This is a genomic window from Shewanella sp. 10N.286.52.E4 (assembly GCF_041468785.1).
Classification (GTDB): Bacteria; Pseudomonadota; Gammaproteobacteria; order Enterobacterales; family Shewanellaceae; genus Shewanella; species Shewanella electrodiphila.
Window position 1 is genome coordinate 1 of sequence record NZ_JBFRJJ010000020.1, and the last position, 57,671, is coordinate 57,671.

Consider the following 57,671-nt stretch of genomic DNA (forward strand, 5'->3'; position numbering starts at 1 on the left):
TTTTGAAACATTCGAAAATGCTTCGGCTCAATGAATTCTGATTACATTATGCAGACTCGGAAGAATCTACATCCTGTTTGTTACATATTGCTATGAACACTCATCACTTACGTGATTCAGAAAATATTGATAATAATTTTGATTGCCACCTAAGTGACAATTTCGATTAACTCAACACCTGTGAGTGTCCACACAGATTACTTGATAAATTGTTAAAGAGCGGACTCGGTAACTAGCGCTAGACGCCTTGTTCCGTGTCAGTGGTTGCGCATTATAGGGAAAACATTTTTTCCCGCAAGTGCTTTTATTAATTAATTTAAAAAAAACCAACCAAAAGCGTACTTTTTGAACGTTTAGAGTTAAAAATCATCATTAAACGTTCATTTTGCATTTTTATGACAGTTTTAAGAGCAAACTTTTACTACTTGGTTAGCTCAGTAAGGTAATTAGGTACATCCGCAATGCTATCTACAACTACTGTCGCAAGCTCAATTCCTGCTTCATCGACAATTTTGCCGCTTCGTACCAATATAGCGGTATTAATACCAGCAGCTTTTGCAGCGCGAATATCGTCAGCTTTATCACCAACCATAATAGAGTTAGCCATATCAATTTTTAAAAACTTTGCAGCATCTAATAACATGCCAGGTTTAGGCTTACGACAATCACAATCTTGTTTGTAATCCCCGATGCCTTTAACTGGATGATGTGGACAATAGTAGATACCATCTAAATCGACACCTTTATCTGCAAAGTTCCAATCCATCCATTCTGTTAAATGGTGAAAATCATCTTCTGAATACATTCCACGCGCAATACCAGACTGATTAGTGACAACAACGATCTTGTAGCCCATTTCTTTAAATGCTAAACAAGCTTCGAAAACGCCCTCTATATACTCAAAGTCATCGACAAGGTGAACATATCCCTTATCAACATTAATGACTCCGTCACGATCTAAAAAAACGGCTTTATCCACGATACCACTCCAAAATTCTTTATTATTGCGATTATCCCATTACTGAGAAAATTATGCACTTGTATTATAAAAGGAACATTTTTTACTGTTGTACTTTATAATGCGTGCAGTAAAGGTTACCCTTCCGTAGATATTTTGTGACACTTATATAAGAAGTAATGAGTCAAATAAAACCAATAATTCATAAAACACGCACTCAGGCGGTTGTTGAAGTACTTAGAGAACGCATTTTGTCTGGTTATATAAAAGCAGGCGAACCTCTAAGACAATCAGCTATTGCTGAGCAGCTCAATGTAAGCCGTATTCCGGTACGTGAAGCATTAGTTCAACTAGAAGCCGAGGGCTTAGTTAAATTTGAAGCCCATAAAGGTGCAACTGCGACTGAACTTTCTGTAGAGCAAGTCACAGAATTATTTGAATTAAGGGTTATGATTGAAACAGACTTACTTGCAAAGGCTATTCCTAACTTGCAAGAAGAAGACTTCGATAAAGCTAACAAAGTACTAGCTCAATTAGAGTCGGCATTAAAGTTACAAGACTCCGTGGCAACATGGAGCGAACTCAATACTCAGTTTCATACCTGTTTATACGAAGCCGCGAACAAACCACATACACTCGAAGTCGTCCATGGATTGAACACTAATTGCGATCGTTATATTCGTTTGCAGCTATTATTAACCGGTGGGATCCCAACTGCGGAAAAACAACACCGCGAATTATTCGAGTTATGCAAAAACAAAGATATCGATAAAGCGACCCAGCTTTTGCGAGAGCATATTTTACATGCCGCAAAAGCGATAAAAAAATTAGTTATTCAACAAATCGATGAATAACACTATTTTAGTGTCGTTTTAGAAACAATTTAATTTTTATTTGAGAGATAAACACATGCAGTATGCTCATATTACCGGGTGGGGAAAATGTGTCCCACCAGCAAAGTTGACCAATGACGACTTAGCCACCTTTATGGAAACGTCAGATGAGTGGATTAAAACTCGTACTGGCATCAGTGAAAGACATATCAGTCATGTGAACACATCTGAACTTGCCACTGTTGCTGCGCAAAATGCATTATTAGCTGCAGGCATTGATGGTAGTGAATTAGATTTAATCATTCTTGCTACAGCAAGTCCTGATACGCTTATTCCAAATATTGCTTCTACTGTCCAAGCTAATGTTGGCGCAACCTGTGGCGCATTTGATATCAATGCTGCATGTAGTGGTTTCTTATATGCCCTTGGTATGGGTAGCTCTATGATAAAAAGCGGCCAAAACAAGAAAATTTTGGTGATAGGTGCTGAACGCTTATCTTTTTATTTAGATTGGTCTCGACGTGAAACTGCAGTCTTATTTGGTGACGGCGCAGGCGCAGTTGTGATTGAAGCAAGTAATGAACCTGGTGGCGTATTAGGCTATGAGCTGAATAATGACCCAGCTGCACGTGACATTTTATCTTCGGGTTTTGGTACTCAGATGGATCGATTTGACTCATCGTCTTTAGATTTCTTTATCAACTTAAATGGTCAAGAAGTCTTTAAACGTGCTATTCACGGCATGGGCGGACTCAGTGCTAAGGTACTGGAAAACTGCAACATGAGCAAAGAAGATGTTGACCTTGTGATTCCACATCAAGCTAACGAACGTATTATTGATACCTTAATTAGCCGCATGAAAATTCCAAAAGAAAAAGCTTTTGTTAACATCGCTAATTATGGCAACACATCTGCAGCGACGATTCCAATCGCGATTTGTGATGCATTAGAACAAGGTCGAATGACCTCTGGTCAAACAATTTTATCTTGTGCATTTGGCGCTGGACTTACATCAGCTGCGTTACTGCTAAAATGGGGCGATCGCACAACCCCAATCAATGCGCCAACAGCTGAGCTTCCACCATGTGAAGTGTCGGCATTAGAGTTGATTAAACCTGCTGTGGATTTCTTTACTAATCGTAAGTAGTCGCTACAGCGGTTTTCAATAATAAGAAACCAGCTTAATGCTGGTTTTTTTTTATACCCAAAAACCTTCAACTTCGCATTAGAAAATTCACTCATATTGATATAAATTCTGCAGCAGACAACGTATTAATGTCGCCAATGGAATTAACTTGTGCAACAAACAATTCAGCACAAGCCAATGCATCTGTCAGTGCATCATGTCCTGAATATGTCGGTAAACCATAGCGCTGCCTACAGGCATCTAAACGCAAACTCCCCTCTTTCAATACATCATGTTGACGCAGTAATCGCTGTTTCTCTAGTGCCAGCGTATCGATAAAAGGAAGCTTTATAGCTCTACCGTTGGTTTTATATAAATGGGATTGTAAAAAACCAATATCCATGGGCGCATGGTGTGCCACGAGTAAATGTCCTTTGGTTTTCTCAACAAACCATTCCATGGCTTGGGTTAATGTTAACGCGCTAGATAAATGATGATCAACAATACCGTGTACCGCAGCACTTTGACCGACACTGCCGTCAATATTAATCATGATCTGCTGCGCTTTGGCTAATGGAATCGATAATGGCATTAAGCTTGGCTCAATGGGAACGATACCAATACTGATGATTTGGTCTTGTTGAGGATCGAGTCCTGTCATCTCAAGATCGATAGCCATTAATGGTGCTGATGTTATTGGCTTATTAATCACACTCAAGTAAGCCTGTTGGTATTCAGATAACAGATCACTTTGGCCAAATATTTCATAATACAATCGCGCTTTTAGCCATAATTCGTTCACAGATTAATAGCTCCGCATAAATTTCATTCGCAAACCAGATTGCGCATCATGAACCACTTTAAAGGCATCCCGTAGTTGGTGCCGTATAAGCGAAGACATCTGTTGAGGCTTTAAGTAATTCGTCACATCTTGCTGACTGGTATATTGTTCGCCCTGATTAGCAAGGCGCATATGTGCAATAAATTCATGCGCATCTGCAAGGTTTAACGCATCTTTACGATTAATAATATTCGCGTCCATCAAAGCCCGAATACGCTTTGGGGTATTCACTTCAGTTATCCCAGCACTTAATGCATACACGCGAGCAATATCATTAATTAACGCGACGCCTTTATGCTTTAAGTCCATCCCTTTTACTTCACTACCATCACGCTCAAGTACGAATTTTCTAAAGAAGCCTAATGGCGGCGATTCAACCAAAGAGTTACCCGCCATTCCAGCAAGGAAAATGTCATTATCTTTAGTGCGCTCAAGCACATGGTTTTGCAATTGCTCGAATAAGTTTTGAGGGCCATACACCGCACGCATATCAAAAAAGATACTTGCATGCATCAATGCCTTAGGCTCAGGTGCATTTAACCAACTTTCGAAATGACGCTGCCATTTATCAAGTGATAATCGCCATTTCGGGTTTTGCGCCATAATATCGCCTGGGCAATAAATATAGCCACACTTATCAAGACCTTCACACACAGCATGGGATAAAGCATTGAAATAACCTTTAGCATGTTCATCGGGTTCATGAGCAAGCAGTAAACCATTATCTTGGTCGCTACATGCAGCTTGATCTTGTCTACCTTGAGAACCAAAAGCTAACCAACAAAAAGCCATTGGCGCTGCACCTAGTATTTGCTGGTTTAGAATGATCAAACGTCGAGTTAACGCATCCGTTACCGACGTTAATACACGGCCAACTTCTTCAGCCCTTGCATCGGCACTGATCAGGTTTTGCAGTAATACTGGGATTTGTTTACTGACATTAATCAAACTATCAATATCTTGCTGTCTTTCAATTTCCCCAATGAGCAATAAAGGTTGCGAGCTTTGACCACGCAGAATATCGGTACTGGTCAGCATCCCAACTGCAGGCGCTTCAGTGTTATCATCAATGGGGTTTTCTGCCATGATAGGTAAATGGTGTATTCCATGCTCACTCATTAAAAGCATCGCTTCAAACACTAATGCGTTTGCCGATAGCCTTTTAGGATTAGTTGTCATTGCTTGATGCACTGCTAAACTGCCATCGAAACCTTCAGCTAATACACGGTTACGTAAATCTCTATCAGTTAAAATGCCAATTAATTTATGATTATCTATCACTAGTACTGATGACACTCTTGCAAGACGCATTTTTTTAGCCGCATCGCTTACACTGGCATGGCAATCAATCGTTAAGGGATCAACTGACATCAGGCTATTAACCCGATTGGTAGTGGTTAAGTCTTTGGCTTTAAACCTCGCTTGGTGACGCATTCTTTTTGCAAATGCACGATTAAAAAACCGATCAAAGACTCTGCTTTCACTTCTTAAATAATTGAATGTGTCTGGATCAAGGTGATAAACAAGACTATCTTCTAGAATTTGCACCTGATTACTGACTTTTTCACCTGACAACAATGATGGAAAACCAAAGTAATCACCTTCGCCTAACCTATCAAGCAATTCCCCCTGCTCATCTCTGACTTCAAACGCACCACTTCTGACGATGTATAATTGCGGGTGACTTTCATCTAAAGGTACGACTTTGCTCGTTTTACTGTAATAGCCGATGGTTAATTGCTGGCAACACCTGACTAAACTTGAATCGGAGAGTGAATCAAATGGCACTAATGCGGAAATAAACTGTTGTATTGGTTGAAGCTCGCTATCATCTTTCATATTAGCCTCATCAGAAAACTCAATTTGTCAGGGTATTGATAGACCTTGTTATATTGAACTATACGGAATTGTTTAATTGAGCACTATTCGACTTAAGGTTAGTGATAAGGTTAGTGATAAGGTTAGAGATAACAAGTGCGATGTTATGAATAATCTTCAAGTTTTCAAAAACAAAAAGAGCGCCGAGGCGCTCTTTTTAATGAGTGAGTATTATCAACTCAGGCATCATGATTAATGATCTTGTGCTTCACCTGATCCTTTAGGGAAACGAATAGATTCAACCATTGCAACCACATCATCAGGAATTTTCTTAGTCACTTTAGTCACTGCAAATGCAACACCAAAGTTAATGAACATACCGACCAAACCAAAACCTTCTGGTGAGATACCTAAGAACCAGTTATCGCTAACGTTGGCACTTGGATTAACAAACTTAAAGTAAATAATATAAGCCGCGGTACAAAATAGACCAGACAACATACCGGCAATCGCGCCTTCTTTATTCACTGTTTTAGAGAAGATACCCATGATAATCGCTGGGAACAGTGATGATGCAGCAAGACCGAATGCAATCGCCACCACCGCAGCCACAAATCCTGGAGGATTAATCCCAAAATAACCCGCCATTACAACACCTAAACCAGCGGCAATACGGGCGTATTTCAGCTCCTCTTTATCAGAAATATCTGGCATTAAATTCTTCTTCAATAAATCATGTGAGACTGAAGTTGAAATAACCAATAACAAACCTGCTGAAGTTGAAAGTGCTGCCGCTAAACCACCCGCTGCAACCAGTGCAATAACCCATGCTGGTAAAGAGGCAATCTCAGGCGTCGCTAGTACCATGATATCGCGGTCAATCTTCATTTCATTGGCATCGCCATTGGTGTAATAGATGTTACCGTCACCGTTTTTATCATCCCAAGTAATTAAACCTGTTTTTTCCCAGTTCTTAATCCACTCAGGCGCAGCCTCATAAGATACACCTGTAGAGTCTGGTCCATTAATGGTTTCAATCATATTTACACGAGAGAAAGCCGCTAGAGCAGGAACAGTAGTATACATAATAGCAATAAAGACTAATGCCCAACCCGCTGATACACGTGCATCTTTCACACGAGGTACAGTAAAGAAGCGAACAATAACGTGAGGCAAACCAGCCGTACCAAACATTAATGCACCCGTGATAAAGAACACATCAATCATGCTCTTTGAGCCTTCGGTATACTGGGCAAATCCAAGCTCTGCCGACAATCCGTCGAGCTTATCAAGTAAGTACACCCCCGTGCCATTACCTGCGGCATCCACCATTTCAGCACCAAAGCCGATTTGTGGTAAAATATGACCTGTCATCATCACTGAGATGAAAATTGCTGGCACCATGAAGGCGAAAATCAACACACAATATTGAGCAACCTGCGTGTAGGTAATTCCTTTCATGCCGCCTAATACCGCATAGAAGAACACCACAGCCATACCAATATATACGCCGGTTTCTACATCTACCTCTAAGAAGCGGGAGAACACCACACCTACGCCACGCATTTGACCTGCAATATAAGTAAAACAGATAAAGATGGCACACATGACAGCAACTGTACGTGCAGCTTGTGAGTAGTAACGGTCACCGATAAAGTCTGGCACAGTAAACTTACCAAACTTACGAAGATAAGGAGCCATACATAGCGCTAGCAGAACATAACCCCCCGTCCAACCCATTAAATAAACTGAGCCGTCATAACCTGTAAAAGACACAATACCTGCAAGCGAGATAAATGATGCCGCTGACATCCAATCGGCTGCCGTTGCCATACCATTCATTACTGGTGGAACCCCACCACCAGCAACATAGAATTCTTTAGTTGAACCAGCACGAGACCAAATGGCAATACCGATATATAGGGCAAATGTGACCCCAACAATGAGATAAGTTAACGTTTGAACATCCATGATTTATTCCTTAGTCTTCGTGTACGTTATATTTTTTATCTAAAGCATTCGCTTTCGCTACATACACAAAAATTAGTGCAACAAACACGTACATGGCACCTTGTTGTGCAAACCAAAATCCTAATTTAAACCCCATAAAGGTAATTTCGTTTAGTACGTCCACTAATAAAATGCCGCACCCAAAAGATACAAACGCCCAAATTGCGAGTAGTTTTAAAACTAGTCGTAAGTTTTCGCTCCAATATCCATTTGCCTTGTCTTCATTTTCAAAAGCCATTGTGACTCCCCTGTGCTAATTATTTTTAAAGTCGATAGTTAATCTAGCAACTCAAAATGTGACGACAATCACGACCTTAGTCTATAGAGGCAAATACCACTTAAAACTGAATCCCACATAGTGCAATACATTCAACAGCTTACGCCAATTTAACCAATGATTTACAAATGTAATGACTTAGCTCGGTTTAGACCAAGGTCGAATTAGAAAAGTGATAAAAAGAAGATAAACAGCCAACTACTGGATGAATCAGATGCCCTGCCTAAACAGGTTTATAGCCTGAGGTCACTGTAAAGTACGGTACGGAAATGGATGCTAGTATTAGGGTTATCATAGTTAAAGATGGGAAAGGAGTGTGTTAAGTCATCACAACTGTGAGTTGGAAAATTTCAAATGAACGTAATAACTCGCTCATCATGATGTCTCTTTCAGCGATTAATAAGTGGGAGTAACCCATGTCACTCTCACTCATTTTGAGCTAAATTAAGAAAAGCATTCGTTAATCTAAGTGTTAATCTAAGTGTTAACTTAAGCGTTGACCTAAGCGTTTGCCTATGCGTTGACCTACGACTTAGTCAGTGAGTGGTCAGTCAGTGAAATAATCAGCGAGTTATTCGAATTCGAATTTCGCTGATTTCTTGTTTGAGTATGAGTATGAGTATGAGTTTGAGTTTGAGACTCAATTTCCAGATACTCATTTTATATTCAATCTTAAATGCAATTTTTAGATACAAACTTTTAAGTATCTATGATTAAAATCAGGCTTTATAGCTCGCTTATTTATTCTCCTTTTTGGCTAAGCCTCTGCACTCGAACCCTTCTATTAACCAGCGACGTTTCATACAATTGAAGCAACTTATTAGCTCATCATCAATCATCTCATCTTCATCATCTTCCATGAATTGATCGCAGTGCTTTGCGGCTTGTTGAGCGTGATGGTCATCTTCGTTGGTAAATCGAAATAGCCATTTTCCCTGCTGTTGATAAAACCAGTTTTCTTTATCCGAAAAGCCTTCCACTTTTTCTGACATGACATTCTCACTGTTAATAGTTTTTCAATTGCTGTTTTAATGCATTGCGCCAACTCGGCTCGCCTGTCAATTCATCTCGATGCTGATACACAAGCAGTGCAAACTGGTTATTTTGCAGCACAGCTTTAATTTTTCCGCTCACCAATACTGATTCTTCATCGTTTAACAAAAAGCCATTAAGTTCAATGACCGCATCTAACCCTGTGAGTTTTTTGATTTGATGTACTGATAACATTAGCTCTTTGGTGGAATTTGTTAACCCCACATCAAGTTGGCCTTTTACCCGGCCATCTCGACCAGATAAACGTAGACCAATACCTGCAATAGCACCGATAACGCCTTGACCTGTTCCTCCGTGCTCCGATAAATCGATCCCTAGGTTAGCCGCTAATTCATAAGCATCAGATTTAGTTTTTACTTGCCTCTTTGTTTCAAAGCCAAAGGCCATCAAGCGTTGAATTGCACTCGTAGTTAATAAGCTTTTTTCTATAATAGCCAGCCCAGGATCGGCAGCTAATGCACTTTCAGCTTTTAAATGAATAACACAAATATCTTTTATTTCTGCCAGTGTTAGCGAAGATAAGATTTCAAAACACATCGCACTATTATGAGATGTATAAGGAATATCTGGATGCACAAACAACTGATGACGAGTCACCCATGCTGATGATGAAGTTAACCTCACTTTACCTTCAACATGATCACCTAAGGCCTTTGAGTTCAGTAAATCCATTATTTCTTCAGCAATTTCACCCGTGCCTTTAGTACCAATATCATCGGTATCATCAATACAAATTAACCAAGACTTGATCATTTGTGCGCCGCCTTATTCGTTGTTAATAAATCATGGGCATCTAAACGATTAATAATAACTGGCACCAGCAAAGCTCCTGCTATTGCAAATACACCGCCTTTAACACTACTTAACCCAAATTGAATAAATGCCACTTGCGGATCCATTCCAACCAGTAAATTTTGAATCCAAGATTTGCTCGCCCATGCAATGCTGCCGATAATGGCAAGTAAAATACATCGCCAGCGCAAAGTGAACATATTGGCCATAAAGATTAAAGCTAAATCCATTGCTAATGCTGGCAATGCAAACTTGAGTAATATAAAAGGCCCACCTTTTCCTACACCCAAAATCATCGCCAACATCCCTGTAAGTAAGCCGCATAAGGTCATGCTGCCGACTTTATTTGTCGCACCATAGCAAACGAGATAAAACAGGCTGATTAAGAACATTGAATGACCGGTTAACCCCAGCTTCATTCGCATCATACTTTTTATGGCCACCAATAATGTGGCGCAAAAGCCTATGAATAATGCATTGTGTAACGTGAAGCCTTGCTTCATTGATTAATCCTCTTGAGTGGTAGTAATTAACTTAATGGCCAATGTGTGTGTTTACTGTGCTTATCAAAATGTCTTTGTTGTGCTGATTTAGCGATATGTTTTGACAAGCTCAGCAGTTGAATGAGTAAAGGAAATAACACGCAGCGAACTAGCTCAATCCAATTAATAGGGTTGATTAACTCTTTAGGCATGATTCGAGCGCCGCGTAAGCACTGAATATGATAAATATCTCTCACTTCTTGTGTGATAAACGGTAATAATTTAATCGATGTCGTGATAACAAATGCCCACTTACTGGGCAGGAATAAGCACAAAACTTGACTCATATGCTGCGCTGTTTGTGTACTCGCAAGCCACCAGCTTGGTAGCATGACAAGGATAATCCTTAGCACCACAATTAAGGCTTCAAGTACTCTTTCGCTGCCATAAAACAAAGCATACAAACTGACCGTGATGACAGATTGAATAGCAAATAATTTAACAAGGGGCTTTAATCGCGCTTTACAAATCCAAGCATGTATCATTAAGCCCAAATTAATCACAGCCAAATAACCCAGCTGCTCTGTGGTGACTAAAAAAGCGCTACTGGACAAAACAATACTGAAAATAATCGCAACGCCACAAAGCCAACGTTTTCTTTTAGACTCGGTTAATCTAGCCTTGTAGCTTGATGCATTAGGTGATGTATTAGTTGATACATTACTTAGTGTATTAATCGATTTTTTACCTAAATTCTTGTTCATTGTGATATCAAGGTTGTTGACATCAGAATCGTCGCTTTTAAGGCAAACCCGTTTACTCATAACAGTGCCTTTGTTGTTAATTGACCGTTCTTGATTTGCCAATATTGAGTCAATTGCGCCTCTAAAATCGGTCGATGGCTGGTAATTATGATTGTGCCACCGTGCCTAGCAAAAGCCGTTAACATGCTAATGATATTGGTAAAATATTGTTCATCTAGCCCTGCAAATGGATCATCGAGTAGCAATACTTTGGGCTTTACACACAGCACTGAAGCCAACGCCACTAAATGTTGCTGGCCATAAGAAAGTTTGTGCGGAGACTGAGTCGCTAAATGGCTTATTTCTAATTGTTCTAGTATTTCATTCACTCTCGATAGCGGAAGGTGAAAACGTTTTAAGCTGAACTCTAACTCTTGTCGAACCGTTACCTCAAACAACTGCCTTGATGGCCGCTGCATCAGTAAGCCCAAGTCTTTATTAAAACGGCCAAATTTAGCAGGCTTACCAAAGAGCAAAATATCCGCTTGATTGCTGTCATCAATGCCAGCAATCTGATTAAGCAGGCTCGACTTACCGCTTCCGTTTTCACCAAACAGACCAACTATATCTCCTGCATTTAGATGCAAGGTTTTTCTAATCTCTACCACTGGAGTTTGGTTTTCAAACTGAACTTTTAAGGGGAAAATACTTAACCTATTTTCAATTGCACATACTTCATCAGTAATTAAAGACTGAGTATTGGCAGCGGAGTTAGTATTTGGAACTGAAAAATCTAAGTCAGGTTCACAACATTGGTTCTTGAGAATTGAAGATGCGCTTACCGTATTAATTGAATCAGCTTCGACGTGAGTTAATTGACCTTGTGCTAATAGCCAATAAGTCTGAATGACTTCAGCAAAAGCATCAGCATGATGTTCTGTCATGATCACACTCACTCCTGAATCGACTAAACGCTGAAGCACCAGGTTCAACTCGCTAACCCCAGAGTTATCTAGTTGCGCCCAAGGTTCATCGAGCAAGAGTAAATTAGGATTAAGTACCAATTGCGAAGCCAACATCAAGCGATACTTTTGTCCTAAGGACAGATGACTAACTAAGGTATCTAATGGTAAATCAAGCCCAACAATGGCTAATGCATGTTCCACTAAGCTAAACATTTCATTGACTGAATATGCTAAGTTTTCTAATCCAAAAGCCACTTCAGCGCCAATAGATTCACGAATAAGCTGAATGTTGGGATCTTGCATCACCAAACCTAAACGAAGGTTTGGGTGATGGATGATTTGACCGTCAAAGTCGACATCATTTGGCATTGCTATTAACTGTAACAAGGTCGACTTACCCGCTCCGGTGACGCCCAAAATACAGTGGCACTCACCAGCAGCGACCGTAAGGTCTAGCTGGTTAAACAAGTCAATTGAGGATGAGTGGTGTCGATAACTCACCCCATGCAATGCCAATAGCGACATGAGCTACAGCTGCCAGTTAATACCAACAAAGATCTGTCTTCCTGCTTGAGGCAAGGCTTCACTTTGGTAGTAGTTCACATCGAGTAAGTTTGTCGCACGGATATACGCTTCTAAATTATCTACCATCAACGGTTGAACAATATTGATATCAACTAACGTATAGTTATCAACTTCATTTCGTACGGATATGGTTTCGTCAGCGACCTTTTCACTGGTGTAGTAAATTTGATCTGCAATATACTCAACATTCAAATTTACATTTAAACCAAAATCAAATTGGTATGCGCCCTGAAATCTAAACTGATGTTTTGGTCGGTATTCTAATTCGCTCATGACATCATTATCTGAATCTTCTGAGTCTAAGTAGCTATAAGAGACCGTTAGATCTAGATCATCGAAGTATTCATTTTTAACTGAAAAATCCACCCCTTTAAAAGCGTAGTTACTGATGTTTTGATAAACGCCATCAGCATCTTTAGCAATGTAATTCTCAGCGTCAGTATAGTAACCGGTGATATCCATACTGGTGTTATAGGCAAAACCTTGATTTAGGCCTAATTCAAAATGGGCTGATTCTTCTGGTTCAAGGTCGCTATTACCAGATGATTGAGAATAGAGGTTTCTCAATGAAGCGAAACGTACTTTACGGGCGATACCTGCGTGTAATTTGCTATCTTCTGCTACTCGCCAATAACTAGAGATTTGGGCTGAGTAGTTGGTGTCGTCACCTTCGTCACGTTCCTGACTATGAGCAGCACCACCAATAGTCACACCATAGTGATCATTATGTTGATACTGATACTCAACAGCTAAAGTATTCAGCCAGCCATCTTTATTAAAGTCATCACTTGAGCCAGAACTTGAACCGCCACCAGAGCCACCTCCCGAACCCGAGCCTGAACCCGATCCTGAACCAGAACCACTAGATGCTGTATTAGTGTCGCTTTCAGCTTCAAAGTTTACCGACTCCCAGCTTTGTTTTTCACTGATAATTGAGCCTGTTAATAAACCCGCAGTGTCAAAATCGGCAATCAGTTGTAAATTACCACCTTGAACTGTGGATATGCCGTCTTGAGTTGAAGAAATATCGCTGTAATCACTGCTGATATATGCGGTTTCAAAGACCTGACTCTCATTGTGGTAGCCGTAGCCACGTAACGCTAAAGTATCCGAAAATTTATGGGCGAAACCTAACTGCATGATGGTGCTTTCAAAGTCATCAACACGTTCATATTTTGATTTATTCGTGCCAGAGCCATCGACACTCGGTTTGCCCCAGCTTCCAGATTTATAGTTTAGATTAGCGGTTAACATAGTATCGTCAGAGACAAAGTAGCTGCCTTGGGCATAGAAATTATCCAAGGTTTTATCTGAATTTAAGCGAGTATCACCAGATTGTTCATCTGTGTCTTCTAAATCTGATGACACAGGGAAACCATCTGTTTGCTGACGGTTGTAACTCATAAATCCTTGCCACTTTTCGCCGCTGCCCGCTAAATTGATGTTGCCATTAAAGGTGTCATTTTCAGCAAACTCAATATTGCCAGACACACTCGGCGCACTATCACCTTGTCTGGTGATAATGTTGATCACACCTCCTGCGCCACCAGGACCATACAAGACTGATGAAGGGCCGACTGAAACTTCAACAGACTCTATTTGTGAGGCAGGAATGACACTGGGATCAAACTGACCATCTTCAGCATCATTTGCAGGCACTCCGTTGATAAGATAAATAACATGACGCGCTTTAAATCCACGAATATCGACTCTCGGGGTGCCTTGACCGCCAACTCGTACGTATATTCCGGGTACATTAGCTAACAGCAAATCAAGACTTTGCACACCAGATGCTTCAATCTCTTCTCGGGAAATATTCCAGTGAGTCATAGATGCTTCAGCAGCTGTTGGTCCTTCTCCCTTCACAACAATCACTTCTTGGATTTTTAATAAAGGATCTCTTTCAAAGCTTTCAGCATGAAGGGTAAAGCTCGCTAAAACAGCTAGGGAAAGTATCGAAAAGTGCAGTGGTTTATGCGCAGACTTGATCATATTCATTGTGTAACAACGTCCTAATTGTGCAATCTCATTTGATTGCGAACATTGTTACGTCCACTCAGATAAAGCTCAACAAAGAGGCATTAAAACTACTACAGACACGACAAAAGCTAATAAAATGGAAATTAAAAAACAAAAAAAGGACAAAATGTCCTTTAATCATGTTCAAAAAATAACAAATGCTTAAATAAAGATAATGTAACCCAAACTAATGCATCACTTCATCAGTCCATTCCGTTATCTTTCTATCGATGGTTTTACGAGATATGTTTAAATGTTTTGCCGCAAGTTGTCTATTACCCTGGTAAAGTTTCATAACACGTAATATATGGGCTTTTTCTATTTGCTTAACGTCCCATTCAATAGGGAAAAAGTGTTGATTCCCATTATTCGGTCCATCACTGGCTTTAGCTTCTGTTTGCTGACAATCCGTTTGGGCGCTTTGCTTAAAATATTCATTGGGTAACAAATCCATCAATAAGCATTGTTCTACCGCATTCTTAAGTTGTTGAATGTTTCCCGGCCAGCCATATTCCGTCAGGCTTTGGAAATCTGTCACTCGCCAGCTTTGATAACGATTGAGTAAATCTACTCGACAACTTTCACGATTAGTCATCAATTGATTGGCAAATAACTTGACCAATAGGACAATATCTTCACTACGCTGGTGTAGTAATGGGATTTCTATGGTTAACCCTGCAAGTTTAAAATACAACTCTGATGAAAAGGCACCATTTTGAACGCGCTTTAACAAGGAAGTACAGCTTAAACTCACCAATCTTACTTTGGATTGATTCAGCGGTATCCTGTCTAACCATTGCATCAAGGCAATTTGACCTTCAATTGAAATCTCGTCTAAATGGCCCAGTACAATGAAAGTAATCTCATTATTGTCGCAGATAAGTTCATTATCTAACTTATGTAATAACTCACCTCGACAATCTATATTCACTCGCCTGCTTGGGGTTTGAGATAATAACAGTAGCTGCCTAACAGCCAATTTTTTACCTGTACCTGATTGACCTTCAATCAATACATGACTGCGACTTAAGCTTGCATGGTACAAGTTTGCCTTTAAATCTTGCGCCGCTTTGCTGTCACCGATGCATAAAGACAGTTCAACATTAGGCAGACTTGCGCTAGTTTGTTTCGAGGTAAAACAATCTGAATTTGATAAGGTATTAGGCTGAGTAAGCGCCCAACGTGATAACACACGCTCAAGTTGCGACGTCTGAACCGGTTTATTAATCCAATCTCTTGCACCAACCTGCATCATGGCCAGCAAGTTCTCTGCTTCAAATGTACGGCTTAACACCATGAAGTTTTGGGGATAGATAGGCTCTAGTTCGATAGGAGCTGGTTCTATAGACTTTGGTTCTATAGACTTTGGTTCTATAGACTTTGGTTCTAAAAACTCTGGTTCTATAAAATCTGGTTCGCTTGAATAAGCAACATATGGTGGTTGATGTCTACTTGCTAACACTTTGGCAAATGTGTCAACTTGCTTAATATCAATAATAGTTAAATGAAAATTAAATCGTCTATAACAGACTACCGCTAATTCTACCGTTCTAGCATGTTGAACTAAGCCAAAATACTGAGACAAGGTGGGGGCCATTTTTTGCCATACACTTAAATCCGGCTCTATCACTAAGACTGCTGCATCTAACTTTGCACTTATCACATCTGAAACATTAGCACCAAAGCTATGGTCAGTTAAGTTTGCCTTATTCATTAGCTGGTACCATAAGCATAAGTCATTAAATGAGATCTATTATCAAAAAAGTTTATGCAAGTATCATCTCAAAGCATAGGCTAAATACAAGTAGCAAAAATCCAACATTGCCCACAAATATTAACTTTTGCTGATAAGTTCATTTGCAAGTTAAACGGCAATAATTACACTAACTTATGTCGACCCCATGCCTAACTTCCTAGGAATATTATGCCGATTGATTCCAACATCATTTATATGAGCACTAAGCAAGTTGCTGAATATTTGGATTTAAACGAGAAAAAAGTTTACTCGATGGCAAATCATCGTATTTTACCAGCGACAAAAGTCACCGGTAAGTGGTTATTTCCTAAAGTATTAATCGATAGATGGTTAATGGACTCATGCCATAGCGGTATGTTGTCAGATAGAATGCATATCACTGGCAGTGATGATCCTCTACTGTCGATGTTAGTTGCGCAGTTAATGTCTGAGGGCGACCACCAAGAAATCATCAGTTACAGCTCCACAGGTTCTAAATCAGGTTTAGAGTTACTTTCTCGCGGATATGCCGATGTGTGCAGTATTCATTGGGAAAGCCAACAGGGAAACCGAGACAGTTTATTCAAACTATTAAAAAGTTACCCAAATCATCAGCAATGGATACTCGTCAGTGGTTATGAAAGACATCAAGGTTTGATGGTTCGTAAAGAAATGGCATCACTTTTTGACAGCAATATTGCCGTGCCTGAGCAGCCACTTAGATGGGTTTCTCGTCAAAAAGGTGCTGGTAGTCAACGTCATTTAGAGCATTGGTTAACGCAGCAAAATGTGAATGTCGATACCTTGTTATATACCGCCACCGCGCAATCTGAACGTGAATTAGCGGGATATATTGCTCGAGAGAATGCCGATATCGGTTTTGGCTGTCAGGCTGTAGCAGCAGAAAGTGGTTTACACTTTATTCCCAAGCTCACTGAATCATTTGATTTTGTTATGTCGCAAAGCATCTTTTTTAGACGACAGCTACAAGCCTTGCTGGGATTACTAAACCAGCCACAAACTGCACAACTTGCAAATTTACTATCGGGTTATCAATTAAATAAAAGTGGCGAGCTGCTTTGGCGTGGTCAATAATCAATCGACAGCATCAGGTACATAAATAGCATCACAAACTAAATCATCCTCAAATACTTCAAAGGCTTGTACATGCTGAATAAGGCAGGTAATATTTTTTAGAATAATGAAAAGGATGACTCATTGAATAACAAAAGCCTCAACTCTCAACACCTCGTATTTGCACTTGTTTTAGGTGTGATTGGTTTTATTATCAATTGTTACCCCATTCCTATTTTTGCCAATGTCCAATTGGTGCTTGGTAACACCTTTACAATTATCTCTGCTGTAATTTTAGGTCCTGGATACGCCCTAATTACCGCACTCTTGAGTGCTTCAGGGTTAATGTTCACCTGGGACAGCCCGCACGTCTATTTAATTTTTGGTGTCGAAGCCCTGTTTATCGGCTATTCCCGCAGAAGAGGGGTATATCCATTATATGGTAGCGCTTTATATTGGCTGACCATTGGCATGCCATTGACATATCTTTATATGACAACCTTCAGTGACCTTCCCGACAGTCATATGTTGTTTGCCATAATCAAACAAAGTATTAATGGGCTCATCTACGCGAGTTTAGGTTCGTTATTGATTGTGTTAATCCCTAAGCTTTGGTCAATCAACGGTCAAGGCACTCCCAAAGCACGTCGCTCTTTTAATGGCCAAGTCACCTACTTCATGACTTTGATGTTGACCCTATGTTTACTTATTTCAGCGTTAACCTTTAACTATTTATTTTTAGCAAAGCAGCAAACCTTATTGCAGCGTAACTTAACCGATACCACAGTGCATCTAAGCTCTGCTACCGAGCAGTATATTGAAAATCACAAGAAGGTCATTGAAAACGCGGCAAACTTCCTTAGTTTGGCTAATAGCAATGCCGACTCTTGGCAGCCAATGATAAGTAAGTTACACAGTAATTATCCGAGCTTTATCACCATGTTGATTGCAAATAATGATGCAAAGGTCGTTGCAGGCAGTCCTGGTGCGATGATGTTGGACGAAAATAACCAACTCAAAGATATGTCGATAAAGGATAGAGATTACTTTATTGAATCATTCCACAATCGTCGTTTGTTTGTCTCATCAGTTTTTCAAGGACGCGGATTTGGTAACGATTCCATTGTCGCAATTAGCGCACCGTTTTATAGCGATAATAATAAAATCAATGTTACAGGTATTATCGAAGGCTCATTAGATTTACGTTTCTTTTCCAGTATTGATAATAAGAATACTTTTGGAGATAAAGAGATGCTGATATTGGTGGATGAAAATAATCACATTATTTATGCTACTCCAGAACTTGGATTAACAGAACATCAAGAGTTTCAGTATTCTGATGATAAAGGCAACTATCACACAGCCTTAGACGTGATAAAAATTAGTAATTTCGAATCGACATCACCCGATCATGTCTATGCTAAAAAGCAGTTAAATAATGGCTGGCAGCTTTATGTACTTCAACCTTTATCTCCACTGTTAAAAACGGCAGAAAACCAAATGCTGGGGACATTTATCCTGCTCATCATCTCAATTATATTAACTTCACTCATTTCGAGAAAGGTGTGTAAGCTACTGACAGCCCCATTAGAAATCGTCGCCAATCAATTTGGTGAAATGAGTAATGAGGAATTAAAAAGCCAAGTTGTCGATGAGAACTCATCGAAAGAAGTGTTTAACTTATATCAACGCTTAACCTCAAGTAAACGAGCCTTGTTAAAGCATCAACTTGAGCTTGAAGAAACCGTTGCTATCCGCACCGATGAATTAGAACAAGCCAATCAAAAGTTACTCGCTTTAGTTGAGGAAGATCCACTAACAGGTTTGAAAAACCGCCGTTATGCTGAAGATAAATTTGATGCCTTATTGGACTTTTGTTTACGTGGCGAGCATGCAATAACTATCGTTATTCTTGATTTGGACTTCTTCAAAAAAGTGAATGATACTTATGGTCACCTTGCTGGTGATGAGTGTTTACGTGTCGTCTCTACATTACTTCAAAATGAATTTAAGCGTGATACTGATATTGTATCCCGTTACGGTGGAGAAGAGTTTTTACTTATTTTGCCACTGTCTAACGCACTTAAAATTGAGCAACATTTAAATAATTTCAAACAAAAATTATCTGAGTTGGTTATTACCTCCCCTACAGATAACCAGCAATTTTCAGTCACGACCAGTATTGGTGCTATTACAGCTAATGCGAGTTTTTCCACTGACATCGATGTCTGGATAAAAGTTGCCGATGACAACCTTTATGTAGCTAAAGAGCAAGGCAGGAATAAAGTAATCATTAATGTCGTGAACGATGACACTATTGAGCAGAAGGTGTAATAAACTGTTCCATTTGTTCAATCATATAAGGGTAAAAAGGGTTCCATTTTTGCCTTAACATTTCAGCTGCGGGGATCCCAAATAGGCCTCGCTCCCCCTTAAATATGGCTTGGCCAATTTGAATATGAGGGTTTTGCTTTTGATAATGTGGTCCATATAAAGGATCTAATTCAGGAAACGGCAAAGCCACATGTGATAATGAATAAACGCCTAATGGCCATGCTAAAGGCATCCCATTTTCAGCTTTAACTTCTCCTCCTACGAAGATCCGCTCCTGAACATAATGATCGCGTTCACGATCATTCTCAATCATATTCAGCTGATAATTCATCGGCAAATCAGCCCAAAGTGATGCCATTTCATTAAGTGGATCATTAGTGATTAACTGATGGTTATTGGGGTTACGGTTAATATCAAATACAACTAAACGATGTTTGTTTTCTGGCAGGTACTGATATAAATTCAGGATCACTGCAGCTGAAGAAACCGTATCATCAGCGATAGATTGAAAGGTCAATACAGGCGGGATATGTTGCTTCTGTTCTTGCGTTAGTAATTGGACAATATCAAGGTTACGCTGGGCTAATTGATAAACCACATCACCCGCATTAACTGCAAATGAAGTATATTTAAACGGGTCATATTCAACCGATATACTATTCCAAAATAGCTTTTCATAACCTAATACATTTCCAAGCAATGCTTGCCATTTTGCTCCAGCAGCAATTGGTGCAAGCCCTATCGCTGGCGAGATAAACACCATACCTTGGTAATCGGCTGACTTATTCGATGCAATGCGTTCGAGCTCTAGGTTTAACGCCAGCGCTGCTCCCGTTGAAAAGCCCACGACATATAAAGGTTTACCATTCAGTTTAGCCTTCATATGACTGGTTGCTAGTGCTACTGCGCTCACAAGATCTGGCCAAGTGATTTCAGCCAATCCAGCAGGAATAGTGCCATGTCCAGGCAAGCGTAAACCTAATACATGCGCAGATTGTTTAAACTCTTTTGCCAAATGCGATATAGCATAAGGTGAGTCAGACATACCGTGAATGAATAACACACCAAACTCGGCTTGTTCATTTTGCCATTCAAAAGAACGGTTCCAATTAATGTCCCAAATATTAGGATCTGACAAACTCCCCGACTCGTAACGGTTAATCACTGAAGGTATCTCGGGAATATATTGTTGATAAATTTTGCTATCAAGCTCTGCAAAGAGTTTGTCTTCTAGTGTGAGGTACTCTGTAAAAGTGTTTATACCAGATTGCTGATGAAACTCTTGTGTTAAATGGGTGGTATGCCAAGGGTCTAACTCTGCGCGAGCATTCAGTAACCAAACGATGGCAACCAATAAAGCGATGACACTGCCTATAAAACCGTAAATAGCAAAAAATAATGCATGTTTTGTTGAGCCTATAACAATGGCTTTCATCAATCTGTCCTTGATACTATTTACAATTAAACAACTAAAAATTGAGCTTACTGATATGGCTAATAGTGAGTTATAGTCTAGCTTATATTAATGATAATCTAAGAAAAATGATTGAATTAACAGACAATAATATGACATCAAACCTCTCGTTAGAAAATACCCAATCGACTTGTATCGGTAATAAAAATACTGACATCGCATTTTACTTACCTAACCCACCGACTCTACCAGCCAATATTCACTATGATAACCCGCACTTTATCAAACAAATTATTGAGCTAAACGGCAATCATTGGCGAAAAATTGTCACTATTATGGCTAAAATTACTGCCCACTCTGATTCTGCGGATGCGTGGCGAGAATGCCGAGAAGATCTATTTTTACCATCACCCCAAAAGTTAACCGTTAAATTATTAATCAACCACACCACGCTTAATCCCGATGCAAAGCTGCATATAATTTGTGGTCAGCAGGCGTTAGAGGAATTGCAACAGCACGCTTTGTCAAAGGCTGAGTCATTAAATAATTTCGATATAAACCAAGCTATATTGCACGCTAAGCCAATAGATGAAAAACAAAAAATAATGGCGCATAAGCAGGTACTTATTACGCCATATTTAGATTATCGTCAATTTTCGAATCAACAAATAAGTGTCGTCAGAGATTACATCAACAAGCTGCTTTAAAGGATACTCGTTTAGTCAGTCGCCATAAATGTTAATCATAAATCGTTGGGATCGGCTGACGTTTATGCTGAGTGCGTTTATAGATGCCAATTAATTTGTCTTCTACGCTCGAATCAACGGTTTTACCTTCTAAAAAGTCATCGATTTGATCATATGAAAGCCCAAGTGCGACTTCATCTTCAAGTTGCGGTTTATCATCTTCTAAATCCGCTGTTGGTGCTTTCTTAACAAGTACATCTGGCGCACCTAAAAAGCTCGCTAGCTGGCGTACTTGGCGTTTATTTAACCCAAATAATGGCGCTAAATCACAAGCGCCATCACCAAATTTGGTGTAAAAACCAGTAATATTTTCAGCGCTATGATCGGTACCAACCACTAGACCACCAGTAAGGCCAGCAATATGATACTGAGCAATCATTCGCATACGGGCTTTAACGTTACCACGAACAAAATCGAGATTGTCATTTTCAGCTACCGCGATCCCAGCATCCTCAAGCCCAGATACTGTAGCGTTATGCACACCAACCACACCATCAGCAATATTGACGGTCACTTGCTTTGAAGGCTGGATAAATTGACAAGCCAATTGCGCTTCATCTTCATCTTTTTGAACTTGATAAGGCAAGCGCACTGCTACGAATTGATAAACTTGCTCTGAATTTGATTCATTTAAGCTATCAACCGCTAATTGACATAATCTTCCCGTGACAGATGAGTCAACACCACCACTGATACCTAGCACTAAACAGCGAGCGTGCGCTTCAACTAATTTAGTTTTAAGAAAAGCCACTCGGCGCTCAACTTCATAAGCTGGTTCAATAGCCTTAAGTACTTTCATCTCTCTTAAGATTTGTCCCTTCACAATGCTCTCCAATTAGCTTTTAGAATTTGATTTAGTTGCCATTTTTATTAGCAGTTGTTCACTGACCAATAATTCTACTTACAACGAGGTAGTTGCCAGTTACCTCAACATCCTACTGAACTTTGTCTCATCAACCAAGTACATCTTGTGCTTATTTACATATTATCAATGCCAATAAAAAAGGCGACCATACTGCTATGGTCGCCTATTAAACAAATTTAAAAACGTTGTAAAACTGCAGAAATATTATCTTTCCCAGTATGACTCTTCTAAGCTATCTTCTCGTTCTGGAAGACCGCGAGACAATCTTGGGCTATGTTGTGCTAATACTTCATAAGCCACACGGTTAGCGTATTTACATACTTGCGAGAATGACGAATAACACAAACCATCACGCTGATGTTTACTTGAACCAGGTACATTGGTTTTATGGAAGGTATTCGCCGATAAATCATGCAGTAATGCAGCTAATGCGCCATCGCCTGCACCATTGGTATTTCTGATTAATTCAGGTCCGCCCATATAAGGAGAAATATGCGCAAATACTTTTATCGGCGTTTCACAATCTGCTTTTAATTTAGGACGTGAGAACTCGAAACGGTTAAATTCTGGAATGGCGCCCGGCAATAAAGTATGGCTCGTTGCACGTTTTTCAGAATCTTCAGTATAACCTGCAGTATATAAGCCTAACGGACCTGCTGTACAAAGTACCATATCAGCCCACTCTAGTGCTGCATCGCTCGCTAGTAACGGGTCACTAAAGCCTGTTAACGCTTCGCCTTCATCTTCATTCATCGCCAAAATAGTCACATTGTCACGAATGAAATCCTGCCACCATTTTGGATCTTCTTGAATTAAAAAGCGCGTACCTAATGTAAGCACTACTGGCACATCTGCCGCTTTAGCATACTCGATCGCTTGCATCGCAGCTGATGTCATGCCATCGCCTTCACTTGCACGCATTAAATACGCCGTGATCACTAAAGCTGAACTATTTTGCACCACGTCCTTATCGATATACTCAGGGGTGAGTTTATCCATTGAACCTTTACTAATCGCAAATGTTCTTTCGCCATCTTCAGAAATAAGGGTAAAACAACGGCCAATAGGGCCATCAACGGGTTGCAGGTAGTTTAAATCAACTTTCGAAGAAGTATTACATAGATAACGATATGCATAGCTACCAACCATGATATTTTGGCTCATCACGCCGAACAGTACTGAACGATCATCAGCCAATATGGAGTAGTTGTGAACTGTGTTGCCAATGGTGCCACCAGCAAACTCGTCACTGATCATCTCATTGTTTTTTAGCTCATGATAAAGCTCATGGGCTTGTTGGTCATCAATCAGGGTTGAATTCCCTTTTGGCAGACCATAACGGCTTAATAGCTCGTCTTCTACTTTAGCTTCAATATCTACCAAGGTTTGGTCGATACCACAAATATAAGTCGATACTGACTGCTCTTGTTGGGTTAACTGAGCCAGTAACGGATCTCTGTTATTTACCGGAAAATAATGCTTAGATTTGCGTTGACCAGGAAACTTCATCTTAAACTCTCTGAGTAGGCATCCGTGCTATAAAGGATAATGGATTGAAACGGCATTTTGCTTATTACCAAACGCTAATTTTAACACAAAAACAATCAACACCAAGATAGATATCTATCTTTGTTATATTTTGTGATGTTGATTTTATTTATGCCATAAAAAAGCCTGCAATGCAGGCTTTTTTATGAACAACAGCAATTGGATACCGTTGTTTAACACATAACGTAGGCGATTAACCTAGTAACTGTTTAACTTGCTCGCTTACAGCTGCAACAGTTTGTGTTCCATCATACTTAGTGTACTGAGTATTACCTTCAGCAGCCACTTTACCGTAGTACTCTACTAACGGTTTAGTTTGCTCGTGGTAAATACCTAAACGCTTACGTACTGTGGTTTCTTCATCATCAGGACGGATAGCTAAATCATCACCCGTCACATCATCTTTACCTTCCACTTTTGGTGGGTTGTAAACGAGGTGATAAACACGACCAGAACCAGAGTGAACACGACGGCCACTCATACGTTTAACGATTTCTTCGTCTGGTACATCAATTTCGATAACGTGATCAATTTCGATACCATTAGCAACCATCGCATCTGCTTGAGGAATTGTGCGTGGGAAACCGTCTAATAAGAAACCTTTAACACAATCATCTTGTGCAATGCGTTCTTTAACTAAACCAATAATTAGATCATCTGATACTAACTGGCCCGCATCCATCACTGATTTGGCTTCTAAGCCTAATGCTGTGCCAGCTTTAATTGCTGCACGAAGCATGTCACCAGTTGAGATCTGTGGGATACCGTACTGCTCCATAATAAACTGAGCTTGTGTACCTTTACCGGCACCAGGGGCACCCAATAGTATAATGCGCATCTCAAAAGTCCTCTTTATTGCTTTCATATTTTTAGGCCGCGATTCTCGCACATTTAACCTCTGTTTAGAAGGTTAAAAGCGAAAGAGTTAGACCAATATCTAATACGTCATGACGTACATAAAAGGGTTGCGTTTAATACAGTAAGCTATATAAACGACGGCGATACTGATTCGCTAAGGTGTTGCCTTGGCCTAACGCTGTAAGTATTTCCATAAACACTTGTTTGACTTTGCCATCAGCTGCCGACAAATCTTTTTGTAAAATCACAAATAAACTGTCTAGTGCTTCTTCACCGCGATTAGCTTGATTAAGCGCTTTGGCTAAATCAATTGAAAGGTCAGCATTGTCCGGTTGCTGCTCAAGGGCTTGTTGTAACTGACGAATTTCTGGAGTGTCAGCGGCATCTTCTGCCAAAGTCAGTTTCGCTTTAAGATTTTGATAATAACTGTCTTGATCGGCAAGGCCTATTGTTGCCAGCAGGGTTTTCGCTTCTGCTAATACCCCCAGTTGTAAATAGGTATCAACAAGATATAACCCAATCTCAGCTTTTTCACCTGAATCGGCGTAACCGCTTTTTAGTAGTGCTAACGCTTCTTCTAACTTTTCTTTAGTGACATTTTCGTCAGCTAAAATGGCTTTAGCGGCGTTCACATCTTGAACCCATAGTGCGGGTAAATGCTTATTTAATAGTTCATTAACTTGCTCGGCACTTTGAGTACCAGCAAAACCATCTATCGGTTGGCCTTTATTTAACACAAGGTGCGTCGGTAAACTTTGAATTTGAAAGTAGTTAGCAATTTCTAACTCAGCTTCGCAGTTCACTTTAGCGAGAATAAAGCGACCCGCTTGCTCGTTGGCAATTTGCTCCATCAGCTGCAGCATTTGCACACTTTCAGGCTGTTGCTGCGCCCAAAAAGACATAACAACAAAGTTATCCATTGAGGCATCAACAACCTGCTGAATGTTCTCTTTGGTTAAATTAATAATATGTTCCATCGTGGATCCTTGTTAGCTATCCTTCAAACCAGTATCACACTGGCTATAAATGAATGCTAATAAAAAGCGGACACTCGGTCCGCTTTTTTATAATGAAGAATGTTTACTTCAAGCTAGCAACTAGCATTTCATTGGTTAGCTTAATGAATGCAGATGGATCCGCTAAGCTGCCTTTTTCAGAAAGTTGTGCTTGCTGAAGCAACAAGTCAGCCCAGTTAGCAAATAACTGCTCATCTTGCTCATTGTTCAAACGCTCAACAAGAGGATGATGCGGGTTAATTTCAAACGTTGGTTTAGACTCAGGTACTGGCTGACCAGCTGATTGCATCAACTTGATCATTTGCGATGACATTTCACCTTCACCAGCAACAACACACGCAGGCGTATCAGTTAAACGAGACGTCACTTTAACGTCTGCAACTTTAGCGCCCAATGCTGTTTTCATACGCTCAACTAGCCCTTCAGCTTCACCAGCTAATTTTTCTTGAGCTTCTTTTTCAGCTGCATCTTCAAGTTCGCCAAGTTCTAAATCACCACGAGTTACTGAATGCAGTTTCTTATCTTTAAATTCAGTTAAATGGTTAATTAACCACTCATCGATGCGCTCTGACATTAACAGAACTTCAATGTCTTTCTTACGCAGCAATTCAAGGTGTGGACTGTTTGCTGCCGCTTCATGGCTGTCTGCAACGATGTAATAAATCTTGTCTTGACCTTCTTTCATACGGCTAATGTAGTCATCTAGCGATACGTCAGTGGCTGCAGTGTCATTGTGCGTTGAAGCAAAACGAAGTAAACCAGAGATGCGTTCGCGGTTAGCGAAATCTTCAGCTGGGCCTTCTTTTAATACTTGACCAAATTCAGCCCAAAATGTTTGATACTTCTCAGCATCATTTTTAGCCATTTTTTCAAGCATGCCTAATACACGCTTAGTCACGCCACCACGAAGTGCTTTGGTTACGCTGTTGTCTTGTAAAATTTCACGTGACACGTTTAATGGTAAATCGTTTGAGTCGATTAACCCTTTAACGAAACGTAAATAAGTCGGCATGAATTGTTCTGCGTCATCCATGATGAATACACGTTGAACAAATAATTTAAGACCGTTTTTCGCATCACGGTTAAACATATCCCACGGCGCTTTACTTGGGATATACAATAAGCTTGTGTACTCTTGCTTACCTTCAACGCGGTTATGAGACCAACTAGCAGCATCACCATAATCGTGCGAAATATGCTTGTAGAATTCTTGATACTCTTCATCAGAAATATCTGACTTGCTACGAGTCCAAAGCGCAGTGGCTTTGTTCATTGGCTTCCACTGACCTTCAGTGGCAGGAATCGCTTCACCGCCCTCTTCAGCCGCTTCAACCGCAGGTGTGCCTTCTTCAAACATTTCTACTGGTACTGAGATATGATCAGAATACTTAGTAATGATTGAACGTAAACGTGTATCGTCTGCGTATTCTTTTTCTTCATCACGTAAATGTAGAGTGATTTCAGTACCACGGCTGTTTTTAGTAATGGTATCGACAGTAAAGTCGCCTTCACCTTCTGATTCCCACACAACACCTTGGTTAACATCGGCGCCTGCTGCACGAGTACGAACAGTTACTTTGTCCGCAACGATAAATGCAGAGTAGAAACCTACACCGAACTGACCAATAAGTTGCGAATCTTTTGATTCTTCACCTGACAAGTTTTTGAAGAAATCAGCCGTACCTGATTTTGCAATCGTCCCTAAATGTTCAATCACACCATCACGTGTCATACCGATACCATTATCTTCAATCGTAACGGTGCCTTTTTCTTTATCGGTACTGATACGAACACGCAGTTCAGTATCGTCTTCAAATAAGGTGTTGTCGGTTAATGCAAGGTAACGCAACTTATCAGCCGCATCGGCCGCATTTGAAACTAGTTCACGTAAGAAAATTTCTTTATTTGAATATAAAGAATGGATCATCAGATGAAGAAGTTGTTTTACTTCGGTTTGAAAGCCATGTGTTTCTTGTTGAGACATGAAAATTTCCCTTGGTTTAACGTTAATACTGCAATTGCACTGAAACCGGTTAAGTTTTCAATGCAATTAAAATTCTTTGTTACCTAGGAAATGGGGCGTGAAAATGAATTTTCAAGGGGATTTTTTTCTCATGCCTAAAAAAAACGCAAAAAGGGCTAAATTAGCCCTTTAATATTCAGTTTTGACACGAAGCTGATAATTAGACCGTTCTTTAGGTAAGAATTAACTCTAGATTCAGGATATATTCACAGTTTTGAATTCAAACAATCAGCTTAGAAGTGTTAAATCAAAAGCATCAGTTTATAACGGAATACGACCATTAAATGATAAAGCCAGTGTGGTACTGTCGACATACTCAAGCTCTCCACCCACAGGAACACCATGGGCAATGCGGCTAATTACCACATTATGACGACGAGCAATATCAGCGATAAAGTGCGCAGTTGCGTCGCCTTCGACTGTTGGGTTAGTCGCTAAAATAAGTTCGGTCACATCTTCTGATGATAAATGCTTTTCAAGTAAAGCCAGACCTAACTCTTCTGGTCCGACGCCATCAAGAGGCGACAAATGGCCTAACAGGACAAAGTAACGCCCCATAAAATGGCCGCCAGCTTCGATAGCCAACACATCAGCAGGGGTTTCTACCACACAAATGGTTCCTGCAGTACCGCGTTTAGGGCTACTGCAAATAGGACATAAATCTTGTTCAGTAAAGGTTCTACAAGCCTGACAATGGCCAACTTCACTCATCGAACGCTCTAGCGCAGTGGCAAGCTTTTGCCCAGCTTTGCGGTTACGCTCTAATAATTGAAACGCCATACGTTGAGCAGACTTAGGCCCAACACCAGGTAAACAACGTAACGATTCAATTAACTCATCGACAAGAGGACTAAATTTCATAACCTAAAAACTGCCTTAGCAGTGCAAGTGCACTAAAAAATGGTATCAGCATCGATAATAAACATCGGCTGAAGAATGGGTGAATTATTATCGTAAGCGTTAAAGATTGCAAAGAGTATCTTGGCTAATGGCTTTAGAATTCGCCTTTATAAGACTCATTAATAAACTCACAGCCTGTTAATCAGCGGTTGAGCGATACCGAAAAACCTCCTCTAAGGGCAAATTAAACACCTCTGCAATTTTAAAGGCGACTTCCAGCGTGGGTGAATACTTATTTGACTCTATGGCCATCACGGTTTGTCTTGTAACACCAATTAATTCAGCTAATTGTTTCTGTGTCATTTCATCATGTAAAAAGCGTAAGGTGCGAATAGAGTTAGATATCCCTACCCCTGCATCATTTTTACCCATAAATATCACCCGTACGCCCTTTATATAATTGCACGCCATAATGAGCGAGTTCTGCGGTTAAAAAAGCCACCAGTAAGATATGCAGCGGCAAATGAGGAATCGTTTCAAACAGTATCGTCTCAGCCTGTTGTTCAATACCATATTGTACCATTGCCAGTACAACACCAACTTGTAAGATCATCGCAGAGTATTTATAACCGACTAAATTAATTTGCTTTTCACGTACATCCATAGGTTGATTAAGTTCATCATCGCTCACAAACGCTAAGGCGATATAACTGATGACCATCAGTACAACCGAATAAATGATCACCTCCAATAACACTCCAGAAATCCATACGGTTGAGGCCAATTCTTCAGCTGATGCATAATACATTCTGCTTAAGTAAATATAAAAAATATAACCCGTCACAATTAAATCCACTGACAGCGTCACTTCTCTAAAACTGGTTTCTTGCAACCACTGATGTACCTTTTGCAAATTACTCATGTTAACTATACCTCACTCCATGTAAAAAATATTTAACCTGCATATAATTTATGCTTACTTTCTAGTCGTGTCAAATATTTTTAACCTGAGGTACAGTATTGAATACTTAAGTTGGATCTCATATGACCTCAGTAGCCTGCCATACCTCAATGAGACTTCATCGGTAAATGACATTTTAAATCATTAAATTTTAAGAAAAATATCTTAAAAAATATAATGTAAAACAAATAAAACAGATGGGTAAAAACGAATAAAGGGAATGATGGTGAGTAAATCTTATTGAGTGGCGAGATGGCTTACGTCACAGAAGACAGAGAACCCAGATGGCAAAATCACAGGGGCTAAAACCACAGGGCTAGCATCACAGAGCATATTAAGTAGAGAGTCCCGCTGCAGGGGCTCTCTGCTTCAAGCACTTAGCACTTAGCACTTAGCACTTAGCACTTAGCACTTAGCACTTAATAAAATCAGTTAAACGAGTTTTATGAGTGAAATGACTTACGCTAGTGCGACATTATTCGTAGATTGGGGCATCATACTCATAGCCTTCATCGGTGTATGCAGTAACGATAGCATCGTCAACCAACCCCGTTTCAGCCTTAACTTGAGTTTCAAAGAAATGTTGAATTTGCTTCCTACGACCATGTGCGGACCATGAATCTGCATTATCCCAAATTTCATTAAAAACGATTGGGTATTCATTTCGACTTGCACTTGAATGATCGATTTGTCGAGTAAGCATGTATTGAATACAACCTTCTTCACGATATGAGTCAGGCTCAAGCGCTTTCAGTATTTCAAATAATTCAGCTTCCTTACCCGCTTTCGGCTTAAACTGAGCCAATACATATACACGACTTGTCATTATATTCCCCTACATTCCAATTGGTTACTTCCGATGCTAGTACAGTACCTTACAATGCATTATTAACACAACTCGCTATAAGTCATCGCACACTAGCACATATAAAAAATGTATATAAAAGTACAATGATATTTGTGAAGATTTATACATATAACCGACCGCTGCACACCTCGAAGACAACCAAGGGTTTCTTTATATTATAAATTTAATCGTCTGCTATGTTTTAACTTTAGTTGTTAAACCAAACTTAAATGGGGAACGTATTAGAAATAAACAATGAATCATCAGGTGAACCACATGTTGTCAATATTCAAACGTGACCCATTAAAGAAGCTCAATAAAGCCTATGAAATCAAGCTTGAACAAGCGATGCATGCCCAAAGGAAGGGAGATATTAAATCCTATTCAATGATCACAGCTGAAGCTGAATTAATTGCAGATGAAATACAGGCGCTTGAGAACACATCGAACACTTAACGCCGCTTTAAGCGAAAATGCCCAAGTTATTATCCTTTTATCTAAACACCTATTATTTAAACACTTATTATCTAAACTTATTAAAATGGGCAACCATTATGCTGGCACTCAACGTACACAGGGGGCATTGTAAAAGATGGTTGAAATCAGCTTCTAACAAAAAGCCCAAGTCGATGACTTGGGCTTTTAATTGATTCAACAATCTAGCTTAGCTAAATGCTTAGCCAGTAATTTGTTGTCTTAGAATGGCATTTTCATTCCTGGCGGTAATTGCATACCACCGGTGACTTCTGCCATTTTAGTCTTTTGATTTTCTTCGATGCGACGTGCTGCGTCGTTGAATGCTGCAGCAATAAGGTCTTCCAACATCTCTTTGTCATCTTCCATCAAGCTTGGATCGATATCCACTTTACGGATGTTGTGTGCACCAGTCATAGTGACTTTAACTAAACCTGCACCCGCTTCACCAGTCATTTCTGATTGAGCGATCTCTTCTTGCATTTTAGCCATTTTGTCTTGCATCTGTTGGGCTTGTTTCATTAAGTTGCCCATACCGCCTTTTCCAAACATAGTCTTTTCTCTTAATTAGGTTATTAGCAAGCAGCCAAAGTGGGGCTAATCTTACTGAAAAAAAATAAATTGGCAATAAGTCTCAGTTTATTGCTATCAAACTTTTGAAGCTGCTACCGCTTTAGCCCATTTAATGTGCAACTAAAGCTGGAATTTGTTGACCAATGGCCTGTAATTTCTCTGCGGGATACACCAGGGTATCCGGATTTAACTGCGCAGCCAATCGTGTGAACATCCATTGTACTTTGTCATCATTAATTAAAGCGTAATTTGCATTAGCTAATAATTCACGATGGAATCTTTTTCTTAATTCTAGGGGCGTTTCATGTTTTCTGTCTAAACCGACTGTCACTTCAACAGTTGTTGGCTCACCAAAATGCTCTGTTAACGCAATCTGTAATTGGTCAATAGCCACATTTGCTGCTAGATGCTTCTGATCAGGCTTTAACAATAACGGAATGGGATTATCTAAGCGCTGACAAACAGAATTGACCGCTAATTGTCTTACACGACCGCCAATACTCAGCGATGCCATCACTTTATACCAATGTAAGTCTAGCTCATCACCAGATATATCGTGCTCACCGTTTACCGCCAGTGCCGTTGAAGGCTGTGTATCCTTTGTGGCAGTAGGTACTAATGATTGAGGTGCTAATGACTGAGGTGCTGCAGTCGTTGCAGAAACTGTCTCAGATTGACCATGTCCTACTGGTTCGACGTGATTCGTAGCAGAATGTGCCTCACCACTCGAACTTGTATCACTATTAAGGGCAACTTGCTCAGTATCTTGAGCATTGTCAGTGATGCTTTCTTTTGTTAATAAGGCTTGAGCCATAGGCGGCTCAATCGCCCCTTCTGGTTTAACCCACGGCGCTTTATCGTTTTCATTATTAACAGAGTCAACAGCACTATCAACCGACGTTTTTGCCTGATTGCTGTCACCTATATCAGATGACTCAATTGTTGCATTTCCTTCTGCGGCATTTTTACTGCGTGGTGCGGGTACCTTTATACTAGGACTCGCTGCCGCCTGTTGCTTTTTTGCTTGCTCACCTTCTGTTGCCAGTGAGTTTACGTCAGCTTTTAATGAATCATTGGTGGCCAACACGGCATCAAGCAAAGCATCTAAATCTGCCGTTTCTTCCGCCGTTGGCTCTGGTGTGGGGTTTGGTGCTGCTTCAGATGCTGTTTCTGAAATAACGGCCGCGTTAGTTTCAACAGCTCGCGTTTGTTGCGAGTTCGCTGTTAATGAAGCATCGGTATACTGACTGTCAGAGAAAGCACTCATATCATCATGCTGATAATCATCCATTGAGCCTTCAGCGCTTGCTTGCGCAAATTGCTCATAAGCATCCATCGGCATGCCATCATGGTCATTTGATGGTAACTGAGGCTGCGACTCTGGTGTTTGCATCTCTTGTACCGGTACTTGATTTGTTACTTGTTCAGTCTTCGACTCTACTTCTTGCTCAGGCTTTTGTTCGGGCTTTTGCTCAAGCTTTTGTTGAGTGACTGCTTGTTGCTCAAAGCCTAAACTGCTGGCTTGGCTTAACAATATGGCTTGTTCAGCCGCAAGCGCTGCATCAGACTTATCTTCTGTTGCAGGAGCATCAGCTGATTGAGCCATTAACTCAGGTTTTGGTTTAAGTTCTGGTTTAAGTTCCTGTTTAAGCTCTGGTTTAAGCTCTGGTTTAAGCTCTGGTTTTGGTGTTAGTTCTGGTTCTGACTTTGGTTTAAGTTCAGGCTTAACTTCCGCTGTCGCAACTGATTTAATCGCTGATGCAGCAATTGTTTCGGCGCTAGGTGCTGCAGGCAAACTTATTTGCGCGGCATCATCTGTATGCCAACGCTTTACTGGTTTTTCAGGTACAAAGGCAATTGCGCGCAGCAATGCCATTTCTAACCCTGATTTAGGGTCAGGTGCAAACGCCAGTTCTTTGCGGCCAGTTAACAATAATTGATAGTAGAGCTGAACTTGCTCAGGCGTTAATTGCTCAGCAAAAGCTAAAATATGTTCGCTGTATAATGATTGCTGCGCTGCAGCGGGGGCGAACTGGCTCAAGGTTATCTGATGCAATAGCTCTAATAAGCTGCGTAACACTTCGTCGGCATCTGCGCCAAAACTTAGAACCTGCTGAATGGTCTGCATCAAATTGGCGACATCTGCATCACATAGCGCTTTTAATAGTGCCAGCACTTGCTGCGCATCAATACTGCCCAACATAGATTGAACTTGTTGATGCATTACTTGGCCACTGCCAAATGCGATTGCTTGATCCGTTAGGCTTAATGCATCTCGCATACTGCCGTTCGCAGCTTTAGCCAGTAAGTCTAGTGCTTGAGGTTCGTACTCTAATTGCTCTTGAGTCAAGATGAAGTCTAATTGCTTAGCAATTTCATCTTGAGAAAGGCTTTTTAAATTAAACTGCAAACAGCGAGATAATACCGTAACAGGTAGTTTTTGCGGGTCAGTTGTGGCCAGTAAAAACTTCACATGCTCTGGCGGCTCTTCAAGCGTTTTAAGCAAAGCATTAAAACTGCTGCGAGAGAGCATGTGTACTTCATCGATAAGATACACCTTGAAACGTCCACGTGAAGGCTTGTACTGTACATTGTCCAGTAATTCACGGGTGTCATCCACTTTGGTACGCGACGCTGCATCGACTTCAATTAAGTCGACAAAACGCCCTTGGGCAATTTCAACACAACTAGAACATACACCACAAGGCGTTGATGTTACGCCTTGTTCACAGTTTAATCCTTTAGCAAATAGCCGAGCTAAACTGGTTTTACCGACACCTCGAGTGCCGGTAAATAAGTATGCGTGATGTAAGCGCTGCTGAGTTAATGCATTTGTTAGAGCTAATAAGACGTGTGATTGTCCTACCATTTCTTCAAATTTTGCAGGGCGCCACTTACGGGCTAACACCTGATAAGACATGGAATTCCCCAAGCTTTAATAAAACGGGATGATTACGATTAATTTTACCCGAAAATAAAAATAACAATAACATGCAAGTGATTCAGGCGCTATTGATACACTATTTGCTGGGTGGGTTTGGCGAAGTATTATACCAATTCCATCAAATCGAATCGGAACCTTGAACAGCGTGATGGGTTTAATCTGAAGAGTTTCAACTTATTCGTTAATCGTTGCGATAGTCAATGCCATAACCGATGTAACAAATAGAGCAAGCAGAGCAATGTTCAACACTGCCCTGCCCAGTAGAGTGCTAAAGAGGTTTACTCGCCCTCAAACTCACATAAGGTTAGGATATCGATACCTAACGCTTCGATACGTTTCTCGCCGCCAATATCAGGCAGTGAGATAACAAATGCAGCATGAGCAACATCGCCACCCAGTTCACGAATTAACTTTACAGTAGCTTCGATAGTGCCGCCAGTTGCAAGCAAATCATCAACTACAAGTACTTTATCACCTGGTTTGATGGCATCAACGTGGATTTCTAATGTGTCTTTGCCGTATTCAAGATCATAGGTTTGCGAAATCGTCTTTCTTGGTAGTTTGCCTGGCTTACGTACAGGAACGAAGCCAATACCCAGTTCCAATGCTAATGGTGCACCAAATAAGAAGCCACGCGCTTCAGTGCCAACCACTTTGGTAAATCCAAGCGACTTATAGTGTTCAACAAATAATGCGATGGTCGCTTTATAAGCCTCTGCATCTTCTAATAAGCTGGTGACATCGCGAAACATAATGCCTGGAATTGGATAATCAGGAATGGCTTTAATGCTGTCTTTGATTAACGCTAAGCTGGTTGGATTCATAGTCATATTGATTCGTCTATTTAAAAAGGAATGGATTAATAGCCATGGTGCAATTCTGATTAAACTGAATTTGCAAATATAGTATCTGGCATATCACTCGATTTGGCTGATAGTAAGCATGTTTGAGAAGAGTTGCAACTAACGAGCAAAATACCAGCAACTTTTAATCTAACTCTGGGATCTGCCACATAAAAAGCAATAGCACACATAACATACAAACCAACATGATTTGTACCCACAATAATGGCACGATAGCAATACTGACGACGAAACTTAACGTTGTCATAATCATGGCTTTGCGCTTTAACTTTTTATTTATTGATCGTTTGTTTTGCCAGTCATTCAAACCTTGAGAAAACCATGGATGGGTCATTAACCAATGATGAAGTCTGTCACTTGAGCGTGCAAAACAATATGCCGCAAGCAAGATAAAAGGCACTGTGGGTAGCAATGGCACGACAATACCAATTGTACCTAGCGTTACGCTGGTTAAACCAACAATCACAAAAAAGCCGCGCTTTAACGACATATCTCTCCAGGGCCAAATCAAAAAAACCATTCAATAGAATGGTTTTTGGGTAACCGATACTATCAAAAATAGTCCGGTATAATAACTGAGATTGGCAGTTAAATTAAGCCTGCAAGTCTCAAAGCTGAAATAGAAGCTGGTAATGTTGGTAATAGCAAAACAAGGATAAAACCAATAAAATACAAAATGTTAAATGGGTCTTTAAACGGCTGACTCATGTTATTAGATTCCTAAGAGTATTGTTAACCACCTTCTGGCAGCGTGAACTGGATCACAAAATTCGCGCTATTGTAAGTAAAAAGGTCGTCAATAAAAACCACAAAATAACTGTGTCATTTATTCTGCTTTATCTAGATTATTTATCGTGCAAATAATGCCCTTTTCTGCCAATTGCTGTAGCATCTGCAAGCAACCATTTGATAAGGCTTCACTGCTCATTTGCGGGTAGGAAGTTTGTAACCAACCAATAATATCACTCAAGTAGCAATTATCGGTTTGACTGATAAAACCGAGGACTTGGGCCGTAAGCGGGTTTAATTGTAAAAATACCACTTCATCATCAACATCTCGATATACGCAAAAACTGTATGCTTGTTCACTGGGCTCTGTTGGTTGGTAATCAACACTAATATGCTGCACTTCATAGTGATACTGAGTCACAGTAGCCTTAGAAGATAAGCTTAGGGGCAACTCCGTTAGCATTTCAGCTGATAGAGCTTGCTCGTTTTCATTATCAAATACGGTGGCAATGTATAACTCTAACCATTCATAATGCGCCAACTCCACCATAAAAGGTGGATCGTAATCTACCGTTTGATAACTGGTTTGTAGAAACGCAATAAACTCTTGAGATATTTCGATGAATATCGGTGTTTTACAATCAAAACTAACAAAAAATGCCTGTATAAGCTTACGCCATGCGTCATCAGTATAAAGTGACTTTAAAACTGGAAACGCACCAGAGACAAAGCCATCAACATTATTGAAAAAAAGTTCTCTGTATACTGTCATCCGCTCTAACGTCATCCCATCTGGTAATGGGTTACTAGAGTCGCGAATGTAATCCATAAAGGATTGTTGAGTGTCAATAAAGTTCATTATGCACTCCTGATCTTTGTTGCAGTTAACGCTTGCTGCTGATATTGATGGATTTGATTAATCTCAAGCAATAACTCTGGTGTTTTAGGGATGTTAAAGTCTCGCTCTAATAATGTCGGAAATACCCCATGCAACTGGTAACTTTGTTGTAAAAGGGCCCATACAGGATCGATAACATCTGCGCCGTGAGTATCCACCATCAATTCAGGTGTTTCTTCATAATGACCTGCAATGTGCATGTATTCGATACGATCAGTTGGCATTGACGCTAAAAATTGTGCAGCGTCATATTGGTGATTAATGGAGTTCACATAGATGTTATTGACATCGAGTAGTAATTTACAGTCCGCCTCAGTAAGCACCGCATTAACAAACTCTTGTTCAGTCATCTGCGCACCAGGCGCTGCGTAAAAAGAAACATTTTCAAGAATAAAAGGCCGTTCTAAAATATCTTCAACTTGCTTAATTCTTTTGGCTACGTAACTTACCGCTTCTTCTGTAAACGGGATTGGCATCAAATCATACATATGGCCCGTACCAGAACAGTAGCTAAGATGTTCTGAGTAAATATTGATTTGATGTAAGTCGAGAAAGGCTTTGATGTTTTTAACGAAATCAGTATCAAGCTTTTCAGGGCTACCAATTGATAAAGAAAGTCCATGACAAAAAAACTCGTGCTGTTCAGTTAACTGCCTAAACTGTTTGCCAAATTTGCCACCTAGAGTCATCCAATTTTCAGGTGCGACTTCAAAGAAGTTGATTTCATCAGGTACTTGCTGACAAAACTCATCAAGCATCTCTCGGCGTAAACCCAGTCCCACTGTTGCTTGCTTTGCCATTACAACACTCCATTTATGACTTTTTATCAATTAAAAAGGCCTGCATAACAGGCCTTATCATGACGTACTTTACACTGACAATAAACACTCAATGGGGTAAAAAAATGTTTATCCGCTAAAGTAAATAAATAAGAAAACTAATTACTTAGCACCGCCACATTTACCTTCACCACACTTACCTTCTTTAGCTTTACCTTCAGCAGCTTGTTTCATATCGCCGCCGCATTTACCTTCACCACATTTGCCTTCTTTGGCTTTTTTCATGTCGCCGCCGCACTTACCTTCACCGCATTTACCTTCTTTGGCTTTTTTCATGTCACCGCCGCATTTACCTTCACCGCATTTACCTTCTGCAGCTTTTTTCATATCGCCGCCACACTTACCTTCACCACATTTACCTTCTGTGGCTTTTTTCATGTCGCCGCCACATTTGCCTTCACCGCACTTACCTTCTTTAGATTTGCTTTCGCCACCATCAAGTTGGTAACCGGCATTCATTTGCTCAAAACCAAATGGGTTCGCTTCAACAGAAGTTGATACACCTGCAGTTAATACCACTGCGCCTAAAGCCATTGCTACTGTAGTTTGTTTTACTGAGTTCATAATAATCTTCCTTATATTCAAACTTTATAATGGTGACCAACAACTAACAGTGCTGGCTTACACTTTAATAGACCTACAACCGTTTACTTTTATTTCACAAAAATTGATCTAAATCATAATTATTTTCAAAAATTCTTGCTAGAAAGCCCAGGCTATTTGTAATCATAGTGTAAATTTATGATGTATCAACCTGATATTTAAGATTAATATTACTTTTTCAACTTATTTGTATTTTTTCACTGTATTGAAATGAATTTGTATAAAAAGCTAAAGTCGCTAGAATGGCGCTCCTTTAATTGACAACAGGTTGAACCGTGCGCGTAGTATTAGCTCCGATGGAAGGCGTCATTGATGATTTGATGCGAGAAATATTGTCTGAAATTAATCCATATGACTTAGTGGTCACTGAGTTTGTGCGAGTAATCAGCCAATTGCTTCCTGAAAAAGTGTATTACAAACTTTGCCCTGAACTCCATAACGGCGGGTTTACCGCATCAGGTACCCCTGTTCGTATCCAATTATTGGGGCAACATCCAAGTGTAATGGCTGAAAATGCCCAACGAGCCGTAGAGTTAGGCTCACAAGGTGTTGATGCTAACTTTGGTTGCCCTGCAAAAATGGTCAACCGCAGTAATGGCGGCGCGGTATTACTGCAATACCCAGATACCATCCACGATATAGTAAAAGCCATGCGAGATGCTGTACCTGCTGAGCAACCTGTTACCGCAAAAATTCGTCTAGGCTTTGAAGATAAGTCTTTGTTTATGGAAAATGCGTTAGCTGTATATGAAGCTGGCGCCACAGAGTTAGCTATTCATGCACGCAGTAAAGTCGACGGTTACAAACCACCTGCTTATTGGGAATACATAACCGAAGTACGTGAGCGCTTACCGATTCCAGTGATTGCTAATGGTGAGATTTGGAATGCTGATGATGCCAAGCGCTGTATGGAAGTGACAGGCTGTGACAACATCATGCTTGGTCGAGGGGCTATGTCGCTACCAAACTTAGCGGCAACCATTAAAGATGGCGTAGCACCTTATACATGGTCGCAAACCTTAAGTTTACTGCTGAGCTACACCCAAAAACAGCTTGTTGGCAAAAAATCTGATTATTATCCAGCACGGGTGAAGCAATGGTTCACTTATCTTAATAAGCAATACCCAGAAGCAGACATATTGTTTAGAGAGTTAAGAGTGATGAAAACAACAGATGATATTGTGGCGATTTTAGAAAAAGCATACGAACAAAATAATAAATAATGGAATTAGTTATTTGGTAACCTGCACTTTATATGAATAAAGCTTAATATTAGATGACATAAATGAAGCCTTGATTTGATCTCCATCATAACAATACTGCTGTATAGCGTTAGACTACATACCCAGTAAAATGATTAAGTAATTAGGCCCTTTTGTGAGTACTCAAGAGATACAACAAACATTAATGCAAAAAGAAGCACAGCTTAAATACGAGCTAGTGCATCACCTGAATCAGCAGGTTAATGTAAATAGTGCAGCTCAAATTCATTTTAATATGAGTTTGACAGAGCTGATTGAGTTAATGAGTAGCCAAAATTTAACAGACAGCCCCCTTTTCAGCCAACTGACTCGCCTAGATGCTGCTCTTTGCCAACTAGAATTAGGTCTGTATGGTTTGTGCTCTGATTGCGAATCTGAAATAGAACCAGATAGATTAGCAATCGATCCTACTGAGCAGCGCTGCGCTCATTGTGATGCAAAACACCGTCAAGAACACCGCCAAGAATTGCGTTTAAGTCACTAAATCTCACCTCAAAAATTCAGCTAAACAAACCGTTTATTACTGTTTTTATTTTTTTTTAAGAGAATTTGGACCATAAAAAAACCTCCGAATCGCGGAGGTTTTTAGTTTTAAACTATAAAATCTTTAGAACTTTTGGTTGATTCTAAGGTAATAAGTACGCCCTAACACATCGTATAGACCCGTATTAACGTCACGGTAGTCAGCAAAGTCGTACCAAGTCGGTGCTTCTTCATCAAACAAATTGTTTACGCCTACTGTTACAGTGCCATTCCAGTCATGGGTGTAGCCAACTTGCAAGTTATGCTTAAAGTAATCAGGGGTATCAGTGATATAGCTATAACCTAAATCACGCCAGTAATCACCCGATTGGCTACCAATGTATACTGTTGTCCAAGCAGCACTGAAGTCGTTGTAATACCAAGCTGCGGCTAGATTACCACGCCACTCCGGATAATCTTGAATACCAGCAAGGTCGATAGCTTCAGACTCTGCACTAGCTTGCTCTTCAAACTCTAAAATATGTGTTAAATCAACTTTAAAGTTGAAATCACCAAAGCTAGTTTCTAGATTATAAGATGTAGCAAAATCGAATCCGCTTGTATTTAAAGAGGACATATTGATATAGCCACTCTCTAAGTAATCAATTTTACCGTCATCATTACGAGTGACTAAACTAGAGCCACCATTGATTTTTTCATCACGAATAACATCGGTCGCACTTACTGCTTCGATTTTGTTATCGTACTTAATGTCATAGTAAGAAAGCTCAACACTCCAAGCATCCGTTACATTCCATACTCCGCCTAAGGTTAAAGAATTCCCCTCTTCTGCTTCTAAGTTTGGATTACCACCGAACCAAGTCTTGTGTTGATTATTATTAGCACAGTAACCAGGATCTAGGCTTGCGTTAGTTTCACACCACACAGAATCATAAGCCGTTTCAAAGCTTAAAGATTGAGAAGAAAACATTTCGCCCATGTTTGGCGCTCGGAAAGAATCACCATAACTAGCTCGTAAAAGTAAAGAATCGACTGGTCTCCAGCTCAAACCAAACTTAGGCACAACGGCATCAAAAGTAGAAGAGTTTACAATTTCGCCTGTCGCACCAGTAAGTGTTCCAGATTGCTCATACTTTTCATACCTAACAGCAACAGATAAGTCTACATTAGCTGGCAAACCTACTTGGATTTCAGTATATGCTGCAGTGCGGTCTCGTTCTGCATCAACATCATCACCACCAGAGCCACCAGAAATAATACCAGCAGCAGACTCAGGGTCAGACGTTTGTTTGAAGTTAATCATTTCATATTCAGCACCCACTAACATCGCCATTGAAACCATATCGTTTTCAAATAATAATGTTGATGCAAGACCATCTATTTGAGTGCTGTCGAATTTACCTTGATATACACCAGTATGATTAGCAGCACTATATAATGCTGTCATCTGGTTATTCCAATCCTCATAACTCATACCTGATGTATTAAAAATATCGTATTGATCGGTATCCAGTTCACTTTGAATGATGTTGTCATTAACCAAGTTATAGTTAAATGAGTTAGTTGTTGAGCCTGAATATTGCCCATTTATTTCCCAGTCGATCCCATTTCCAACATCAGAAAAACCAACAAACCCACCTAAAATATCGAAATTATTTGTTTCTGTTAATGTATCACGCTCGCCAATTTGTACAGAGCGCATATAAAGTGTCATGTCAGAATCAGTCGGGTTATATTGGCTATCTGCAGAAAGTACTGGATAGTTTGTAGAAACAGGTGTTCCTGCATAACGAGTATTTGTTTCACTTAAGGATGCAGAGCCACGTCCTCTAAATTGAATATCATCAGTGATGTTATAATTGAAGTTAGTCATGAATGAGTTTCGCGTCATATCACCAAATAACTTAGTTACTGCGCCATAATCATATCGGCATTGACCACTGTTATTATCATCAACTTTATCAACTGTATTTTCAGTTTGATCGCACAAATCTGAGTTGGAATAAAAATCATATACCCAAACTTCTTTACCATCTTCATCAAAAACTAAATTTCCATCGTCATCAACTTTCTGGATGTTTGTATTGTAATAGCCATTTGGCACTGAACTAAAAACACTATTAGCATCATAAGAAGGATCATTCACATTCCAAATATCACGATCCATAACAGCTTTAGTATCATAATATTCGTAGGTAAATGTCACATTACCTTGATCTGTATTAAAGCCAGTTGCAATGGAGAAGCGATTGGCATCGCCACCTTCTACCGAAGGTTGCTCTGTACTGAAGTCTAACTGAAAACCTTCAAATTCTTTTTTTGTAATAATGTTAATTACACCAGCGACTGCATCAGAGCCATATACAGCCGATGCACCGTCACGTAAAATTTCAATACGCTCTACTATCGCAATTGGTATTTGGGAAGTATCAGCTGTTGCTCCAGAACTTGAACTTGTGCCTGGCATGCGACGACCATCTAACAACACTAAAGTTGCTTGTGAGCCCAGACCGCGCATATTAACACTACTTGTCGCACTCGCACCTGAACCATAACCAGAAGTTCCACGCCATGATCCAAATGCATTAATAGATGAGTTATTTAAGACATCAGCAACGGTTTTTTCACCAGTAAGTGCTATATCTGCAGCACTTAGTACTGTGACTGGCGAAGATGTCTCCATATCGACTTGCTTAATACGTGAACCTGTTACTTCAATTCTTTCCACTTTCTCTGGTGCATCTTCAGCAAATGCAACACCTGAGAAAGCAACTGATGCTGCTGTCGCAGCTAGAATACTGCGACGAATCGCCTTAGCTGTTAACGTTAATGAACTCATGTAAATCTCCCTGGATGTTAGTTTTACTAACACATTGACTTTTTATTGTTTTATTTAGTTAAACCGAGGTTATAACCTCAACTCGATACTGTTAAAACAACGTAAATCATTCAATGAGGGATACATTAATTTAACGAATTGGGTACAAATTGATACACAAAACAGTGAGCTAAATCACCATAGAACAGCAAATAACCTTGAAAAACATGTGGTTGATTTTCACTAAGATATTAAACCTTAAAAGCTGAGGTGGGAGATACAAAAAGAAACACCTGATATATGGAAGTAAAAACAACTTAACACACTGATACAACTGTAAATAATAAGAATAAAATCGACAGATACACCTTACATATGTTTAGGGAACGTTAACTGGTTATTTTGTTTTAAAAACAAAAAATCCCAGCCGATATCTCGACTGGGATTTTATTAACAAGATTTCTTAAAAATTAAGACTTCTTGATTAGAACTTCACGCTAGCACGAACGAAGAAGTAACGACCTAATACATCATAAGTGTACGGATCGGTATTCGAATCGTTATTACCTGTGTAGTAAGGAGGCTCTTCATCTAATACGTTATTCACACCACCTGACAATCTAACTGTTTCGTTGATGTCGTAAGATGCTGAGATATCGTGGTAAACAATTGAGTCAACAGAAGGCGCGTAACACTCACTTGGATCATCTTTACAAGCGAATGAATCCATACCGTCAATGTAACGAGCTTCATAAGTCGCTGACCAATCGTCACCTGATGCAGTTAAGTTAAAGTTAGTTTTTAACTCAGCATATGCACCTACACCACCAGTGATGTAGCCAGTGTAATCAACTGCATTGCCATCTTGGTCAAATTCTTCGTATGTATCTAAGATAGAAGTATCAAGACCTGCTTTCCAATCTAAACCTAAGCCTTCGAAAGTATAAGCAAGGTTGATATCAAAACCAGAAGTGTTGGTTTCACCAATGTTTTGCAAACCATTATCAAATGCAATACGACCTGTGTTATCAATCGAGATATTCGCTGACTGACAAAGAGCAGTACCTTCATTGATCTTATTACCATTAGCATCTAAACACTGGTTAGCAACATAGTTTGAATCAACTGAAGTAATTGTATTTGTAATAGCAATATCGTAGTAATCAACAGTTAACGATAAGCCTTCAACATAGCTTGGAGAATAAACTAAACCAAGAGTTGTGATATCAGCTTCTTCAGGAGTAAGGTTAGGATTACCACCTACTGTGACTTCTGCCTGAGTTTGCTCTGTAGCTGGATGAACAATTTGATCGAAAGATGGAGACTTACCACCGTATAATTCATCTACAGTTGGTGCACGGAAAGCGGTAGATTGAACACCACGAACCATCAAGTCATCAAATAAACGCCAAGTTAGACCTAATTTCCAAGTGCTGTCATCACCGAATGTGCTGTAATCGAAGTAACGAATTGCAGCGCTCATATCAACTTGTTGAGCTAGTGGTAAGTCACTTAATAAAGGAATCGCTAATTCAGCGTAAAACTCACTAACATCAAATGAACCCGATGTAGCTTCTACACGTGGGTCATTAGCAAGACCTTGAGCAGTTAATGAATCAGGAGTGAAGTATGCAGATTCTTTACGGAATTCATAACCCGCAGCAAAACCCATGGTACCAGCTGGTAAATCTACGATGTCGCCTGAAAGTGACAAAGCTGCGATATCCAGTTCACTACCACCTGCGTTAACTTCTGTATAAACAAATGGAGAGATACTATCACCCATCCAAGAAGACTGTAGGAATGGGTCAAAATCACCAGCTTGAACAGCATCATTGATAGAGCCGATGTTGTGTAGGTTTGCTAATGTGTCAACTGAATCATTCTTACCTTTGTTGTAAGAAGCATCCCAAGTCCAACCATTTTCGAACTCTCCTTCAAGGCCAACAACTAAACGAATAGTGTCAACAACCTGAGAAAAGTTACGAGTACCAGATTCAACCATACGACGACCATAGCTTACTTCTTCGCCAGCTTGAACCCAAGGTAATAAATCGTCAGTCATGAAACCGCCAGCTGACATTGGCTTGTATTCCCAAGCTGCTGCGTTCCAAATAGGCTGAGGTGCCATTTGTTGATCAGACCAACGCTTAGAGTACATCGCTTCAGAGAAGAACATAATGTTGTCTGACAGTTCGTAAGTACCTGCCATGCTTAGATTCAAACGCTCCATTGGCGTTGAAAGGAAGCTGTCTGCAGAATAGTTATAACGGTCATCATTTGTGAAGTCATGGTATTCACCATCACGACCACTTAAGTCAGCTGCTGATTTTCCATCAAAATACTGGAATTTAGCCTTGCCTTCACCATCATCAACATATTCACCGTAAAATCCAGAATCACCGATAGCATAAGCGCCATCAACACCAGTGCCTACGATGTTAAAGTTTTTATCACCCCAAACGTGTCCACCTTGTGAGTATGAAGAACCGGCACAATATAGGCCGTCAGCACCTTCAGCGATAGGACATTCTGAGAAATCACGATCTGCTTGGCTCGCGTCACCACGTTTGGTGTACTGCGCGTTGATGACAACGTTACCTTTATCGAAGGTATTACCCATAGTGAAATCAATGCTTGATTCGTCAGCGTCGCCTTGACCTGACATACCTGTTTGAACATTTAGTTCAAAACCATCAAAATCACGCTTTAAAATGACGTTAACAACACCAGCAATTGCATCAGTACCATAAACAGCTGAAGCGCCATCTTTAAGTACTTCTACACGTTGGATCATTGAAACAGGAATAGTGTTCAAATCAACTGAAGATGCAGCGCCTGTACCTGAAGCGATCATACGACGACCGTTAACAAGTACTAGAGTACGCTCCGCACCCAAACCACGTAGGTTTACGTTAGTGTTACCACCAGAACCATTGTTAATACCAGCATTTGTCATAGCGCCACCAGAAGAAGTCATCTTCTGTAATACATCATCAATAGATGTAGCGCCTGATGCTATAATTGCTGACGCATCGATCACTGTAACTGGGCTAGCCGTTTCCATATCGGTACGTTTAATACGTGAACCAGTTACCGCAATTCTTTCTACTTTTTCAGCTTGTGCTTCTTCAGCAATTACACTGCCTGAAAAAACTGAACCTGTTGCAACGGTTGTTGCTGCTATTGTCAAAAAGCCACGGCGGATTGCCTTAGCTGTCAAAGATAATGAACTCATTATTAAACTCCCTTCGTCATAATCAAACATAAAGTCACGACGTTATATTTTTTATTTTTAGGTTAATTATTTAATCAACCGAGAGCATTATTGTTAAATAAAATGACAATAGTCAACATCTATTACAAATTAATAACCAAGTATCATCACATTGATACAGACTCAATATTAACATGTGTTAAATTATTGTTAAATTACTATATAACAAGCACTTAGCGAATTTCAAGCTCACCAAGTTAAATATAATGTTGTTTTTTGTTAACCTTAAGTTATTAAAAAGATTAAATCAGATCAAATATTAAACAATTAAACTAACCCCAATATTAATAAGTTAAATTACAGATCTTAAAACTACGACTTAATTAACAAAAATTTAACTTAAGTAACAATTATTATTAAAAAAATAATTTTAAAATCACAATAAAATTTATAATTAGAAGTTTAATTTGCTTATTATTTAACAAATAAGCGACATTCAGCCAGATTAAAAAAGAGTAATTACTCAAGCTGATTAGAATAGGATTGCAGCAATTGAATTTTTAGCAGGTAGAAAAGCAATACTTATTCACATATTTGGCAATAAGAAAGCCTCGGTGTCGATTGGAAGCACAAAGAAAACCAATCTATAAATCACCTACAAGCTCGGAACTGGGGCTAGAGTAGAAGATCGAAAAGGTATCAGCAATTTTTAGACACAAAAAAGGAGCCATATGGCTCCTTTTAATCTAATTCAATTAAGAATTAACGAGTACGTGCACATAACTCTTCAGCACTGAAGAAGTAAGCAACTTCACGTTCAGCAGATGCTACAGAATCAGAACCGTGAGCAGCGTTCTCATCGATGCTTTCTGCGAAATCTGCACGGATAGTTCCTTCAGCAGCTTCAGCTGGGTTAGTAGCACCTAAGATTTCACGGTGAGCTAGAACAGCGTTTTCGCCTTCAAGCGTTTGAACCATGATAGGACCAGAAGTCATGAATGCAACTAAAGCACCAAAGAAAGGACGTTCGCTGTGCTCAGCGTAGAAGCCTTCAGCTTGTTCTTTGCTTAGGTGAACCATTTTAGAAGCGATGATTTTCAGGCCAGCAGTTTCAAAACGGTTGTAGATAGCGCCAATGTGGTTTTTTGCAACAGCATCTGGCTTAATGATAGAAAAAGTACGTTCGATAGCCATGAAAAGCTTCCTTCTTAATATAGGGTTTTTAAATTCGCGCGGATTATACGAAATTTACGCCTAGATGCATAGGGCTAATGGTGTCACATAATCAAAATGTCATCATGTGACTTAGCTTCTAGTCAAATTGTGATTCAACTCAAGCAAATCAACTATACAAAAGTAGCTGCAGCACCGCTTTATCGAAAACGAGGAAAACAGCAGATTAATCTTTAACCTGGATTAACAATTGGCTGTAAGTAGTTAAGTAACATCTTAGGTAATTGCTGCACGAATTGCATCTGTGTCATTGAGCAAGCGATTGCTGGTGTCAGGTTTGGATACAGAATTTTATCAAGCAGGCCATTGATCATCATATATATCGCCATATCTGCAGCTTGCTGCTTTATTGATGTAATATTAGCAGCCTCGTTACTATCAACAAATTGTAATAGCAAATGAGACAAGCGGCTATACGCTTCATTTCTGTCTAAAGTAGGATTTGCAAACATGGTGTCAGGATGTAACCGCGCATTTAGGTGAATGGTCCTAAATACACTTTTTCTATCGTCAAGGAATGTATAAGTGGACTCACATAGTGATATCACTCGATCCTCGAGCGTGTCGCACTCAATTGCTTCCATTTCCTCAATCCACTGCCCAAGCTCTTTTCCAAATGCATCATATAGAAGTGGTAGTAATGCTTCTTTGTTCTCAAATCGACGATAAAACGTCCCTACCGACACCCCTGCGCCTTCAGCTAATTCTTTAATACTGATATGTTCAAAGTACTTAACCTTTAATGCATCTTGTAAAGACTGCAGAAATTTATCATGAGTCACTTGGCTACGTTTTTGTTTTGGGCGTAAATCTATGGCTGACATGCATTTTTCCAGTTCGAAATCAGGGAGGAAACCAAGGTAACAATTCCAGTGTATTGTCACCTTAAGCATCATACAATTTCTACTGGCTAAACTCTAATTCAACAGGTCATTTACTGCGCTGTTAAGTTAATGTAACCCTACTATCGCTTTATTATCAGCAACGATTTTTTTAGTGTCATAGCCAATGCCATTTTTAAATACCACTGGCATATCTTGAATTCGACTAATATCAACACTCAAATCACCATTTATTAATACTAGATCAGCATTCTTACCGACCTCAACTGAGCCAATAGTTTGCTGCTTATTAAGATAGTTTGCTGCATTCAAGGTGGCGATTTTAATCACTTCTTCTACACTAAAGCCTGCTTCATAAAGTAGCTCAATCATACGTTGATTTGAAAATCCAGCAACGACCCCGCCATAGCCGGTAGGGTCCGTTCCGGCCATCAACAAGCCGCCAGCTGCAACAAACTTCTTTTCTAATTGCATCATTTTATTAAACACGACTGGCCAAGTAGCGTCTTCTTGCTGAGAAATAGTGAGCCAACGATTTTGATACTGCTCTCTAACTTGTGGAATGAGCGCTTCTAATGCTAAAGGGTAAGCTTGTGGTCGCCCTTTTGTGAACGTTTCATAAATAGTTAGCGTAGAAGTAATAGCGACTTTCTTTTCGACTAAATAGGCAATGAGATCATTGACCTCAGGTGAATCAATATCTAAATCAACTAATGACTGATGTGCCCCTTCTGGGCACATATCTTTCTGTTTGTCTTTAACAAAATCAGTAGCGGCAAAGAAACCATGTTCAAGGTTATCGATTCCCATCTCAGCGGCTTCTCGATAAGTTATAGAGCAAAGATGTGCTGTCACTTTATGATCCCGCAAATGCGCTTGCTCTATGACTGTTTCAAGCTCTTTTGTACGAATATTAATATAGGCTTTATATGACGTTACCCCTTCAGAAACCCAGTAATCTATCATTGCCTTAGCATTTTCTGCATCCCGAAGCGCTTTGAGTTTTAGAATTGGCAGCCCTGGACCATTTAAATACGGCGCAGTAACATCCATAGCAGGACCAATAGTGTCACCTGAGTTAATGGCATCTCTTACATTTAAATCCCCGTAAGGTGAAGTGGTGCCAGCAGTCCTTACCGTGGTTGCACCGCCAGCTAGGTATAGTTTGGGAAAGCTATGGAGCATTTCGGTGTAATGGGCTTTTCCGGTGGGATAAAACATATGCTCATGCATCATGATCAGGCCTGGAATTAAGGTTTTCCCCTTACCATCGATGATAGTGACGTCCTCTGCAATCGTTGTCGAAGCAGAAGCCATTATCGTTTTAATTTTCCCAGCCTCAATAACAACAGTTTGCGCTTCCTTAATTTTACTGCCAGTTCCATCGATGATATTGACATTGGTAATTGCAATTTTAGGTTGATCATAAGATATATAACCACTCGCCACAGCACTTAAAGAAATACTGTAAAGCAGCATACCTAGTGTGCAAAACAATTTAGATTGATTCATCCTTAACCTTATTCAAATATATTTTGAACAAGATGATATAGTGCAAACAGATTTATGTAAATCTAGATTCACATTAAGGGTGATTTTTTATGTTATTTTGCAGCAATACATTCAATTTCAATGCTGGCACCAAGAGCGAGACCTTTGACTGCCATAGTACTTCTTGCGGGATAAGGGGAACTAAAATGCTGCTTATATACCTGATTAAATGCTGAGAAATCTTCAATATCCGTAAGCATCACAGTGCACTTAACCACATCTTTCATTTCATAACCCATTCGACCTAAAGACCCTTTAATGCCTAATAATGTCGATTGAGTTTCCGCAACGATGCCACCTTTAACTAAGGTCTTAGTCTCAGGGTTAAATCCTATTTGACCAGATAAATAGACAGTCCCGCCGACTTTCACCCCTTCAGAAAATGGCAAGGTCATGTCACCTTCCTGGGTATTTAAAAAACTAACTTCACCCTCTGAATAGCTACCAAGATTTACTGGCAGCACTTTCTGTTCAGAACTCTGCACAGCATTAACATAAAAACTCGCTAAAATAGATAAACTGACGATCAATTTCATTGTCATCCCTTAATATTATGGTGTTGTTGAAAATGTGCTTATGCCATGTAAAGTATTCAACCAAGGTTGTGCTGAACGATGCCAGATTTGCATAACCGGCGTTAATTCATTTCTTTGATCCACAACGCCTAAACGAATTCCATACACCCTCGACTTATCACCAACGGAAGTGGCGTACATTGCAGAGCCACATTGCTGACAAAAACCTTGGGCTCGTTGATTGCCACTTTCGGCAACTTTGATGTATTCCTTTGGCGTGCCTTTGATAAAATTCATACCGTCAACTTCTGACATCACTACCGTCCTAAAAGCACTAGCCGATAGTAATTGGCAATCAGTGCAATGACAGATGACAACTTTTTCTGGTAAAACCTTGGCAGTAAAAACTAACTCACCACAATGGCAATGTCCGGTGATGTTCATATAGTCCTCTAGAAGAAATGATGCTTATTTAATTTGCGAACTTAAATTCACAAATAAGATAGTTAGATTGATCCAACATTGCAACTTAAAATCGCGTCAATGAATCAATAAGTAAATTGCTTGGAGATAAATACAATAACCAACTTAAAAATAACGACCGAAGGGGTTATGAATGAAGGAAGACTATGAATTAAGGTGGTTTTGAATGAAGGCGGTTATGAATAATGACGTAAAGAATAGTAAAAAATTTCCAAAAAAAAGCAACGACTATGAAAACACATACACCGTTGCTCAATGAAACTGTCCTATTGAATAACGATAGGACGTTGCCAGTATCTGAAACTAGTTTAGTGCCCTTCAGACACCATGTTGACAGTGTACTTAGGGATATCAATCACTAAATCACAATCAACCACTTTAGCCTGACAAGAAAGACGGCTTTCAGGCTCTAAGCCCCATGCTTTATCTAGCATGTCATCTTCTAACTCATCACTTTCTTCAAGTTGGTCGAAGCCTTCACGCACAATACAGTGACAAGTAGTACATGCGTTCGACTTTTCACATGCATGCTCAATGTGGATGCCATTTTTTAGCGCGACGTCTAAAATGGTTTCACCGACTTCGGCTTCAACAACTGCGCCATCTGGACACAGCTCTTCATGTGGTAAAAAAACTAACTGTGGCATTTCATCACCTATATATTTTCAACAGACTGACCTTTCAGTGCTGCTCGAATTGAATTATCCATACGACGATTAGCAAACTCTTGAGTTTGTGCATCTAATGCTTCAATCGCTTTTTCAATGGCGTCAGTATCATCACCTTGAGCAGTCAATTGTAACTGTTCAATTGCAGCGTTGATATCAGCAAGTTCTTGTGGGTTTAATAAATCAGCATCTTTAGCAAGTGCTGCACTTAAGGTTTCAACAACTCTTGAAGCCTCAACTTGCTGCTCAGCTAACATGCGACGAGTAATATCATCTTTCGCATGCTTCATTGAGTCTTTTAGCATTGTAGCAATTTCAGTATCAGATAAACCGAATGACGGTTTAACCTGAATCGTTGTTTTCACTTCAGTGGACTTTTCCATTGCTGTCACACTCAGTAACCCATCTGCATCGACCTGGAATGTGACTCGAATGTGCGCAGCGCCAGCCGCTAATGCAGGAATACCATTTAAGGTAAAGCGAGCTAATGAACGACAATCATCAACTAACTCACGTTCGCCCTGCACTACATGAAATGCCATTGCCGTTTGGCCATCTTTAAATGTTGTGAACTCTTGCGCACGGGCCACAGGAATTGTGGTATTGCGCGTTACTACTTTTTCAATTAAGCCACCCATTGTTTCAATACCAAGGGACAGTGGAATAACATCCAATAATAATAAATCTGACTCAGGCTTATTACCTACCAAAATATCAGCTTGGATTGCCGCGCCAATGGCAACGACACGATCAGGGTCAATTGACGTTAGTGGAGTCTTTTTAAAGAAGGTTTCTACTTGCTCACGCACTAATGGTACACGAGTCGAACCACCGACCATGACTATCTCAATGATGTCATCTGCAGTCACATCGGCATCACGTAATGTACGGCGGCAACTTGCAATCGTCTTTTTAACAAGCGATGCAATTAACGATTCAAATTCAGCTTTCGATACTTCCGCATTAACTGTATCGCCATTTTCAAGCGTAACAAATGCAATACAAGTATCTGCATTGGTTAACTGCTCTTTGACACGACGAGACTCAATTAAAAGCTGACGAGACAAAGAAGCTGAAAGCTCTGTCAGTCCAAAAGCTCGCTGTAAGTGCGCTTGCAACAGGTGGTCAAAATCATCACCGCCTAGCGCAGAGTCGCCACCTGTGGCTAATACTTCAAATACACCACGATTCAGACGTAAAATTGAAATATCAAACGTACCGCCACCCAAATCATAGATAGCAATCACACCTTCTTGTTTGGTGTCTAAGCCATAAGCAATCGCTGCTGCAGTAGGCTCATTCAATAAGCGTAATACTTTTACACCCAAAAGCTCTGCTGCATCTTTAGTACCTTGACGCTGAGCGTCATCAAAATAAGCCGGTACGGTAATAACAACCCCTTCTAAATCTCCGCCTAATGTATTTTCAGCGCGACTAATAAGAGGTTTAAGTATTTCAGCAGAAACTTGCACAGGGTTAACAGCGCCCTGAGCAGTATTAAAAATAGGTAGACCATTATCACTAGCAGTCAGCGAATATGGGAGTTGTTGCTCGCCAGATTGAATATCAGCAAGACTGCGCCCCATAAAGCGTTTAACAGAAACGATGGTATTTTGCGGATCTTTTACAGATAGTGCTTGGGCTGCTAAACCTGTTTCGATGCTGTCGACACTATAATGTACAACTGAAGGTAAAGAATGTTGATTACTGTCATCAGGTAAAGTCAGTGCTTCACCACTTCTGACAGCCGCAACTAATGAATTTGTTGTACCTAGATCGATACCCACAGCAAGGCGGTGCTGATGAGGCGCGGCGCTTTGACCGGGCTCAGCGATTTGAAAGAGGGCCATAGTATTCCAATTATTTATTAGTCTGGACTCAATTAGAGACAATATAAAGGCACTGTTATTTTAACAGCGCGGAATTAATCTAATAATGAATCTTCGACTCTTGCGAGTTCATCCTGCAATTTTGCCATAAATTTTAGCTTTCTTATTTGATCCGCTGCAGATAAATTATTTTCATCTGATTCGGTTGCTAATAATGTGGCAAGTAATTGCGAAAGTGTCTTTTCAAAGCCAGCAAATGACTGATATAAATCATCGATTAATTCATCAGCTTGTTGACTATCTTTAATATCTTCTAGGGATTCACGCCATTCCATTTGCTGCATCAAAAAAGCAGTATCTTTGACTGTCGTCGTTTCATGGCTTATATCAATGCCACGTAAACTTAACATGTGCTCTGCACGTCTTAATGGATTTTTTAGCGTTTGATAACCGTCATTTACCTGCGCAGTGCGTTGCACAGACAACAACTTTTGTTGTTCTGACTCGTTAGCAAATTTATCGGGATGAACCGCCCTTTGCAGCTCGCGGTAGCGCTCTGCAAGGTTGGCGGTGTCGATATCAAAGGAAGGTGTTATTTGAAATAATTCAAAGTAATTCATTGGCAGATATCATGCTCTTAGTTGGTAAATTAGAGTGAAGCTTCACAATTAAACAGTAAAGCTTTCACCACAACCACATTCACCTTTGGCATTAGGGTTGTTAAATTGAAAACCTTCATTAAGGCCTTCTTTAACAAAATCTAATTCAATGCCTTGAAGATAGATAAAGCTTTTAGCATCAATGATGATATTAACGCCTTCAATCTCAAAAACGTCATCATCATCATTTGCTTCATCAACAAACTCAAGCACGTAAGCCATACCAGAACAGCCAGATGTTCTTAACCCTAGGCGTAAACCCAAGCCTTTTCCTCGATTAACTAGGAAAGATTTCACTCGTTCAGCCGCAGCTGGGGTCATTGTTATTGCCATCTTAACTCCGGTATTACTTGTCTTGCTTTGATTTGTACTCATCTAATGCTGCTTTAATAGCGTCTTCGGCTAAAATAGAGCAATGGATTTTAACTGGTGGTAATGCAAGCTCTTCAGCAATGTCAGCATTCTTAATCGTCGCTGCTTCATCAACACTTTTACCTTTAACCCATTCTGTTACCAGTGAGCTAGAAGCGATTGCGCTGCCACAACCATAAGTTTTGAATTTAGCATCTTCAATGATACCGTCTTCGCCAATTTTTAGTTGAAGCTTCATCACGTCACCACATGCTGGTGCGCCAACCATACCTGTTACCACTGAAGGGTCATTCTTATCAAATGAACCTACGTTACGTGGATTTTCATAATGTTCGATTACTTTTTCGCTGTAAGCCATAACAATTCTGCTCCGTTTATCGCTATCGATAATAATGTATTAGTGATGTGCCCACTGAACTTGGTCCAGATCGATACCATCTTTGAACATCTCCCAAAGTGGAGACATTTCACGTAACTTACCGATAGAATCATCAATTACTTTAATTGCATGCTCGATATCTTCATCAGTGGTAAAACGACCAATTGAGAAGCGAATTGAGCTGTGTGCCATTTCATCATTTAAGCCTAATGCACGAAGTACATAGCTAGGCTCTAAACTTGCAGAAGTACAAGCTGAACCTGATGATACGGCTAAATCTTTAAGGGCCATCATTAATGACTCACCTTCAACAAAATTGAAGCTCACATTAAAGATACCGCAGTAGCGTTGTTCCATATCGCCATTGATATAGGTTTCTTCGATATGCTTAATGCCAGCCCATAATTTGTCACGTAGACGAAGTATGCGAGCATTATCTTCAATCATATCTTGCTTAGCGATAGCAGCTGCTTCGCCTAGGCCAACAATTTGATGAGTTGCTAATGTACCACTACGCATACCACGTTCATGGCCACCACCATGCATTTGCGACTCTAAACGAATACGAGGTTTACGACGCACGTATAATGCACCAATCCCTTTTGGTCCATACATTTTATGGCCAGAGATAGAAATCAGATCAACTTTAGTGGTTTTCACGTCAATCGGTAATTTACCTGCACTTTGTGCAGCATCCATATGGAAGAAAATACCTTTTGAGCGACATAACTCACCAATTGCATTAATGTCTTGAATAACACCAATTTCATTGTTCACATGCATGATGCTCACTAAAATTGTGTCATCGCGCATTGCACCTTCAATCACTGATAATGGAATAAGTCCATTGTCACTTGGTTCAAGGTAAGTCACTTCAAAGCCTTCACGCTCTAATTGGCGACAAGCATCAAGTGTGGCTTTATGTTCTGTCTTGCTCGTGATGACATGCTTGCCTTTCTTGTTATAGAAATGCGCAATACCTTTAATAGCAAGGTTGCTTGATTCAGTCGCACCCGATGTGAATACGATTTCGCGGTGATCCGCGTTGATTAAATCAGCCACTTGATTACGAGCAATATCTACTGCTTCTTCGGCTTGCCAACCATAACGGTGAGAACGAGATGCAGGGTTACCAAACACACCGTCCATTGTCATAAATTGGACCATTTTGTCGGCAACACGTTTGTCGACTGGGGTTGTTGCGGCATAATCTAAATAGATAGGAAGCTTCATCATACACTCCGTACTGAGCAGCCATCTTTGTGACCACTTACAACGTACATATAATTGTTATCGATACAACTACATAAAATTACAATGTAACTCTATGCTCATTCTGCATTTCGTCTTGCTTTAACGAGATAAATTGAACATCTCTTTTATCCATTAATCCAGCAAGCGTAATGCCATCTAAAAATTCTGAAATTTGTTTACTTAAATCTCCCCATAATGAATGGGTGAGACAACGGGAGCCACTTTGGCAATTCCCTTTTCCCTGACAACGAGTCGCATCAACTGACTCGTCTACAGCATGCACGACCATGCCAACAGAGATATCATTCGCTTCTTGTCCAAGACGATATCCGCCTCCAGGACCACGAACACTAGATACAAGACCATGTTTACGAAGCTTAGCGAAGAGTTGCTCAAGATAGGAAAGCGATATTCCCTGTCTTTCAGAGATATCCGCTAAGGGAACTGGCCCGGTGGCTGAGTGAATAGCAACGTCCAGCATAGCTGTCACTGCGTAGCGACCTTTTGATGTCAGTTTCATAACGTTATTTGCTCCCATATACTATAGGGCAATTTCACCATACCCGAGTAAATTAGTCAAGTATTTAACCTAGTAAATCACTCAAGTATTATCTCTCGTTCGCTGCTAACAATTTAGGTCTACAATTTTGCACAGGTATTTAACCTTTTTATACTACAAGATTCAATGCTAGTACGGCATTAATTGAGCGAATATGTGATAAAACTGCAGTAAGTCAAAAAAAACAGGTTAATGTGAAAAGCTCACGACTCAAAAATAAAAAAGTCGATACCTTTAAGTGGGTATCGACTGGATATTTTTCAAGTCTAATGATTAAATTATCGGATCAAACTTATCAATTTCTTGAATTCGCTTTTCTGCAGCTTCTTGCTCTGCTTCATTAAAGTCACCCACATTCAACTCTGGTAACTTTTCAGTGCAAACTTCACCGCCCATAGTTTGTACAGCTTGGCAAATCTCTTGCACTTTAGAATCCATCAAATGCATATGATCAAGCATTTGACCAATCGCACTGGCAACTGGATCTGGATTATCAGGAGATACTGCATAAGCATCAAACCCATATTTCTTCGCCATCGCACTGCGACGTTCAGTTTGTTCTTTCGATTGCGCCGAAGGTTTAGCAACTACCCTTGCAGGAATACCCACAACAGTCGTTTCTTTGGCGACATCTTTAACTACAACAGAATTTGAACCGACTCTAGCACCGTCATGCATGGTGATTGGGCCAAGAATTTGAGCGCCTGCGCCAATAACCACATTATTTTCTAATGTTGGGTGACGCTTACCAGCTTGCCATGTTGTGCCACCTAAGGTCACACCGTGGTAAAGAGTACAATCATCACCAATTTCAGCAGTTTCACCAATAACAATGCCCATGCCATGGTCGATAAAAAATCG

52 protein-coding genes (1 of these 52 running past the window's edge) are annotated in these 57,671 nt (G+C 40.0%); 8 read left to right on the forward strand and 44 right to left on the reverse strand.

All coding sequences use genetic code 11. From position 1 onward, the window contains the following. Nucleotides 1-421: 421 nt before the first annotated feature. Entirely contained in the window at nucleotides 422-979 is a 558-nt protein-coding gene (gene gmhB / locus AB4153_RS10385) for a D-glycero-beta-D-manno-heptose 1,7-bisphosphate 7-phosphatase (RefSeq protein ID WP_248954803.1), read from the reverse strand. A 158-nt stretch (nucleotides 980-1,137) separates the two neighbouring features. Between gmhB and AB4153_RS10390 the strand changes: the two genes are divergently transcribed. Both AB4153_RS10390 and AB4153_RS10395 read left to right on the forward strand, forming a co-directional pair. Beyond that, nucleotides 1,138-1,812, forward strand: a complete 675-nt coding sequence (locus AB4153_RS10390; protein WP_102528394.1) for a GntR family transcriptional regulator — start codon at nucleotides 1,138-1,140, stop codon at nucleotides 1,810-1,812. 55 nt (nucleotides 1,813-1,867) lie between these two features. Next, the gene (locus AB4153_RS10395; RefSeq protein WP_371997316.1) at nucleotides 1,868-2,938 is read left to right on the forward strand and encodes a ketoacyl-ACP synthase III; all 1,071 of its coding nucleotides are present in this window, start codon (nucleotides 1,868-1,870) and stop codon (nucleotides 2,936-2,938) included. Nucleotides 2,939-3,029: 91 nt separating this feature from the next. Here AB4153_RS10395 and AB4153_RS10400 read toward each other — a convergent pair whose 3' ends face one another. The 11 genes from AB4153_RS10400 to AB4153_RS10450 form a co-directional block, all read right to left on the reverse strand. Next, a complete protein-coding gene (locus AB4153_RS10400; protein WP_371997318.1) occupies nucleotides 3,030-3,719 on the reverse strand; it encodes an exonuclease domain-containing protein in 690 nt (229 codons plus the stop codon). Between the two features lie 3 nt (nucleotides 3,720-3,722). After that, entirely contained in the window at nucleotides 3,723-5,597 is a 1,875-nt protein-coding gene (locus AB4153_RS10405) for a DUF294 nucleotidyltransferase-like domain-containing protein (RefSeq protein ID WP_371997319.1), read from the reverse strand. Nucleotides 5,598-5,828: 231 nt separating this feature from the next. Further along, nucleotides 5,829-7,547 carry a sodium:solute symporter family protein gene (locus AB4153_RS10410; RefSeq protein WP_102528397.1) on the reverse strand — a complete coding sequence of 573 codons (1,719 nt, stop codon included), beginning with the start codon at nucleotides 7,545-7,547 and terminating at the stop codon, nucleotides 5,829-5,831. A 10-nt stretch (nucleotides 7,548-7,557) separates the two neighbouring features. Beyond that, nucleotides 7,558-7,824, reverse strand: a complete 267-nt coding sequence (locus AB4153_RS10415; RefSeq protein WP_102528398.1) for a DUF4212 domain-containing protein — start codon at nucleotides 7,822-7,824, stop codon at nucleotides 7,558-7,560. A gap of 776 nt (nucleotides 7,825-8,600) precedes the next feature. Beyond that, a complete protein-coding gene (locus AB4153_RS10420) occupies nucleotides 8,601-8,855 on the reverse strand; it encodes a hypothetical protein (protein WP_371997321.1) in 255 nt (84 codons plus the stop codon). A gap of 13 nt (nucleotides 8,856-8,868) precedes the next feature. Beyond that, on the reverse strand, nucleotides 8,869-9,666 hold the full coding sequence (locus AB4153_RS10425; protein ID WP_229368907.1) for a DNA-binding protein: 798 nt from the start codon (nucleotides 9,664-9,666) through the stop codon (nucleotides 8,869-8,871). Beyond that, entirely contained in the window at nucleotides 9,666-10,211 is a 546-nt protein-coding gene (locus AB4153_RS10430) for a core component of ECF transporter (RefSeq protein ID WP_229368806.1), read from the reverse strand. The genes AB4153_RS10425 and AB4153_RS10430 overlap by 1 nt, the downstream gene beginning before the upstream one ends. Nucleotides 10,212-10,237: 26 nt before the next feature. Further along, complete coding sequence (locus AB4153_RS10435; protein WP_371997322.1) at nucleotides 10,238-11,014, reverse strand: energy-coupling factor transporter transmembrane component T; 777 nt, start codon at nucleotides 11,012-11,014, stop codon at nucleotides 10,238-10,240. Continuing rightward, a complete protein-coding gene (locus tag AB4153_RS10440) occupies nucleotides 11,011-12,423 on the reverse strand; it encodes an ATP-binding cassette domain-containing protein (RefSeq protein WP_102528401.1) in 1,413 nt (470 codons plus the stop codon). The genes AB4153_RS10435 and AB4153_RS10440 overlap by 4 nt, the downstream gene beginning before the upstream one ends. 3 nt (nucleotides 12,424-12,426) lie before the next feature. Further along, entirely contained in the window at nucleotides 12,427-14,481 is a 2,055-nt protein-coding gene (locus tag AB4153_RS10445; protein WP_371997324.1) for a TonB-dependent receptor plug domain-containing protein, read from the reverse strand. Nucleotides 14,482-14,689: 208 nt separating this feature from the next. After that, nucleotides 14,690-16,216 carry a helix-turn-helix domain-containing protein gene (locus AB4153_RS10450; protein WP_371997326.1) on the reverse strand — a complete coding sequence of 509 codons (1,527 nt, stop codon included), beginning with the start codon at nucleotides 16,214-16,216 and terminating at the stop codon, nucleotides 14,690-14,692. A 210-nt stretch (nucleotides 16,217-16,426) separates the two neighbouring features. Between AB4153_RS10450 and AB4153_RS10455 the strand changes: the two genes are divergently transcribed. Together AB4153_RS10455 and AB4153_RS10460 are read left to right on the forward strand one after the other, a co-directional pair. Continuing rightward, nucleotides 16,427-17,332, forward strand: a complete 906-nt coding sequence (locus tag AB4153_RS10455) for a helix-turn-helix transcriptional regulator (protein ID WP_102528403.1) — start codon at nucleotides 16,427-16,429, stop codon at nucleotides 17,330-17,332. A 123-nt stretch (nucleotides 17,333-17,455) separates the two neighbouring features. After that, complete coding sequence (locus tag AB4153_RS10460) at nucleotides 17,456-19,645, forward strand: diguanylate cyclase (RefSeq protein WP_371997327.1); 2,190 nt, start codon at nucleotides 17,456-17,458, stop codon at nucleotides 19,643-19,645. Here AB4153_RS10460 and AB4153_RS10465 read toward each other — a convergent pair. Beyond that, a complete protein-coding gene (locus AB4153_RS10465; protein ID WP_371997329.1) occupies nucleotides 19,626-21,080 on the reverse strand; it encodes an alpha/beta hydrolase in 1,455 nt (484 codons plus the stop codon). The genes AB4153_RS10460 and AB4153_RS10465 overlap by 20 nt on opposite strands. Before the next feature lie 107 nt (nucleotides 21,081-21,187). Between AB4153_RS10465 and AB4153_RS10470 the strand changes: the two genes are divergently transcribed. Beyond that, complete coding sequence (locus AB4153_RS10470; protein WP_371997331.1) at nucleotides 21,188-21,766, forward strand: DUF6942 family protein; 579 nt, start codon at nucleotides 21,188-21,190, stop codon at nucleotides 21,764-21,766. 31 nt (nucleotides 21,767-21,797) lie between these two features. Here the strand turns inward: AB4153_RS10470 and nadE are convergent, their stop codons facing one another. The 9 genes from nadE to AB4153_RS10515 form a co-directional block, all read right to left on the reverse strand. After that, nucleotides 21,798-22,628, reverse strand: coding sequence for an ammonia-dependent NAD(+) synthetase (gene nadE, locus AB4153_RS10475; protein ID WP_229368815.1), 831 nt, complete (start codon nucleotides 22,626-22,628; stop codon nucleotides 21,798-21,800). Between the two features lie 246 nt (nucleotides 22,629-22,874). Beyond that, complete coding sequence (locus tag AB4153_RS10480; RefSeq protein WP_248954788.1) at nucleotides 22,875-24,179, reverse strand: inosine/guanosine kinase; 1,305 nt, start codon at nucleotides 24,177-24,179, stop codon at nucleotides 22,875-22,877. Between the two features lie 232 nt (nucleotides 24,180-24,411). Further along, the gene (gene adk, locus AB4153_RS10485; RefSeq protein WP_102528409.1) at nucleotides 24,412-25,056 is read right to left on the reverse strand and encodes an adenylate kinase; all 645 of its coding nucleotides are present in this window, start codon (nucleotides 25,054-25,056) and stop codon (nucleotides 24,412-24,414) included. 133 nt (nucleotides 25,057-25,189) lie between these two features. Continuing rightward, on the reverse strand, nucleotides 25,190-26,053 hold the full coding sequence (locus AB4153_RS10490) for a co-chaperone YbbN (protein WP_371997334.1): 864 nt from the start codon (nucleotides 26,051-26,053) through the stop codon (nucleotides 25,190-25,192). Between the two features lie 103 nt (nucleotides 26,054-26,156). Continuing rightward, nucleotides 26,157-28,076, reverse strand: a complete 1,920-nt coding sequence (gene htpG, locus AB4153_RS10495; RefSeq protein WP_371997335.1) for a molecular chaperone HtpG — start codon at nucleotides 28,074-28,076, stop codon at nucleotides 26,157-26,159. A 300-nt stretch (nucleotides 28,077-28,376) separates the two neighbouring features. After that, nucleotides 28,377-28,976: a recombination mediator RecR gene (gene recR, locus AB4153_RS10500; RefSeq protein WP_102528412.1), complete on the reverse strand. Its 600-nt coding sequence runs from the start codon at nucleotides 28,974-28,976 to the stop codon at nucleotides 28,377-28,379. Nucleotides 28,977-29,153: 177 nt separating this feature from the next. After that, on the reverse strand, nucleotides 29,154-29,387 hold the full coding sequence (locus AB4153_RS10505; protein ID WP_102528413.1) for a helix-turn-helix transcriptional regulator: 234 nt from the start codon (nucleotides 29,385-29,387) through the stop codon (nucleotides 29,154-29,156). After that, nucleotides 29,380-29,877, reverse strand: a complete 498-nt coding sequence (locus AB4153_RS10510) for a hypothetical protein (protein ID WP_102528414.1) — start codon at nucleotides 29,875-29,877, stop codon at nucleotides 29,380-29,382. The genes AB4153_RS10505 and AB4153_RS10510 overlap by 8 nt, the downstream gene beginning before the upstream one ends. A 514-nt stretch (nucleotides 29,878-30,391) precedes the next feature. Then, nucleotides 30,392-30,742: a putative quinol monooxygenase gene (locus tag AB4153_RS10515; protein ID WP_102528415.1), complete on the reverse strand. Its 351-nt coding sequence runs from the start codon at nucleotides 30,740-30,742 to the stop codon at nucleotides 30,392-30,394. A 297-nt stretch (nucleotides 30,743-31,039) separates the two neighbouring features. Between AB4153_RS10515 and AB4153_RS10520 the strand changes: the two genes are divergently transcribed. Next, complete coding sequence (locus AB4153_RS10520; RefSeq protein ID WP_229368820.1) at nucleotides 31,040-31,219, forward strand: DUF6435 family protein; 180 nt, start codon at nucleotides 31,040-31,042, stop codon at nucleotides 31,217-31,219. A gap of 240 nt (nucleotides 31,220-31,459) precedes the next feature. On the opposite strand, the gene AB4153_RS10525 is transcribed toward AB4153_RS10520, so the two are convergent. The 7 genes from AB4153_RS10525 to AB4153_RS10555 form a co-directional block, all read right to left on the reverse strand. After that, the gene (locus AB4153_RS10525) at nucleotides 31,460-31,789 is read right to left on the reverse strand and encodes a YbaB/EbfC family nucleoid-associated protein (protein WP_102528417.1); all 330 of its coding nucleotides are present in this window, start codon (nucleotides 31,787-31,789) and stop codon (nucleotides 31,460-31,462) included. Nucleotides 31,790-31,919: 130 nt separating this feature from the next. Further along, the gene (gene dnaX, locus AB4153_RS10530) at nucleotides 31,920-34,730 is read right to left on the reverse strand and encodes a DNA polymerase III subunit gamma/tau (RefSeq protein WP_371997337.1); all 2,811 of its coding nucleotides are present in this window, start codon (nucleotides 34,728-34,730) and stop codon (nucleotides 31,920-31,922) included. Between the two features lie 302 nt (nucleotides 34,731-35,032). Next, a complete protein-coding gene (gene apt / locus AB4153_RS10535) occupies nucleotides 35,033-35,584 on the reverse strand; it encodes an adenine phosphoribosyltransferase (RefSeq protein ID WP_198589576.1) in 552 nt (183 codons plus the stop codon). 157 nt (nucleotides 35,585-35,741) lie between these two features. Then, nucleotides 35,742-36,107, reverse strand: a complete 366-nt coding sequence (locus tag AB4153_RS10540) for a YbaN family protein (RefSeq protein ID WP_102528419.1) — start codon at nucleotides 36,105-36,107, stop codon at nucleotides 35,742-35,744. 336 nt (nucleotides 36,108-36,443) lie between these two features. Next, a complete protein-coding gene (locus AB4153_RS10545; RefSeq protein WP_371997339.1) occupies nucleotides 36,444-37,205 on the reverse strand; it encodes a DUF2063 domain-containing protein in 762 nt (253 codons plus the stop codon). After that, nucleotides 37,205-38,044, reverse strand: coding sequence for a DUF692 domain-containing protein (locus AB4153_RS10550; RefSeq protein WP_371997341.1), 840 nt, complete (start codon nucleotides 38,042-38,044; stop codon nucleotides 37,205-37,207). The genes AB4153_RS10545 and AB4153_RS10550 overlap by 1 nt, the downstream gene beginning before the upstream one ends. A 141-nt stretch (nucleotides 38,045-38,185) precedes the next feature. Beyond that, nucleotides 38,186-38,647, reverse strand: coding sequence for a hypothetical protein (locus AB4153_RS10555; RefSeq protein WP_371997342.1), 462 nt, complete (start codon nucleotides 38,645-38,647; stop codon nucleotides 38,186-38,188). A 314-nt stretch (nucleotides 38,648-38,961) separates the two neighbouring features. Between AB4153_RS10555 and AB4153_RS10560 the strand changes: the two genes are divergently transcribed. Both AB4153_RS10560 and AB4153_RS10565 read left to right on the forward strand, forming a co-directional pair. Beyond that, nucleotides 38,962-39,909 (forward strand): tRNA-dihydrouridine synthase, encoded by a 948-nt coding sequence (locus AB4153_RS10560; RefSeq protein WP_371997343.1) that lies wholly within the window; start codon nucleotides 38,962-38,964, stop codon nucleotides 39,907-39,909. Nucleotides 39,910-40,063: 154 nt separating this feature from the next. Then, on the forward strand, nucleotides 40,064-40,432 hold the full coding sequence (locus AB4153_RS10565; protein ID WP_102529633.1) for a TraR/DksA C4-type zinc finger protein: 369 nt from the start codon (nucleotides 40,064-40,066) through the stop codon (nucleotides 40,430-40,432). Between the two features lie 123 nt (nucleotides 40,433-40,555). Here the strand turns inward: AB4153_RS10565 and AB4153_RS10570 are convergent, their stop codons facing one another. The 15 genes from AB4153_RS10570 to cysE all read right to left on the reverse strand — a co-directional run. Next, the gene (locus AB4153_RS10570; RefSeq protein ID WP_303515956.1) at nucleotides 40,556-43,270 is read right to left on the reverse strand and encodes a TonB-dependent receptor; all 2,715 of its coding nucleotides are present in this window, start codon (nucleotides 43,268-43,270) and stop codon (nucleotides 40,556-40,558) included. A 463-nt stretch (nucleotides 43,271-43,733) separates the two neighbouring features. Further along, complete coding sequence (locus AB4153_RS10575; RefSeq protein WP_303515954.1) at nucleotides 43,734-46,487, reverse strand: TonB-dependent receptor; 2,754 nt, start codon at nucleotides 46,485-46,487, stop codon at nucleotides 43,734-43,736. Between the two features lie 741 nt (nucleotides 46,488-47,228). Further along, a complete protein-coding gene (gene ndk, locus AB4153_RS10580; protein ID WP_102526368.1) occupies nucleotides 47,229-47,660 on the reverse strand; it encodes a nucleoside-diphosphate kinase in 432 nt (143 codons plus the stop codon). Between the two features lie 212 nt (nucleotides 47,661-47,872). Next, nucleotides 47,873-48,523, reverse strand: coding sequence for a TetR/AcrR family transcriptional regulator (locus tag AB4153_RS10585; protein WP_229368827.1), 651 nt, complete (start codon nucleotides 48,521-48,523; stop codon nucleotides 47,873-47,875). Nucleotides 48,524-48,649: 126 nt separating this feature from the next. Next, entirely contained in the window at nucleotides 48,650-50,053 is a 1,404-nt protein-coding gene (locus AB4153_RS10590; protein ID WP_102526366.1) for an amidohydrolase family protein, read from the reverse strand. A 92-nt stretch (nucleotides 50,054-50,145) separates the two neighbouring features. Further along, a complete protein-coding gene (locus AB4153_RS10595; protein ID WP_303515946.1) occupies nucleotides 50,146-50,628 on the reverse strand; it encodes a Rid family detoxifying hydrolase in 483 nt (160 codons plus the stop codon). A 15-nt stretch (nucleotides 50,629-50,643) separates the two neighbouring features. Continuing rightward, on the reverse strand, nucleotides 50,644-51,051 hold the full coding sequence (locus AB4153_RS10600; RefSeq protein WP_371997346.1) for a GFA family protein: 408 nt from the start codon (nucleotides 51,049-51,051) through the stop codon (nucleotides 50,644-50,646). A 347-nt stretch (nucleotides 51,052-51,398) separates the two neighbouring features. Continuing rightward, nucleotides 51,399-51,737: an ISC system 2Fe-2S type ferredoxin gene (fdx, locus tag AB4153_RS10605; RefSeq protein ID WP_102526364.1), complete on the reverse strand. Its 339-nt coding sequence runs from the start codon at nucleotides 51,735-51,737 to the stop codon at nucleotides 51,399-51,401. Nucleotides 51,738-51,745: 8 nt separating this feature from the next. Beyond that, nucleotides 51,746-53,608 carry a Fe-S protein assembly chaperone HscA gene (gene hscA / locus AB4153_RS10610; RefSeq protein WP_371997347.1) on the reverse strand — a complete coding sequence of 621 codons (1,863 nt, stop codon included), beginning with the start codon at nucleotides 53,606-53,608 and terminating at the stop codon, nucleotides 51,746-51,748. Between the two features lie 74 nt (nucleotides 53,609-53,682). After that, on the reverse strand, nucleotides 53,683-54,207 hold the full coding sequence (gene hscB / locus AB4153_RS10615; RefSeq protein ID WP_102526362.1) for a co-chaperone HscB: 525 nt from the start codon (nucleotides 54,205-54,207) through the stop codon (nucleotides 53,683-53,685). Between the two features lie 48 nt (nucleotides 54,208-54,255). Then, entirely contained in the window at nucleotides 54,256-54,579 is a 324-nt protein-coding gene (iscA, locus tag AB4153_RS10620) for an iron-sulfur cluster assembly protein IscA (RefSeq protein WP_102526361.1), read from the reverse strand. A gap of 13 nt (nucleotides 54,580-54,592) precedes the next feature. Continuing rightward, entirely contained in the window at nucleotides 54,593-54,976 is a 384-nt protein-coding gene (iscU, locus tag AB4153_RS10625; protein WP_102526360.1) for a Fe-S cluster assembly scaffold IscU, read from the reverse strand. A gap of 39 nt (nucleotides 54,977-55,015) precedes the next feature. Further along, the gene (locus tag AB4153_RS10630) at nucleotides 55,016-56,230 is read right to left on the reverse strand and encodes an IscS subfamily cysteine desulfurase (RefSeq protein WP_102526359.1); all 1,215 of its coding nucleotides are present in this window, start codon (nucleotides 56,228-56,230) and stop codon (nucleotides 55,016-55,018) included. 79 nt (nucleotides 56,231-56,309) lie between these two features. Beyond that, nucleotides 56,310-56,771: a Fe-S cluster assembly transcriptional regulator IscR gene (gene iscR, locus AB4153_RS10635; protein ID WP_055024669.1), complete on the reverse strand. Its 462-nt coding sequence runs from the start codon at nucleotides 56,769-56,771 to the stop codon at nucleotides 56,310-56,312. A 312-nt stretch (nucleotides 56,772-57,083) separates the two neighbouring features. Then, nucleotides 57,084-57,671, reverse strand: partial view of a serine O-acetyltransferase gene (gene cysE, locus AB4153_RS10640; RefSeq protein WP_102526358.1) — the 3' portion only. The gene runs 234 nt beyond the window's last position; only the last 588 of its 822 coding nucleotides appear in the window; the start codon falls outside the window, past its right edge; its stop codon occupies nucleotides 57,084-57,086.

Excerpts from the sequence above, each read along its gene's own strand:
- AB4153_RS10390 (WP_102528394.1), top strand. The coding sequence starts at position 1,138 with ATGAGTCAAATAAAACCAATAATTCATAAAACACGCACTCAGGCGGTT.
- AB4153_RS10395 (WP_371997316.1), top strand. The coding sequence starts at position 1,868 with ATGCAGTATGCTCATATTACCGGGTGGGGAAAATGTGTCCCACCAGCA.
- AB4153_RS10405 (WP_371997319.1), bottom strand. The coding sequence starts at position 5,597 with ATGAAAGATGATAGCGAGCTTCAACCAATACAACAGTTTATTTCCGCA.
- AB4153_RS10410 (WP_102528397.1), bottom strand. The coding sequence starts at position 7,547 with ATGGATGTTCAAACGTTAACTTATCTCATTGTTGGGGTCACATTTGCC.
- AB4153_RS10415 (WP_102528398.1), bottom strand. The coding sequence starts at position 7,824 with ATGGCTTTTGAAAATGAAGACAAGGCAAATGGATATTGGAGCGAAAAC.
- AB4153_RS10420 (WP_371997321.1), bottom strand. The coding sequence starts at position 8,855 with ATGTCAGAAAAAGTGGAAGGCTTTTCGGATAAAGAAAACTGGTTTTAT.
- AB4153_RS10430 (WP_229368806.1), bottom strand. The coding sequence starts at position 10,211 with ATGAAGCAAGGCTTCACGTTACACAATGCATTATTCATAGGCTTTTGC.
- AB4153_RS10435 (WP_371997322.1), bottom strand. The coding sequence starts at position 11,014 with ATGAGTAAACGGGTTTGCCTTAAAAGCGACGATTCTGATGTCAACAAC.
- AB4153_RS10440 (WP_102528401.1), bottom strand. The coding sequence starts at position 12,423 with ATGTCGCTATTGGCATTGCATGGGGTGAGTTATCGACACCACTCATCC.
- AB4153_RS10445 (WP_371997324.1), bottom strand. The coding sequence starts at position 14,481 with ATGAATATGATCAAGTCTGCGCATAAACCACTGCACTTTTCGATACTT.
- AB4153_RS10450 (WP_371997326.1), bottom strand. The coding sequence starts at position 16,216 with ATGAATAAGGCAAACTTAACTGACCATAGCTTTGGTGCTAATGTTTCA.
- AB4153_RS10455 (WP_102528403.1), top strand. The coding sequence starts at position 16,427 with ATGCCGATTGATTCCAACATCATTTATATGAGCACTAAGCAAGTTGCT.
- AB4153_RS10465 (WP_371997329.1), bottom strand. The coding sequence starts at position 21,080 with ATGAAAGCCATTGTTATAGGCTCAACAAAACATGCATTATTTTTTGCT.
- AB4153_RS10470 (WP_371997331.1), top strand. The coding sequence starts at position 21,188 with ATGATTGAATTAACAGACAATAATATGACATCAAACCTCTCGTTAGAA.
- AB4153_RS10480 (WP_248954788.1), bottom strand. The coding sequence starts at position 24,179 with ATGAAGTTTCCTGGTCAACGCAAATCTAAGCATTATTTTCCGGTAAAT.
- adk (WP_102528409.1), bottom strand. The coding sequence starts at position 25,056 with ATGCGCATTATACTATTGGGTGCCCCTGGTGCCGGTAAAGGTACACAA.
- AB4153_RS10490 (WP_371997334.1), bottom strand. The coding sequence starts at position 26,053 with ATGGAACATATTATTAATTTAACCAAAGAGAACATTCAGCAGGTTGTT.
- htpG (WP_371997335.1), bottom strand. The coding sequence starts at position 28,076 with ATGTCTCAACAAGAAACACATGGCTTTCAAACCGAAGTAAAACAACTT.
- recR (WP_102528412.1), bottom strand. The coding sequence starts at position 28,976 with ATGAAATTTAGTCCTCTTGTCGATGAGTTAATTGAATCGTTACGTTGT.
- AB4153_RS10505 (WP_102528413.1), bottom strand. The coding sequence starts at position 29,387 with ATGGGTAAAAATGATGCAGGGGTAGGGATATCTAACTCTATTCGCACC.
- AB4153_RS10510 (WP_102528414.1), bottom strand. The coding sequence starts at position 29,877 with ATGAGTAATTTGCAAAAGGTACATCAGTGGTTGCAAGAAACCAGTTTT.
- AB4153_RS10515 (WP_102528415.1), bottom strand. The coding sequence starts at position 30,742 with ATGACAAGTCGTGTATATGTATTGGCTCAGTTTAAGCCGAAAGCGGGT.
- AB4153_RS10520 (WP_229368820.1), top strand. The coding sequence starts at position 31,040 with ATGTTGTCAATATTCAAACGTGACCCATTAAAGAAGCTCAATAAAGCC.
- AB4153_RS10525 (WP_102528417.1), bottom strand. The coding sequence starts at position 31,789 with ATGTTTGGAAAAGGCGGTATGGGCAACTTAATGAAACAAGCCCAACAG.
- dnaX (WP_371997337.1), bottom strand. The coding sequence starts at position 34,730 with ATGTCTTATCAGGTGTTAGCCCGTAAGTGGCGCCCTGCAAAATTTGAA.
- apt (WP_198589576.1), bottom strand. The coding sequence starts at position 35,584 with ATGACTATGAATCCAACCAGCTTAGCGTTAATCAAAGACAGCATTAAA.
- AB4153_RS10540 (WP_102528419.1), bottom strand. The coding sequence starts at position 36,107 with ATGTCGTTAAAGCGCGGCTTTTTTGTGATTGTTGGTTTAACCAGCGTA.
- AB4153_RS10545 (WP_371997339.1), bottom strand. The coding sequence starts at position 37,205 with ATGAACTTTATTGACACTCAACAATCCTTTATGGATTACATTCGCGAC.
- AB4153_RS10550 (WP_371997341.1), bottom strand. The coding sequence starts at position 38,044 with ATGGCAAAGCAAGCAACAGTGGGACTGGGTTTACGCCGAGAGATGCTT.
- AB4153_RS10555 (WP_371997342.1), bottom strand. The coding sequence starts at position 38,647 with ATGAACTCAGTAAAACAAACTACAGTAGCAATGGCTTTAGGCGCAGTG.
- AB4153_RS10570 (WP_303515956.1), bottom strand. The coding sequence starts at position 43,270 with ATGAGTTCATTAACGTTAACAGCTAAGGCGATTCGTCGCAGTATTCTA.
- AB4153_RS10575 (WP_303515954.1), bottom strand. The coding sequence starts at position 46,487 with ATGAGTTCATTATCTTTGACAGCTAAGGCAATCCGCCGTGGCTTTTTG.
- ndk (WP_102526368.1), bottom strand. The coding sequence starts at position 47,660 with ATGGCTATCGAACGTACTTTTTCTATCATTAAGCCAGATGCTGTTGCA.
- AB4153_RS10585 (WP_229368827.1), bottom strand. The coding sequence starts at position 48,523 with ATGTCAGCCATAGATTTACGCCCAAAACAAAAACGTAGCCAAGTGACT.
- AB4153_RS10590 (WP_102526366.1), bottom strand. The coding sequence starts at position 50,053 with ATGAATCAATCTAAATTGTTTTGCACACTAGGTATGCTGCTTTACAGT.
- AB4153_RS10595 (WP_303515946.1), bottom strand. The coding sequence starts at position 50,628 with ATGAAATTGATCGTCAGTTTATCTATTTTAGCGAGTTTTTATGTTAAT.
- AB4153_RS10600 (WP_371997346.1), bottom strand. The coding sequence starts at position 51,051 with ATGAACATCACCGGACATTGCCATTGTGGTGAGTTAGTTTTTACTGCC.
- fdx (WP_102526364.1), bottom strand. The coding sequence starts at position 51,737 with ATGCCACAGTTAGTTTTTTTACCACATGAAGAGCTGTGTCCAGATGGC.
- hscA (WP_371997347.1), bottom strand. The coding sequence starts at position 53,608 with ATGGCCCTCTTTCAAATCGCTGAGCCCGGTCAAAGCGCCGCGCCTCAT.
- hscB (WP_102526362.1), bottom strand. The coding sequence starts at position 54,207 with ATGAATTACTTTGAATTATTTCAAATAACACCTTCCTTTGATATCGAC.
- iscA (WP_102526361.1), bottom strand. The coding sequence starts at position 54,579 with ATGGCAATAACAATGACCCCAGCTGCGGCTGAACGAGTGAAATCTTTC.
- iscU (WP_102526360.1), bottom strand. The coding sequence starts at position 54,976 with ATGGCTTACAGCGAAAAAGTAATCGAACATTATGAAAATCCACGTAAC.
- AB4153_RS10630 (WP_102526359.1), bottom strand. The coding sequence starts at position 56,230 with ATGAAGCTTCCTATCTATTTAGATTATGCCGCAACAACCCCAGTCGAC.
- iscR (WP_055024669.1), bottom strand. The coding sequence starts at position 56,771 with ATGAAACTGACATCAAAAGGTCGCTACGCAGTGACAGCTATGCTGGAC.